The following is a 56,381-nucleotide window of genomic DNA, read 5'->3' as shown; positions in this document are numbered from 1 at the left end:
GGGCCGGCGAGCCGTACGAGCGGGCGCCGGGGGAGCTCGCCCAGGTCACGATGGTCACCACCGGCGCGATGACGAAGCGTCTCGACCGGCTGGTGCGGGCCGGGCTGGTGACGCGGCGGGTCAGCGAGGTGGACGGCCGCGGCCGGGTGGTGGCGCTCACCGCGAAGGGGGTCGAGCTCATCGACCGCGCCTACGAGGCGCATCTGGCCAACGAGAGCCGCCTGATCGGGCACTTCAGCCACAAGGAGCGGCAAGCCCTCGAGACACTGCTGAGGCGATGGGCCGAACACCTCGAACCCTAGGCAACCACCGACCGAACCGCAGGGTGGACGACGTGCCGCACCGCGTCGTCCGTCATGGTGCCCTGACGAGAACCCTTACCGCCGGACGGCAACCGAGCACTCGGCCTGACCCGAGCAGGCGACAGCTCGCCGGAGCCGATCGCTGAGCTTGCGCAACCGCTTCTCGGGCAGCGTCCTGACGATGTTGTGCAGCTCGAGCGGGTCGTTCGTGCGGTCGTAGTACTCGCGCTGGCCGTTCTCGTACTCCACGTAGAGCCAGTCTTTCGTGCGCAGCGCACCGTAGTTCGGCGGGATCGGGCTGCGGAAGATACCGGCGTCCGGGTCCATCGTGTCGACCTCCATGCCGGTGTGCTCCACCAGCACGTAACCCTGGTCGTCGGTGCCACCGTTCCACAGCGGCACCAGGCTGTTGCCGTCGACCGTCGTGGGCGTCACCGCACCGGCGAGATCGCCGAAGGTCGGGCGCAGATCGATCGTGGAGGCCATCTCGCCGACCGTGCCGCCCGCCGGGACGTCCGGCCCGACCACCACCAGCGGCACGTGGATGTCGGTGTCGAAGGCCGTCATCTTGCCGCTGATCAGCGAGTGCTCACCCATGTGATAGCCGTTGTCGGAACTGAACACGACGTAGGTGTTGCCGGCGACCCCGGTCGCCGCGAGCTGCCCCCGGATCGCCACGATCAGGTCGTTGATCGCCTGCACCGACTGCACACGCATGCGGAACTGCTCGTCCATCGTCGCGATTCGCGACGGCGTCAGCTTCTGGTTCGCCAGCCAGGTCGGCGCGTTCGTGTTCCGCACGCCGTACGAATCGCCCCGCGGCGCCTTCAGGCCCGGATACGTCTCGGCGTGACGGGGCGCGGGCACGTACGGCTTGTGCGGCGTGAAGCTCGACAGCTCCAGCATGAACGGCTCACCGTCGGCCACGCTGCGCTTGACGAAGTCCTGCCCCAGGCCCGACAGCACGTCGGTCAGGTAGTCGGACTCGGCCCGGCCGTGGTGCGTGACCTCGCCGTTCACGTTCAGGTTGTAGGAGAAACCGGCGTAACCGCTGGCCGCGAGCGCCCATTCGTCGTAACCCACCGGATTGCTCGCGGTCGGCTTCTTCGGGCTGCCCGGCTGGTACTCGTTGAGGTACTTGCCCATCATCGCGGTGCGGTAGCCGGCGGCCTGCAGATCGGTGGCGAACGTGTCCTCGTCGAGACCCTTGCGCTTGAACACCTGGTAGCCGCCGCCGGTGGCCTCGGTGTTCGTGCGGATCCCGGTGTTGTGCGGGTAGCGGCCCGTGAGGATCGTGGTGCGGGACGGGCAGCACAGCGAATTGGTGACGAAGAAGTTCTCGAACGTCGTGCCCTCGGCCCGCATCTGCTGCACCGCCGGCATGTACGGCGCCAGGTTCATCGACAGATCGTCGGTGAGCACGAACACGATGTTCGGCTTCGTCGGGTCTTGCGTGCTGACCGATGCGGTGTCGGTACCCGGGGACGTGGGGCTCGCACCGTTCGGGACCGGGGCGCCGCTGGCACAGGCTGCCAGCACCAGCACGGCAGACAGCATCGCGCCCGCCGTCCGGGACCTCAGCATGTGCTCGTACTCCTGCGCATCCGCCGGTTCGTGCCAGGCCGACGAACCGTGGGCGATTCGCCGACCTTCCGGGCGATGATAAGCGGACCGGCTGAGAGCCTCAGTGCGCTCGCAGCACTCCCGCATGGCCGACGGTGATGTCGGCCCCCGCCGGGCCCGGCAGGTACAGGTGCGCGGCGTTCACGTAGCCGGTGCCCGCCTCCGGATCGAAACGGAACTGGTGGGACGCGTTCGGGAGGGCGGTGGGACGTCCCCCGTTGTCGGTGGTCACCTGCTCGTTGAACACGATCAGGGCCGAGGTGCCGGCCGCCGGGTCGATCGGCACGTGCACCTCGTAGTTCGGCGGGATCACGTGCGGCAGATCGGCGAACGAGACCCCCTCGACGCTGACCGAACCCCGGGTGACGGTGAGACCGAAGCGCACCGGCCGGCCCGGCCGGGCCACGGCGATCACATGTAACCCCTCGAGATGGACGCCGATCGGCGAAAGCTGCGTCCCGCCGTGGTGATTGGGCAGGTAGGGCCAGCCGACCTCGAGCTCGGCCGCACCCACCTCGGCGTACGCCGCACCCGGGGCCTCGACGTCGGGCGCGCCGGCGACGGTCGCCGGCAGCCGGTGCGTGACCGACCGGCTGACCGGGGCCGTGGTGCGGCCGACGAGAAAACCGTTCACGTCCAGCCCGATCCGGGCACCCGAACTCGTGATGGCCTGCGGCATCGACGCAGTGGCGGGGGAGTGGCTCGCCGCCGTCTCCCCGCTGGGCAGACCCGGGCCCGTGGCACCGGTCAGCCAGGTGCCGGCTTGAAGAGGAGCGCCCGCGAGCACGGTGCCCCAGAGTTCCATCTGCTCGATCAACGGGGTGGTAGGCGTCACAACAGTCAGCCTGCGTGACATTCCGTGACGAGGGCAAGCAAAGAGGGACCGATTCACCCGATCAGGGGTGCGCCCCGTGCCCGGGCTCGCCGGGGGTCCGCGTCTCCTCCTTCATCCGGGCCTCGAGCAGGTGACGCCGGCCGCCCGCCAGCCGCTCGCGAACCGTGCGCTCCAGGTCGCGGGCCACACCCCAGTAGTGGTCGTCGTACTCCTCGACGACCTGGAACGTCCACCGCCCCGGAAGCACGTTGCGGCCGATCAGCTCACGCTCCAGGCGATCGGCGAGCGTGTCGTGACCGGCGTCGCGCAGGGCCTCCACCGCCTCGCCGAACTGCCGGTCGGCACGACCACTGAGCTGGTGGAACGCGTACAGGTGACCACGCGCCCGCTCCACCGTCTCCAGGGCCTCGGAGAGCCGGCCCAGGGCGTCCACGGTCGCCTCGCTGGTGCCGGGCGGCGGGGTGTGGGCGTCGTCGATCGTCATGGCTCATGCCTAGGGCACCGGCTGTGCGCACGCCTGTTGATCAAGACTGCACCTGATCACCCTCACGCAGGCCGTCGAGCACGACCACCTGCTCACCGTCGCTCGGGCCGGCCGTGATGCGCTGACGCGCGGACGACCCGGCCAGGGTCACGTAACCGATCTGCCTGGCCGGGTCGTAGTCCTCAATCGCCGCGGCGTCGAGGAGCAGCTGCGAGTCCGAGTGCCAAAGCGTCACCTCCAGAGTGCCTTGCAGGTCGTGGACCAGCCTGACTTGTCGCGGCACCACACAGACGGCGCGGGCCGGGTCGGAGTTCTGGCCGGCGTGCGCGATGCTCACGGAGGCACAGGTGAAGTCGGTGGGCCCGGCCGGGATCCGGACCTGCCCCGACAGGGCACTGTCACTCTCGAGAAGCCGCGCCCGATAGGCCTCTTCGGGAGCGAGGGCGGCGGTCATCGTGTACTGGTCGGCGGTGACGACGGGGCGCTCGCCGACCATCCGGAAGATGCCGGTCCTCGGGGCGACGACCCGGTGACGCTGCCGGGCCTGCGCGAGCCGCCGGGTGAGCGTGCCGATCGCGTCGGTGCTCTCGGCGTCGTCCTGGTTCAGCCGGATCACGAGCTTGCGGCGGGCGTCCCGGGCCGCGTCGACGGCCTCCTCCGCGTTCGTGCGCCCGGGGCCGTCGACGTGCCGCAGGTTCCGCCGCACGGTGCGGATGTCGCGGTCGGCGTCGGCCAGCTCGAGCACCGCGAGGTCTCGTTGGGTGGCCCGGTCGCGACGCGCGTCCTCGAGCCGTGCCCGCAACCGCTGAGCCGCCGGGCTCACCCGGCTGCGGCCCAGGACCTGACCGCGGTAGACCTGCTCGCCGTCGTGGACCGACCACTCGATGTCGCGGCCGCCGGTGCTGACGTCGTGCGGATCCTGGCGGGTGACGCTGGCCTTCAGGCTCAGGCCGATGGAGAAGGGGCCGCTGGTGACGGTGGTGACGCGTGGGCCGTCGGCCCCGGTGGCGTGGGCGGACGAGCCGACGAGGTGGTGCAGGGCGAGCCAGCCGGTGAGGGCCACGACGACGGCGAGGCCGAGCAGGGCCGCGGTGCGGCCGTGGGGCGTGGTCATGGCTCACCTCGTCGGATGCGTCGGATGCCGGATCGCGACGGACAGTACGCCCAGGACCGGCCTACTCAGAAGAAACTTGCTTCCCCGTAGTCCCTTTCGTCGGTGACGAAGCAATTGACCGATTCGGGGATGCTTCCGGGGTGCTGCGACGTCGCTTCGGTGCGGGTGCGGCGGTGGGGCCTGGCGTGCAGCGTGAGGTGGCGGCGGACACCGGGGCTGCACCCGGACGTGCGCGTCGTCGGCGCGGGAGGGTGGCATGTGCTGCACTACGTGCGAAGCGTTGCTCTACATCACGGGGGAAGACATGGGAGGCTCCGACCAGCCTGCCGACCCGAACGACTCCGACGACCTCTTCACCGCGAACACGGGCCGCCGGCCCGTGATCCCGGTTCAGCTGCAGTACTTCGCGGTCGCCGTGACCGCCGTCGGACTGGGCGTCACCACGCTCTGGCTCGCCGGGTACCTCGGCGAGCGGCGGCCCTCCGGGCGGGCGCCCACGGTGCCGGTGGAGAGGGCACATCCGGTGCAGGGCCTCACGGAGCCGGGTGCCGACGGAGACCGCGGGCCGCAGACCCTGGGCACGCAGATCGCGACGACGGCCGAGAGAACCTCGGTGTCCCTCACGCTCGACGATCCGCCTGCCGACGGCGGGGTGTGCGTCGGGGTGCTGTGGGCCGGCAACGAGGCCGTGCCGATCGGCGCTCCGGCCTGTTTCACGGCGGCGGGTCAGACCCGCGTGCTGGTGCCGAGTCTGGCGCCCGGCACCCGGTTCCGGCTGGTCTGGTACCGGCCGGGCAGCGAGGGGGCGGACCGGCACTGGGCCGGCACGCTCAGGTTCAACGGCGAGATGACCGACGCGGCCTGATTCCTGCACGGTCCGCGACGAAGGCCGTCCGAAACGGCCGGGGTGGCAAGGGTAACCGTATCGTGCCACCCCGGCCGGAAGGTCAGGCCGGTGTCACCTCGCGCACCAGCCGGGAGTCCCACGGGCACCAGTATGCGCCCGGGAGGAAGGCGCCGCCGGCCTCGTCGAGGTGGTCTTCCACATAGTTCATGTTGGCGTCGCACACCTCGATCGCGTACGAGAAGAAGACCACCGTGTCCGGGTCGAGGTGGTAGCTGAAGTGCGGGTTGTAGTCCTTGCGCTGCTTGCGGAACCGGCCCATCACGTGGACCTCGCTGGTCTCGTCGCCGCTGAGGATCTTGCGGGCCTTGCTGATCTTGCCCTCGTCGGTGAGCTCGAAGATGAACTCGCCCGGGCCGCTGTGCTGCTGGAACGCGAAGAGTGCCATGAAAACCCCCGTGGTCTCGATGTTCTCAAACAGTCGAAGACCCTAGTGACGACGTTGTCGAGGGGGCAATGCACCGAAGGGACGACGAACTCTCGTCTGTGTGGCACGGGATATGTCAGAGGTGGATGACGTCGAAATGGTCCAGTGCGACGGAGACACCCGCGACGACGAGCACGGCGAACAGCAGCAGGGCCAGGAGCAGCTTGCGCAGCACGCTCAGGGCGACGGCCACGACGAAGAGCACGCCGAGCAGCGCGAGGACGAGCATGATGTCCATGTCCGGGTTCTTCTTTCTCCAGAGGGCGCGTCAACGTAGAGCGCCCCCGGGGCCCTGCATACAGCCGATCGAGTGAAGATCGATCACGACTCCGATCGCGACGACCGTCGCGCATTGTCCCGACCCAACCTGAATCTGCGCTGAACGACTGTGCGGCAGGCGAAGTCGCGTTCGTCCGGATGCGGAGCCCGGCCGCTCCCGTTACGGTCGTGGTGATCAAGCAGTCATGGTGATCGAGCAGGAGCACCGAACGCTCCGATCCCGCTGAATTCTCCGTACTCTCCGTACCGAAGGGCACGAAGCATGTCGTTCATCTGGGCCATCATCGCCGGTCTCATCATCGGGGCGGTCGCACGGCTGATTCTTCCCGGGCGACAGGACATCCCGATCTGGCTGACGATCGTGCTGGGCATCGTCGGCGCCGTCATCGGCAACGCCCTGGCCGTCGCGCTGGGGGTCGGCAACACCGGCGGCATCGACTGGATCCGTCACATCTTCCAGGTCGCGGCCGCGGCCGTCCTGATCGCTCTCCTCGCCCCGGCGTGGACGCGGCGGTCCCACCGCTGACACCAGCGCTCATGACAAGGGCTCAGTCGTCGATCTTCTGGCGGCTGGGCCCTTCCTGTCGTGGCCGCGCCGCGATCGTCTCCACCTGATTGCGCCCGCGGGACTTCGCGGCCCCGAGGGCGGAATCGGCCTGGGCCAGAACGGACGTCAGATCGGTCTCCTCGGCGATCCCGATCACCGCCGCGCAGCTCCCGGCCACGAATCCGGGCACCTCGAGCGAGGTCACCGCCGAGACGACGCGCTCGGCGATGCGCGAGGCCTTGTCCACCGTGATTCCGGGCAGCAGCACCGCGAACTCGTCCGGTCCCATCCGTGCGACCAGGTCGTTCGGTGGCACGATCTTGCGCAGCAGCTCCGCCACCCGCACGAGCAGGTCGTCACCCGCGGCGTGGCCGAAACGGTCGTTCAGCGCGGTGAAGTCGTCGAGGTCCAGCAGCAGCAGGGTCAGGTCGCCCGGGCTCGGCACCTCGAGCAGCTCGGCGATCACGGCGGTGAAGACGGTGCGGTTCGCCAGCTGGGTCAGGGCCTCGGTGCGGGTGGTCGCGTCCAGCTCGTCGTGCACCAGGCTGTTGCGGTAGGCCAGCATCACCTGGTTGAGGATGCTGCGCGCGGTGAGTACGACCTCCGGATCCAGCTCCACCGGATGCCCCAGCGCCAGTGTGACCTCCGGCGCCACCGTCGGGTAGGTGATCATCGTCCAGGCGCAGGGCTCGCCGGCGGCGAAGTCGAGCATCTCGTGCACGGCGGTGATGTCGGCGTCGGCGCTGGACGGCAGGGTCACCGAGGCCGGCGTCTGCGGGAACGACCCCAGCCAGGGCCCGAAACCGAATCCGGCCACGGTCCTGGCCAGACGCACCGCCCGCAGTCCGGGGGTGGCGGTGACCAGGTCGCTCATCGTGGTCCAGCCGGCCAGGCGGGCGCGCGCGGCGTCGGTCGAGGGAACGGACAGCAGCTCGGTGCCGATCCTGTCGACCAGTTCGGCGCGGCGCCGGCTGCCCACCGACGTCGTGTCCTCACCGCTCATGACCGTCTCCCCCGAAGTCGTCGGGTTTCTCTTCGCCCGCCAGGTCTCGGAGGTTGACCTCGTTCAGCGGTGCGCAGATCGAAAGGCCTAACGCGCCCGCGACGGGGACTCCGGGAGGAAGGGCCTATTCGTTGATGAGATGGGCAGACGATCCATGACGTTCCGGGGTCCGGACGTGACGCATCGTCCGGCCATTTCCAGAGACAAACTCCCGTCCCCTCCCTGAAAGACCCGCGCCTCGTCCGGACACATACAGGTGACAGTCGCACCCGAGGTGAGAGGTCACCATGAAATCCGTACTCGTCGTCGGCGCCCTGGCCCTCGGCCTGACCCTGATCGCCTGTGGTGGAAGCACGAGCACGACCGAGACCGCCGGCAGCACCAGCGCGACCGCCACCACCAGCGTCACCACCAGCGCCGTACCCAGCCCGAGCGCCAGCCCGAACACCACCCCGAGCACCAGCCCGAGCACCGCCCAGGCCACGCAGGAGGAGCAGGCCGGCACCACGCTGACCTACGGGGGAGCCGCCGCCAAGTGCGTGCGTCCCGTGCAGCAGAAGTACCTGCTCGAGGCCGAGCTCTCGTTCCGGGGCAAGGTCACGTCAATGGTGGACGGGGTGGTCACCGTCCGGGTCACCGACGCCTTCCGCGGGAAGCCGGGGAAGACGGTGCGCCTGCAGTCGCACGACGGGATGTCCGAGGCACCGACGTTCACCGAGGGGGCGAGCTTCTTCATCACCGCGAGGGACGGGCAGATGCAGGACTGCCTGAGCGGCCCGACGCGGGACAGCTCGCTGAAGGAGAGCTACGACCTGGCGTTCGGGACGTTCGAGAAGTAGGACGTCCGGGAGAGGTCGAGGGAGATGAAAGGATCCGGTTGACGCCGGACACAGGGGAGTCGTGGAAGCAGTGACGCGCGAGGCGCGGTTCGAGGGCCTGGCGCCGCCGCTGATCGAGCCGTTGCGCCGCTTCCTGGCTCGGCGCACCGATGCCGCGACCGCCGAGGACGTGCTGGCCGAGACCCTGCTGGTGTGCTGGCGCCGGCTCGACGAGATCCCGGCCGAGCCGTTGCCGTGGGCGTACGGCGTCGCGCGCAACTGCCTGGCCAATGCCGAACGCTCCCGGTACCGGCACAACCGCCTGCTGGGCCGGATCGCCCGACTCGACCCGCCGCGTCCGCAGGTGGGGATGCCGAACGAGACCGACGCGTCCACCGTTGTGAACGCCGCCCTGAACCGGCTGCGGCCGCAGGACGCCGAACTGCTGCGGCTGTGGGCCTGGGAAGAACTGGCGCCCGCCGAGATCGCCCAGGTGCTGGGCATCTCGGCGAACGCCGCGACCGTCCGGCTGCACCGCGCGCGCGAAAAGCTGCGCGAGGCGCTGGAATCGAGTGACACCACGACCGGGAGGAGGCTGCCGTGAACGACGACGACCTGCGGGACCAGATGCGCCGCGCCGATCCGGCAGCCTCGTTGCGGCCGCTGGCGCAGCGTGAGGTCTCGGGTCTGCTCGCGAAGGCACAGCTCGACGTGGGGGCGCCCACCGCTCCGAGGCGCCGCAGCGGATGGAAGCCGGCCGCCGCGTCCATTCTGGTGGCCGCCGCTGCCGTGGGTATTTTCGCCGGGCTGAAGGGAAGTCCTGACGTGGAAACTCCACCGGTCGTCGCTCGTGTGAGTGCGGGCTCCTCGGGGGCCGAGGCCAAGTGCCCGCCGCCCACGGCCGAAGGTCTGGAAGCGGCCGAGTTGGCGGTCGAGGCAACGGTTTCGAGCATTGACGACGACGCGGTCACCTTGAGGGTGACCCGCACCTTCGCGGGGTCCGCGGTCGATGAGCTCCAGGTCGCCCAGACCAGTGGCGCCACCGAAGTTCTGCTCGGCGGAACCAGTTTCGAGGTCGGTGCGGCGTACCTGGTCGCGGTCGAAGACGGGGTCGTCAAGGGCTGCGGGTACAGCGGAGTGGTCTCGCCGTCGCTGACCGAGCTCTACGGCGAGGCTTTCGGGGGATGACCGGGGCGCGACCCGTCCCGCGGGAGACACCGCGGGACGGGTTCCTCGTCAGCCGTTGTAGGCCACCGCGATGTCGAGAACCCAGGTGACGCCGAACGCGTCGGTGAGCATGCCGTAGAGCGGTGACCAGCCGGAGGGCTCCAGCGGAGCCTTGATCGTGGCGTCCTTGGCCAGGGCGTCCCAGTAGCCGCGAAGTTCGGTCTCGTCGTCGCCGCGCAGTGAGACGAAGAGCGGGTCGATGCCCGGCTCGTACGCACGGGCCGCCGGCACGTCATACGCCATGACGTGAAAACCCCTCTCCGACTGCACCTGTCCCCAGCCGATCAGGTCGACCTCGGCCGGGTCGGTGGTGCCGTACGACTGGGCGTGCGTCACCAGGGTCAGGTGCCCGCCGAACACGGACTGGTAGAACTCCAGCGCCGCGCGGGCCTGGCCCCGGAAGTTCAGGTGCACGGTGGTGACGACGCTCATGGTGTTGCTCCTTCGACGGCTGTTCTTGCTGGTGAAGGAACCATCGCAGGGGTAGCGGTCAGGTTCTGGCCTCTACTCGGGGGCGCGGGCAAAATGCGTGAGGGCCGGACGCATCCGGCCCTCACGGTCGTGCTCGGCTCAGGCGACCCCGAAGCCGTCGGCGATGCGGTGGTAGCGCGCCGCCTCGACGTCTTGCTTGCGCCGGGCGAGGGTGCGCGCCAGGATCCGGTGCGCCCAGCCGTTCGTGGGCGAGGTGTCGATGAGCCGGCGCAGCACCCGCTCGGCGTTGTTCAGCTGGGCGGTGTTGAAGTACGCGCGGGCGAGCAGCTCGAGGTAGGACTCCGGCAGCTCGTCACGCTGCTCCAGCGGCGCGGCGATCCGGGCCGCGTCGATGGGCTTGCCCAGCTCCAGAAGGGCCTGGGCATGGAGGTAGATGTCGTGGGCGCTCTCGTCGATGATCGGGTTCCGCTCGTTCACGAAGAGCTCAACCGTGAGCCGATCGCGAGCATTCCGTGATGAGCAAGGGCCGGATGACCAGGCCGAACGTGGTATCAACGGAGGCAAGTACGGCGTATTCACCGCGATCCGGAGATCATCATGGGTTTTCTAGACAGATTTCGTATACGCCGTGCAGGGCAGCCTGCACATTCCGTGGAGGCGGAGGCGTCCTCGGCGGGGATCTCGGCCGATCAGCCCAGATTCGCGGCGATAGCTGTCAGAACATCCGGTTCCACCCCAAACGCGCACCGGGTCGTGGAGATGGCGGTGGTCACAACTGATCTCTGGGGCCAGGTCGTCGACGAGTGGGAGGCCGACCTCGAGAACGGCCCCTTCGCCGACGTCGTGCCCGGGCTCAATCACCGTCTGGCCGGCGCCGCGGTCGTGGCCCACAACGCCGAGTTCGACCTGGCCTTCGTGCGCGCCGAATACCGTCGCGCGGGCTGGAAGCTGCCGCAGATCCCGACGCTGAGCACGCTCGAGGTGTCGGCGTTCTACCTGCCGGCGCTCGAACGGCGCCGCCTGGCCGACGTGGCCGAGGCACTCGAGATCCCGTGGAAGCCCGGCACGGTGCTCGACGACGCGCGCACCACGGCGGCGGTGCTGGCGCGGTTCCTCAGCCCGAAGCCCGGAAAGCCCCCGCTCCCGCCGCAGTTCGACGGGCTGCCCGAACGGGCCCAGAAGCTCACCTGGCCGTCGTCGGCCACGTTGCCGACGCGTCCTGGGGAAACCACGATCCGCGCGACCGGCACCCCGATCGCCCTGGTGGAGCGGTTCTCGCTGCTCGACGCGCTCGACGAGGGCGCGCCCGTGGCGGCGCTGGCCTACCTCGAAAAGCTCACCGAGGTGATGGAAGACGGCCACGTCACCGCGCAGGAGACGGCCGACCTGGCCCGGATCGCGGCCGCCGAGGAACTCACCGTCGACGACGTCGCCCGCGCCAACGAGGCCTTCGTGCGAGCGCTGGCCCACGCCGCGCTCGACGACGGCGTGATCTCCGAGGCTGAGCGCACCGAAGCCTTCGCCGTGGCAGCGCTTCTCGAGGTGCACCGGTCGCTGGTCGAGAAGATCCTGACCGCCGCCGAGCAGGCCCGGCGCGAGCGGCACCTCAAGCCTTTGCCCGCCGACTGGACGCTCGGTGAGCCGCTGCGCGTGGCCGACAAGGTCGTCTTCACCGGTTGCGACCCGCAGATGCGCGACGACCTGGAGACCCGCTCCCGTCGCCTCGGGGTGCGGGTGGTCGGGGCGGTGTCGGAGACGACGGCGCTGCTGGTCTCGGACGGTTCGGTCGACGGCGCCCGCGCCGCCCGGGCGCGGGAACTGGGCACGCGCACGGTGAGTCCGGAGGACTACGCCGTGCTGCTGGAGCACCTGCAGTCTGCCGCGCCGCGTGCGGTGGTGGGTGCGGCTGGGGGAGCAGTTGAGTCGGGGGCTCCCGAGGCCGAGCCGGTGGTCGCCGAGTCGGTACCTCAGGTCGAGGAGCCGGTGGTCGCTGAGGCTGCCGCGGTGGCTCCGGTCGATGAGCCGCTCATGGTGGACGCGGGGACTGAGGTCCCCGACACGAAGCCGCCTGTCGCTGTGGTCGTGGCATCGCCGGTCGCGGAAGCGGTTGCCAAGGGCGAGTCGGTGGTCGAGGTCGACTCGGTGGTCGAGGGCGACTCGGTGGTCGAGGTCGAGGTCGAGTCGGTGGTCGAGGTCGAGTCGGTTCCGGAGAAGGAGCCGGGGGCCGAGTCGGTCGCCGTGGTCGAGTCGGTGGTCGAACCGCTAACGGTCGACGTGGCCCCCGCAGCTCCTCAGCCCGAACCATCGGCTCAGGCGATGGAGCCGGCGACCCCCGAGCCGGTGAAGTCGGAACCCGAGCTCGAGCCTGCACACGAGTCGAAGCCTGCCCCTGTGTCGGAGCCCGCGCTCATGCCGGAGCCGGAGCCCGTGCTTACGCCGGAGCCGAAGCCGGAGCCCGTGCTTGCGTCGGAGCCCGAGCCCGAGCCCGAGCCCGAGCCCGAGCCCGAGCCCGAGCCCGAGCCCGTGCTTGCGCCGGTGCCGAAGCCTGCGCCGGAACTGGCGCCGGAGCCGAAGCCTGCGCCGGAACTGGAGCCGGAGCCGGAGCCGGAGCCCGAGTCCGAGCCCGTGCTTGCGCCGGAGCCGAAGCCTGCGCCGGAACTGGAGCCGGAGCCGGAGCCGGAGCCGGAGCTGAAGCCGGAGCCCGTGCCCGCTCCGGATCTGGAGCCCACTCCGGAGCCGCTGCCCACTCCGGAGCCGCTGCCCGCTCCGGAACCTGAGCCCGTCGTCGGAGCCACACCGCCGACCACCCCCGTACGCAAGCCGCGAGCGCCACGCAAACCCCGCGCGTCCATCCCGAAGATCACCGGCCTGGACTCCAGCCCCGCGATGCCTCCCACCGAGCTGAAGGCGTCCCCCGAGCCCAGGGTGACCGAGGAGCCCAAGGCGGTCGAAAAGCCCAAGGCGATCGAAGAGTCTGAGGTGACCGAGGAGCCCAGGGCGCTCGAAAAGCCCGTGCTCATCGAAGAGCCCAGGGCGCTCCAAGAGCCTGTGCTCATTGACGAGCCCGGGGCGCTCGAAGAGCCTGTGCTCATCGAAGAACCCGGGGTGCTCGAAGAGCCGGCGGCCCTCGAGGAGCCCGCCACCCTCGAAAAGCCCAAGGCCGCACGGAAGCCGCGCGCCTCCCGGGCCAGGACAGTCCCCGTCCCCGAGGTCGCGGAAGCTCCCGAAACGGAGCTCGCGGAGCCCAGCCCGGTCAAGACGAGGGCCACCGCGAAGAAGACCACCCCCCGCAAGACCGCCACCTCGCGAAGCAAGACCGTCGCGGCACCGGTTGTCGAGGAACTGGCCGTCGAGGCCCCCGTCGTCACCGAAACGGTCATCGTCGCACCGGCCAAGACCGTCGCACCGGCCAAGACCGTCGCACCGGCCAAGACCGTCGCACCGGCCAAGACCGCTGCACCGGCCAAGACCGCCGTTCCTCCCAAGACCGCTGAGGTCCGGATCTGGGCGCGGGAGAACGGGTATCAGGTGTCGGTCCGGGGCGCCCTGCCCAAGGAACTGATCGCCGCCTACATCGAGGCGCACTCCGGCCAGTGAGGGCAGGGGGTGATCTCGGCCCCCGGCATGTGGTCGTTCGGCAACGTTGCTACTCGTTGCCGGACGACCACATCACACGTTGTTCGGCAGCCCCCGGACGTGCCACCCCGACCACTTGCGCACAGCCTTGGCGCTCTTGACGGTGAACTTCGTGACCTTGCCCCGCTTCCAGCCGGTGTCGGTCTCGCAGTAGCTGACGCGGGTGGCCTGGTAGGCCCTGCCCGCCGAGGGCCGTTCCCCGTAGCTGTACGTGATGCAGGCGGCAGCGCCACGCGACGTGTGGCTGATGCCGGAGAAGGTGTTCATCGAGTACACGAGGTGCCAGTCGACATCCGCTCCCGGCGCGTTCAGCCACGTCAGCTTGCCCTTGGCGTAGTCCAGCACACGAAAGGCGGCGGCACCGGAGCCGGCGCAGGTGAGGTACACCAGCTCGTTCCCCCGATCGCTGTCCACCCGGGCCGATCCCCAGAACCGGGGTGAGCACGCCTCGTCCACCGAGTCGTCCCGAACCAGCAGAGCGGTGCGGGTGCGTACCCGGAACTGCAGCTTCTTACCGGACCGGACCATCCCCACCTGATCGAAGCGTCCGTCCCCGTCGACGTCGATGCGCTTGACGATCTCGCAGCCGCGCACACCGGTGCAGGCCTTCGGGTCGGTGACGCTGACCGCGGCCGAAGCGGTGCCGTCGGTCAGTGTCTTGTCGCCGGCGTAGAGGAGCCGGAACGTCCCGGACCCCGTGGCCGTGATCGTGCTGCGCACCCGGCCGGCCTTGTCGGTGCGCAGGTTCGCGACCGTCGTCCATCCCTGCCGGCCCTTCGACCGGAACTGGAGGCTGAGCGCGCGATCGGCCACGCCCATCGTCCCCACCGCAGCCAGAGGAGCACCCTTGAGTGCGGCTTTCGGGGTGATCGCGAGGGTGAGGCGGGGGAGGTCGCGCACCAGGAATCGCGTGGTGTCCGTGATGGTCCCGAGCAGCGTTCCGTCGGTTCGGCTGACCGCGATGGTGGTCGTCAGGGCGTATTCGCCGGCTGCGATGCTGTCGACGCCGTAGTAGGTCATCCAGGTCTCGACGCCGTCGTCGGTGCGGAAGCGACTGAGGTCGCCGGCCAGGTCGACGGGGGAGGAGGTGCCGTCGGGCTGTCGCATGCTGAACGTCGTCTCGTACGTGTACTGAGCCGGCGTGCTGAGATAACCGTCGGGGTCGTCGATGACCGCGGAGATGGCCGAGGACATCCCGTCGTAGCCGTCACGCACCACGTCGCTCGCGACCGTCACCCGGATCTTCGTGGTCAGCGACTCCACGGCCTGAGCGGGCAGAACGCCCAGCACCAGCGAGCATCCGAGCAGAACCGTGACCAGCAGACCGGCACGGGTACGGTTGAACCCGCTCATTCGGGCCCTCCCCAGAAGACGGCGGCTGGTGAGGGCATCGATGGCGCCCCGGCTCGACCGAAGCCCGGGAGAGCGCGACAACCCGAAGAGAGCAGGAACCGGAGGGCCCGGCCGGTATCTCAGCTCGGGGTTTTCGCCGCGAAGCGCCGCCGGTAGTCCGACGGGCTGATGCCCAGCTGACGGGAGAACAGGTTGCGCAGGTTGGCGGCCGTGCCCAATCCCGACTGGTGGGCCACCGCGTCCATACCGGGTGCCCCTTGTTCGATCAGGCGGCAGGCCAGAGCCACGCGCTGGGCCGTCAGCCAGGCCAGCGGGGTGGTGCCGACCTCCTCGCGGAACCGGCGGTGCAGCGTGCCCACGCTCATGCGTCCCTGGCGGGCGAGGTCTTCGACGCTCATCTTCTGGGGCAGGCGTTCCAGGGCCCAATGAAGGACGCCGGTCAGCGGGCTTTCGACGGGGGAGGGCAGGGGGCGCTCCACGAACTGCCGCTGCCCACCGTCGCGAAAGGCGGCGAAGACCAGGCGACGGCCGACCTGGTTGGCGACCTGCGTGCCGTAGTCGCGGCGCACGATGTGCAGGGACAGGTCGAGCGCGGCCGCGCTGCCGGCGGAGGTGAGCACGTCTCCGTCGTCGATGAACAGCACGTCGGGCTCGAGCCGCACGGACGGGAACCGGGCCCGGAACTCGTCGGCGAGTTGCCAGTGAACGGCAGCACGTCGTCCGTCAAGCACGCCCGCCTCGGCGAGGGTGAAGGCGCCGGTGCACAGACCGACCAACTGGGCCCCGCGGGCGTGAGCCCGCCGGATCGCGGCCAGAACGGCTGGGCGGGAGGCAATCTCGACGTCAGGACGGTTCGGCACGATGACCATGTCGGCGACGTCGACGTCGGAGAGACGCCCTTGGGCCCGCACGCTGAACAGGCCGTCTCGCATGGTGGCGGAACCGCCGGGGGTGACGACGGTGAGGTCGTACAGGTCGTGCTCGATCTCGGGACGCCTCCGCTGACCGAAGATCTCGCAGGCACAGCCCACCTCGAACGGGTTGGAGTGCTCGTCGACGATCAGGGCGACCTTCGGCGGGACGTGATCGGATCCTTGCGGCATACGTCATTTCTACCGCTGTTCTCGGGTGCTGTCAGCGGTCAGGATCGGGGTTGTTCCGGTGAGGTTCGAGATGGAGGACGACGTGCTCGAGAAGGTTTCGCTGAGCCAGGAAACGGGGCGGCTGGGGGAGTTCTGGTCGCAGCGCGTCGTGGGCCAGGGCAACGGTGTGCTGTTCAAGGTCGCGAAGGGCATCGGCTCGACCAACTGGCACAGCCACCCGGACCAGGAGGAGATCTTCGTGCTGCTGGAGGGCGAGCTCACGGTGCAGCTGCGGGACGGTGACGTGGATCTGACACCGGGCGATCTGCTGGTGATTCCGCGGGGTGTCGAGCACTGCCCCAGAGCTGATGCTGAGGCGCGGTTCTTGCTGATCGGGCCGGAGATCACGTCGAATGAAGCTGGGGGCAAGCCGGAATGGAGCTACGCCGCATCGCCTGATGCTGAATAGGATCAGCCCTCGAGGCGTTTGAGTACGGACTCGGACTCGGGCGGGGCCGGCCAAGCAATGATCAAGTGTTCTTCGGGGTTCTCGGTGCTCGGAACCTTCGTGTTGGCGGCGCGGCCGCGGGCATGAACGCGCACACGGTAGTCCCCGTTCGTGAAGACCGGGAAATGCGTGTCGCCACCGACCGAGTCGACAGTGCCGATTCCGAAGGCGTCTTCATCCTCGTCGCCCTCGACCCTGAGCGATACCTCCGCGACTTCCTCCCAGTCATCGAAATCCGAGCTGACTGGCGGGTCCGGCCTCAGTTCCTGCGTCAGTCGGATCCGTCCGGCGTTGGTGCCGGTGAGGATGATGGCGAACTGGCCCGGAACGGCTGGGACCCCCGGTTCGTCGAGGGAGAAAATCAGGCCGTTGCCCTCGGCAGGATCCCACTCATCGGTGTCGAAGTGGATCCCCATGAGGTAGTACTGGCCGTAGGAGACGTGAATGTGGCCTGAGACTACAGTCATGGGAGCCTCCGAGACGGTGACCGGCGGGGAATCAGCAGGGTATCGCTCAGGGTCGTACCCAGAACGCGTCGCCTCGAAGAATACGATTCTTGGAGTAGAACTTGTTGACCAGCCCGCCCTGCCGAATGTTCTCGCCCGCCGGCACGTAGGCCCAACCCCATTCGCTCGTGGGAACGTTGGCGGCGCCCTGGCGTGTGGACGCGAAAGGGTATTCGTCGCACTGCATGCCCGCCGGCGCCGCATCCCTCCGCGAGGCTGGGCACGCAAGTTCTCGATTCGCGCGCCGGGCCTCTTCATTGGTCAGTCTCGTCAGGGGGTGCCTGCCCTTGCTGAGCTTCCGGCTGCCGTAGTGCTTCTTCCCGGCGGCCTGGATGCGAGCGATGTTCTTACTGATCTCCGGCAGCGCCTGCATGCTGGTCAGGACGGGCCGGACCTGATGGAACACGCATCCTCCAGCCGTGTTGCTGGTCAGCTGACGGTCGCAGCGGTACGGCGCCGACTGAACGATCACGTCTTCCATCCCGAAGGTCGGGTGGTTGAAGATCAACCCGTAGACCGATCGGTTGCCCACCCGCTTACGGCTGCGGACGGTGCTGGTGTAGGCAACGCTCGCATTGAAAGTCTTCCCTAGCGTCAGACTTTGACGAGTGAAGGTGACTTTCGCCTTACATCGTTTCCCGCACAGCACGGTGAAACGATCGAGTGAGGTCCCGACGCCCTCCCCGGTCACCGCCAGCACCTTGAAGCTGTCCTTCTCCGAGAACTTCAGCTTCTTCGGGTTGAGGGTCAGCACGCGCTTCATCTGCATGCGCACCGAGCCGACGAGCACGCCGCGGCGGAAGTACTGGATGCCTCCGTTCCGCACGAAGACACAAGACCCGAAGCGTGACGTGCTCCGGGTCTTCCTGGCGTCGCAGTCGGGAGCCTTGGAAGCTGTCTCGAGCTCGGCGGTGAGGAGTTTCCGCTCGGACCGGGGCCGTTCGGTCGGCGTCGGTGGTGCGGGGGAGCTCGTTGAAGGGGCGGTGCAGGCCGTGCCTGTCAAAGCGAACACTGCGAGCGCGACGGCCGCCAGAGACGTTGTCGGTCGAGGTTTCGCGGGCGTTCCACGGTGAAACACAACAGTCCCCCTTTGTGAATTTCCCGAATCGGGTGGGGACTCTAATGAAGGGAAGCCGGAAATGTCGAACCCGGCTGCCGTGACTAACTTTTTGAAACAATCGGTATGCAACGTAAAAGGGCTGCCCCGCCCGGTGCCGGGTGGGGCAGCCCTTTCAGGTGGTGAGCGTCAGGCCTACGGGTGGTAGTACTGCGAGGCGCAGTTCTGTCGCTGCCAGAAGTTCCCGGTCCGGCAGACGGAGACGGTCATTCCCTTGACCGAGCCGAAGGCGACGTTGAAGGTGCGCTTTCCGTAGTCACGCGCCTGGTTGCAGTCGATGTTCGCATAGTGTCCCGTCCAGTCCGCGAAGCCGAGCCGGTTGGTGCTCCACATCTGCACCCGGAAGTAGATCGTCCGGTCGTCGCACTTCGTGTCGTGGAGCTTGAAGTTTCCGGTGAAACCGGAAGACGACCAGGAGTCGTTCGTGATCACCAGCTTGGCGCCCGTGGTGGTCAGCGTTGCACCGGCGTTGGCTACCTCTGACACTCCGAGCACGAGCATCAGAGTTGAGACGAGCGCTACCGTCAGGCGTGCGATGCGTGCCGCGGGGTTTCGTCGTGTCATGGCTCCTCCAGGTGTCCGTAGGATTGAGTCGGCAGCTGATCCGGGCCCTGATGATCGCTGCGCACTAGAAACAATCGCGATTGGTCAAAGGTTGCTTCGGTGAGAAGTTTTCAGAACCTCTCGCGGTCTGAAAGCCGGGAAGCCTGAATGACGCCTCGTGGTCAGCCGTCCGGAGATGAGCTGCCGTCCGGGCCGGCATCGGCTAGGTGCGCCTTCCGGGAGCGAGAAGAGCCGCTCAGCAGCAGTTCCCGCTGTTTGCTCATTCTGTGGACGGCGTCGAGGAACTCGTCGCGCAGGGTCACGTCAGACTGCTCGGCCTGCAGAATCACATGTCCGGCGAAGTTGCGGATCACATCCAGGTCAGAGCTGATCTGTTTCGTGATGCGCGAAAGGCTGGCCAGTCGTTCTGCTTCGATGGCCGCGAAGGCGTGGCGCACTGTGGCCAGGAGCAGCACTGTCCCGGCGGTGACGGCCGTGACGGCATCGACCTCGTCGGTTCGAATCGCCTCGATGCCGATCACCAGGAGGAGTAGTGAAGCGACGAGGTAAGGGGTCGTGCTGCGCGGGAGGACATGGCGTTTGACACGTCTGCGGTGCTGCCAGACGTGCGGTTTCTGGTCGGGGCAGATGGCTACCTGTGCGAGCAGCATGAAGCACATCATCCAGCCGGTATCGAAAAGGGATGCCGCGGCCACATTTTGATCGACCAGCCAATGTGCGGCGAACACGGTGTCCGAGAAGCTCAGGGCCAGTATGGCGCCGGCCAGGAGGCGGAACTGCGGCACCTCGGAGTGCCTCCGGTTGGCGACAGCTGCGAGCACGACGGCCGCCAGCAGCAGATCCAGCACCGGGTAGGTGATGGAAAGGTAGCCCCCTTGGTCGCCGTCGTGCTCGACCAGGTGCCTCAGGTAGAACTGCCACGCGACGCCGAAAAACGCTGATGCGACAACCAGCCCGTCGATCAGGGTCTTGGCTCTCCCGCCGAAGCTGTGGGGTCCGGTAGGCAACAGCAGTACTCCCGCGATGGCCAATGGCACGGTCGGAAGGAAACCCATGTCGGAGAGGGACGGGAAGGGGGCGTCGTGAGCGCCGACCATCTCGCGCCAGGTCCAGTAGAGCTGCCCGGCGCCCCAGGACAGACAGCTCGCCCCCAGCCAGGCCGATGACGCCGGCCCGGCGCCCGGGGTGGGCCGGAGCCGGGAGTCCCGGTGTCTCCGGAGAAAGAGCGCGGCCGCGACGAGGGGGAAGAAGCACTCGAGGACGTTGTCGAGAACGATCAGCGAGCCTGGCCCGAGCAGAGTCTGGTTGCCGAATGCCGGGATCTGGCTGGCTGCCAGGATCAGGACGTAACCGGCGATGATCGACCAGCCCACAACCCGCACACGGTGGTACAGGAACTCACTTCTGGCCTGAGGGCGGCGCAGCTGGGCGGCTGTCGGGGCGGCGGGAGCAGGCGGGAACGATGTGGTCTGGCCTAGAAGCGCATCTCGCACATGCTCGAGGTGAGCTTGATCGTCGGGCCATTCGTCCCTCATCCGAGGGTCCCGCTCTGGGGCAGGGAGTGCCGCAACTTCTCGAGTGCGCGGGCGTACGTGCTCTTGACGTTGCCCTCTTTCATGCTGAGCATCGTGGCGACCTCTCGCACCGAATATCCCTCTACCGCCCGCAGCCAGACCACGCGACCCTGCGCGTCGCTCAGATCGAGGAGATAGGTCTGGCGGCACTCGTCGTGGTTCAGCTCGCTGAGGATCAGTGCGGGATCGCTGCTTCCCACCGGTTCGATGGTCGCGGCGGACAACTCATCGATCTCGCAGTGGCTGTGGCGCAGACGGCAGCGCTGGACGATGAGGTTCTTGTGCTCGGACGAGATGGTCGCCAGGACGTACCTCACCTGTTCCCGTGAGCTGCGGTCGGCAAGCCGCTCGTCCCAGTACTGAAGCGAGATCCGGGTGAGCGCGCTCTGGTAGATCTCCTCCGCGTCATGAACATTGCGGGTGAGAAAGTACGCGTAGCGCCAGAATTTCTGATTCTGTTCGCGGACAAAGGCATTGAACGCCTCTTCGTGGATCATCGTGGTCCTTTCCGGAGCTCCAGGCCTGGCGAGGAGGCGGGGTGAGACTCGGGACAGGAACAAGGAGAAGTTGCGAAAGGTTGCATGGCACTCCTGGGTGCAGACGTTCATGGCCTGGTCAGGGTGAGCAGTTCGGGGCGAGTAGTTCAGCGTCCTTCGGTCGCGCGCCCATCGTCGTTCCGCCGCCGCTGCCCGATCCCCTCGCCACGGTGCACCGAGAGTGGTGAGCGGGTTGTGTCTACCCCGCAGCCGGGCGTTCTTGCCGGCCGGGAATGACCGCATCGCGCGCTTGGGACGTGCGGTCCGTGAGCGGCGCTGGCGCCATCGAGTATGCCGATCCGCTGGCCTGGCTGGAGCCACCGAACGGCCGACGGTTGAATGGACCAGCACTTACTCCAGCCGCCGGGGACTTCGATGAGTGTCCAGACACTGACCTGCCCGTCCTGCTCGCAAGCCGTGCCCGCTCAGAGCGCGTTCTGCGGCAACTGCGGGGCCCGACTCGCGGACGCCGGCAGGAACGAGACGAACGGCCCTCCGGCGCCTCGCTCCGCCTCACCGCAGGAGACGATCACCAGGCCGGTGCAGAACGGACCACGGCGTCACTCGTTTTTGATCGGGGCGGTGGCGGTGGTGGTGCTCGTGGGGCTCACCCTGGGCGGGCTGGCTCTGGGCGGGGTGTTCGACCGGGGCCCGACCGAGGCCGAGAAGCAGGCGCAGGCGAAAGCGGCCGCGCTCACTCGAAAGCAAGACGAGCTCAAGCCTCGCTTCGAAGCGCTGATGACGCAGCGCGCAGCATTTTTCACGGCTGAACGTCAGTACCTGCCGGCGATGAAGCGCGCCAAGGCTTCGGTCGCGGCCTACAACAAGAAGGTCAAGGCGGCGCAGGACGAGAACGAGCGGATCAGCGCCGCCTATGCACCGGCCTTCGCGCAGTGTGCCCAGTACAGCTACGTCAATTGCCCGGATCCGGACTACGCCGAGTTCCCGGACGCCCCGGACGTCGACGACGAGGTGAAACAGCTGACGACGGTGGCCAACTCGATGACCTCACTGAAGGCGGAACTGGTCGGCATCCAGGCGACCGGTGATCTGGCGACCGCCTACGCCCAGCTGCAGAGCGCCGTGGAGATCCTGGGACAGGACGCCAAGGAGAACGTCACGATCCTGAACGAGGCGGTGACGCTTCCGGACGAGGGCGACGGGGGCGGGTACGTCGACAAGGCCAAGCTGAAGGCGCTGAACGGCAACGACTCGCTTCCGACGGTGAAGCAGATGAACGCCACTCTGGTGCGCATTCTCAAGGATGCGCAGATCCCGATGGGTTCCTACGACCTGCCCGGTGGCCAGGACCTGGACCCGGCCGACCACAGTCGGAGCGTCTGATGCCCGAGCAGTTCTGCACCGGTTGCGGCGCCGCACGACTGGGCGAGGAACCGTTCTGCACCGCCTGCGGGCAGCAGTTCGACGTGCTTCGGGTGAATGAGTCCGGCCGTGTGGACGAACCGGCGCACACGAGCAGGGCGCTGGCGTTCGTGGCCGTGATGGTGGCGGTCGTGGTGGCCACCGCCGGGATCGCCATCGGGGTGAGCCAGGGCAATGACCCAGCCGATCGGGACGGTTCGGCGAGCGCGCCGGTGCCCACGACGTCCTCACCGGTGGCTACACGGCAGGAGGTGGCCGTACGCGTCACCCCGTCTGCGACAGTCACCGAGGACGCGCAGGCCAGGGCGGCCGAACTTCTGGCCCGGCAGAAGCGGCAGGCCAAGGCCCTGGTCAAGATCATCAAGCAGAGCGCCAAGGCTCGCGACAAGGTCCGCAACGGTGTTCAGCTGGTGGAGTCGTGCGACAACCCGACGCGGGGGGCCGCTCTTCTGCGGGAGGCCGTGGGGATCCGCGCCGCGGTACTCAGCCAGCTGGTGGATGTGGACGTGAGCGCCCTTCCCGACGGGAAGAAGGCCGTGGCTGCGCTGAAAGACGCTCAGCAGGAGTCGCTCAGGGCCGATCAGTCGTACGTCGGGTGGGCCGACAGCGGTTACTGGAACTGCTGGGAGTCGGCTACCGCTTTCCATGATTCCGACTACCAGGCCGGCGTGAGTGCGTCGGGTGATGCGCAGAAGGCCAAGCGGCGCTTCGTCAGGTACTGGTCACCGATCGTGGAACTCACTGGTGTGAGGACATTTACGGTGGCCGAGGTCTGACCGGCTCAGGATCCGGTGAGAGGTTCGATCCCTCCCATCGTCACGATCCGCCTGGGCGGGCCTCGGCCGACGCGATTTAAGTGATTCGTTGGATCGCGGTTGACAGCCGGGCGGGCAGCGAACACCCTGCGACGAGGCGCCGGCAGCAGGGGCGCGTCGTTGATCCGCAGGTGATCGCGAGGTGGGCACGTGAGCTCTGAACAGCCGTCCGACGATGCCCTCGGGGCACCGGACCCGAGCCGTGGTGGCTCCACGATCGACGAGGCCGTGGCGAACGCCGAGGCCGGCAGCCGGGCCGAGGGTGATCACACGCCCTCGGGTCAGGCGGCCTCGGGGGAGTCCCGGGCCGAGAAGATGACCGAGGTCGACGTCGTCTCCGAACCGCGGGCGAGCGACGAACCGCCGGATCCGGGGCCGTCGCCGGTAGACGTGGGTTCGGGTGGCGCTCAGCGCGTCGTGGGAGCTCGCGTCTCGGACCGGGTGGCGGCGGGCGAGACACCGCCCGATGGGCCACCTTTTGGCGAGCGGTCCAGCGGTTCGGACGACTGACGCAGCGGCTGGACCGCCCGTTTCCGCGTTCTCACGATGGTGGACGCGTGGTCGGCCCGTTGACGTTCGTGGACGGGCCGGCCACGCGGTGAGTGCAGCCGGCGGTCTGATGTGAACGAAGAAAGAGAAGTGACGTCAGTGGTCTGATCGCGAACGTTGCACGGCGAAACTTCCATTTTGGGTGTTACGCCAGGCTCAGTGCTGCTTGAGTGATGTGATGCATGTTGCTCGGGGGCGAGTGCGTAAGAGCGGGCTACCGCTGCCCTGGCTCGGGGGCTCGGCGGAGATCGATGTGCCGGCGCTGCTGGACGGGCTCGATCCGGACGACCCGGAAGAGGCCGAGCTGGCGATGGCGCTGCGCCACGCGCAGGCCCAGGTGCACGACTACCAGTCCGAACTGCTGCGGCAGACGCTGCCGCTCCAGGTGCGCCTGGCTCAGGCGGTGCTCGACCTCGCGGTCGAGTGGCGGCTTCCGCAGGTCGAGCGGTGGGCGGTCGCGTGGCTGATCGCGTCGGGCGAACCGTTCTTGCGCACGCGGTGGTCGTCGTGGTCCCGCAACGGCCGGCAGCGGCGCGAGCGGCGGATCGCGGCGCAGCGGGTGACGGTTCTCGCCGGGTTCGGCTCCGACGTCCTCATCGGCGCCTCGGCCGGTCGTGTCCAGCGATGGGCCGAGGACGGCAGCGTAACCGAGGTCTTCGAAAACCGTTTCCGTGGTGACGTGCTCGCACTGGTGGGTTGCGGCGGCAAGGTCGTCGCGGGTGGCGTGAACGGGGCGTTCGCAGCGGCCGGATGGCCCGGGGACACCGCCCCGCCCGCCCCCGAGAGACGCTCGGGGGCGGCCGCGCTGGCGACCGATGGAGAAGGCGTCGCCCTGGGCGAGGAGAACGGCTGGGTGCGCCTGTGGCGTCCCGGTTTCGACGGGTGGCAGACCCTGTCCCGCTGGGAGAACGGCACCGGGTCCCGGGTTTCCGCACTCGGTCTGGAGCCCGGTGGGGTCCGGGTGGTCTGGGCCGACGGGACGCTGGCCCGGTGGGCCGGTGACGCCTGGGAGGAAGAGGAGCACCTCGGCGGACAGGTCCGGGCCGCCGCGTTCGACAGTACGGGCCAGTTCCTGGCGTACACGGTCGGAACGCGGCCCCGGGTGCGCGCGGCCGGTCGTGACGAGCTCTGGGGAACGGCGCAGCTGGGGGGCCACCGGCTCGCCTGGTCGCCGGGCGGTCTGCTGGCGGCGACCGGCACCGAGGGCACCTGCTGGGTCGGCCCGCCCGACGGTGAGGCATCCGTTCTCCACGTGGAGGGCAACCCCACGGCCGTCGCCTTCGCCGGTGACAGCTACCTGGTCACCGCGATCGGCGATCGAGTCACCCAGTGGGGCCTGGCCCTGGCCGGAAACGCCGATCCGGTCTTCGCCACCTCCGACCGGATCACGGCGATCGGCCTGGAACCGGCCGGACCGTCCAGGGAGACCGAGCTCGACACGCAGTCGCAACAGGAAGCCGAGTTCGAGGGCCGGCCGGCCAGGGAGGCGCCGGGAGCGGTGCTGGCCGCGACCGAGCGCGGCGCGCTGTACCGCTACGACCCCCGGGGCGTCCTGGTCGACGCCGAACCCGCCAACGTGGGCGAGACGGTCAACCGGATCGCCCGGCACGGCCGGGGCTGGCTTCTCGCGACCTCGGACCGGGCCTGGTTCTGGTGGCCGGGGCTGGAGCCCAAGAAACTGAAGCCCCCGGGCCTGGGCCGGGCGGTGGCGTCGTGGATGGGGGAGGCGGTCTACGCCATCAGCAACGAGGTGCACGTGCTCGGCGGCGCCTGGCACACGACCCGGCCGGCTGCCGTCGAAGGCCTCGCCACCCACGGAGACACTCTCGCCGTGCTGGACGGCGACGGCACCCTGCTGCTCCACGACGGGAACCACGCCACCAGCCGCCCGACGGGTGCGGACCGGCTCGTGGGCATGACCGACGCGGGAGCCCTGACCCTGACCCTCGCCGGTCTCGTGGTGAGTGCGCACGACCAGGCGACCAGCACGTCCGTCATGCACCTGACCATCAAGCCCAACCGCCTGGTGCCCCTGGGCGCCGGCCGTTTCGCGGGGGCGTACGACAACGGAACCGCGGTGATCGAACCCGGCCGCGATCAACGAGACCTCCCTCAGGCCGTCATCGTGGCCGCTCTGTCCACGAAGGCCGCCGTGATCGCGACCCGGGCCGGACGGATCGTGACGGCGGAGGGCCTGCGCCTCACCGCCTACGACCTGATGGAACCGGACAGCACGTACGGGACGGGGGTGGTCCCGCTCGACCTCAGCGTCGACGAGAGCGGTCAGAACTGCCTCGTCTCGGTCGCCGGTCAGCCTGAACCGGTGCGGCTGCCCATGAACGAACTGAACGACCTCACGGACCTGGCCGGCGCGGACAGCCTGACATCGCTCACGGATGCGCTCGACCGCGCCGGAACCCTCGGCGACCGGCTCTGGTCGGAGGGCCTGGACCGGGCACTCGACCAGGCCCGAGGCAGCGACCCCGACCTCCCGGTGCGCCTCGACCTGCGGATCCCCGCCGAGCACGAGGCCGGACTCGCCGATGTGCCGTGGGAACTGCTGCACCCCGGCAGCGAGCCCCTGATCTGGTTCGGCGAGCCGCCGGTGTCGATGGTGCGCCGGGTGCCGGCGGACCGGCCGATGGTCGAGAAACCCACGACACGACCCCGTCTGAGGGTGTTGCGAGCCGACGACCCGGCGTTCGATCCGGCCGTCAGAGCCTACGACGAGCTGCGACGGCGCACCCGGAGGGTCGAGATCACGCTGCCGCGTGGTGCGGTCGGGCGTTTCGGGGGAGCGGACGACCTGCGCGAGCGGGCGGACGTGGTGCACCTGTGGGCGCACGCCGACCCGTACGGGGTGGTCGTCAACGAGAACCTGGAGCTGCCCAACGACGACGTCGCCGCCGCCCTGGCCGAGAGCGGCGCCCGGCTCGTGGTGCTGATCGGCTGCGAGTCGTCGTCACTCGCGCGCCAGCTCGTGAGCAACGGTGTCGAGGCCGTGGTGGGCATGCGCCTCAAGGTCTACACCCACACCGTCCACGCCCTGGTCGAAGCCGTCACCACCGCGGCCCTGAACGGCACGGCCGTCGACCGGGCCTTCACCCGCGCCCTGCGCGACTACGTGCTCCGCGGGCAACCCGAAGCCGCGGCCGTACCCCTGCTCTATCTGCGAGAAGGTTCCACCGGCGTGGTCTTTCCGGCCACGACCTGACCCGTTCCGCCATCAGGAGGGGAAACCGCGATGACCGACCGTCTGGTGTTCCACGAGTCGTTCGACTCGACCCGAGCCACCTTCAGCTCCCGGCCGCACGACCTGAACATCACGCAGGCGCACATCGAATCGGTGATCAGCCTGCTGCTCGGCCGCAGCCTCGCCCTGAACAACACCTACGCCTTCGACTCACGCAGTTTCCTCGACTTCGCCGACGTCATGCTCGACACCCGCCAGCGAGCGCTCGTCCGGCACCCGGCCGCAGGCGACGACCTCAAGAGCCAGATGCCGTTCTCCCTGTTCCGCTTTCGCCAGCCCAGCTACCTGACCGGCTGCGCCGACCAGTTGCAGCGCCACAACCCCGACCCGGACAAGCACTTCCGGCTCTCCGGGTGGGGACAGATCACCGATCTGCCCACGGAGCGCGACCTGCTCGCCGAGCAGCTGAAGAGGATCCAGGCCCACAAGGAGAGCGGCGGCGGGGCGACGTACGACGCCCCGCTCCCCACCGAACTGAAAGCGCAGTTCCCAGGCCTGGAGCGACAGTACGACCTTCTGCTCCGGATCGACTCCTACTTCGACCACACCGGATTCAGCCACGACGCCGTGAACCCGAAGACCTCACTGCCGGCGTACGTGCGGACGCTCGTGGACCTCGACGATCCGACCGTCGATGAGATGGCCCAGATCGCCGACTGCCCGCCCGACCTGGCCCGCCGGGTCCGGGACCGGCTGCGCGAGCAGCAGACCCGGAAGAACGCGTTCACGGCGCGCACCTGGGCCCATGACTTCGAAGCCGTGGCCGTCGTCCACAGCGGCGACGTCACCACCGACGAACTCGTGCGCGAGTTCATCGACACCGCCTACAACGCCACTCTCGCCGAATCCGCCACCGCCCAGTTCAAGTACATGTCGTCGGTACCCCGCCACGACGGCCGCGACGATCTCAAGTACATGAACGCCTTCACCCTCGGCATCATCCGGGCGACCCGCGAACCCGCCTCCATCCCCGAGCAGATCAAGGCCGAACGCGTCACCCAGCGCATGACCGGACTCCTCACCGCGGGCTCGAAGCTGCCCGGCCCGACCACCGCCGGACTCGACCGGGTCCTCACCGAGTACTGGAACCTGCTGGCCGACCCGGACCGTCGCGTCTCCTGGCAGCAGTCGACCGACCTGATGCACAACCAGCTGGGCCGGGAGGTTGTCGACGCCTTGGCCTTCCGCGACGCCTGGCAGGCCCACATCGCCCGGTTGACCCGGCAACTGCCCCGCATCGTGTCCGGCGGCGACGGAGAACTGGCCGTCACCATGAGCAACGGAGAGACCGAGTACCACCAGACCCACCAGCTCGGCGAAGCCACCCGGACCGACCTCGACAGCGCGCTCGCGGCCGGGGAGCACCTGGAAGCCCTGGGCACGATCACCGAGGAGCTGAACGACGAAAAATGACGCATCTGCAGTGGTTCTGGGGCTCCGAAGCCGCGCCGACCGCACTGGGATGGCTGGCCCGGTTGCTTCCCGGCGAGGACATCAGCAGCGTCTCCGAGCTGGCCGCCCGGTTCAGCGGGAGGGACGGCTGGCCGCTCATCGGGGAGACGGTCACCGACGTGCTGATCGACCGTACCGGTGGCCCGGTCCGGCCCTACGACCCGGCCACGAGCGCGTCGGTGGTGCAGGTGCTCGAGTCGGTGCGGGAGCCGGGCGGAGCTGTGGACCTCAGTCGGCTCGACGACGACGCTGTCGCCTACTGTCTCCCGGCTCTCGCGAACGACCCTTCCGCGCAGACGCGGGCCGTCGCGTCGCTGACGGCCGCCGTCCGGAACGGCCCGGGATGGCACGCGGCGGCGATCGCGGCCCGCATCGGGCCGTATCTGACTCGGACGCCGAGTCTTTCGGGTCCGTGGAGCGGCCACGTGGAGACGATCCTTCAGCTGCGGGAGGCGCCGCGCACGGGGGAGGAGGAACTGTCCCGGGCGTCCGGTCCCCGGCCATCGGAAGCCCCTGGGCTGCTGCAGGAAACGCTGCGGGAACTGGTAGCCGGCATGCCGCCGGCGGCCCGGCCCGGCCCGGTTCCGGGACGCCAGCCGCAACGCCGGCGCCCGCAGACCGCGGCCGGCGACAACCGACGGCGCTCGCGCTGGGTGGACACCGGGTTCACCGATCCGTCGACCGGCTCGGTCGTCGAATCCGATCGCACCCTGCGCCGGGGCGAGCTGTACACCTTCTGGTTCGAGATCACCGACCGGGCGCCGCGGGCCCTGCGGGACGCCGATCGCACCGCGTTCCCGCTTCTGCACGGTGAGGAACCGGGGATGAGGCTGACGGTCCGGATCTCCTCGCACCCCGGGGAGTTCGAGGTGCCCAGGGACCAGGACACCGGTGAACTGGTGATCGGCGCCGACCAGCAGGTGATCGTGAGCCGTCAGCCCGACGGGTCGGCGGGAGGCGGCCTCCGTCTGTTCTTCCGGATCCGCACACCGCGCGTCGCCAGCCGCAATCGCCTGCGGTGCCAGCTTTTCCACGAGGGCACGCTGCTGCAGTCCAGGGAGATCAGTGTTTCGGTGACCGACGACGACGAGGACGCGCTATTCGCGCAGAACACCCAGGTCACCTACGCCGGTCCGGCCCCGGACGGGCGTCACCGGGTCGCGCCGGGAAGCTTGTCGATCGATGCCGACGGGCGCGACCGGAACGTGGAACGCCTGTTGCTCAACGGTTTCGGTCTGCACGGCTCGGCCGACACCGGTGCGATGGACCTCGCTCTGCCCGCCACCCAGCAGGCCGCGCTGTACCAGGAGATGCGTGATTGCCTGGCCTCGGTGCTCTACCGGAAGAACCCCACGATCGAGGACGACGCGGGCACCTTCCACGGGACGTTTCCCTACGCCGCGGGGACGCCGGAGTCGTGGGAGAACGACCTGGTGAAGCTGGCGTGCGTGGGGCAGCAGAACTGGGGAACGGTGGCGGGCCGGGTGGTGGCGGCGTACGGAGACGACCTGGACGGTCCGCTGCCGGCGGGGTTCGGGGAGGAGGGCCCCATCTACCGGTTCACCCGCCTGCTGCAGCAGCCCACGGTGATCGAGCTGGCGAACACGGCGGAGGCCCGGCAGTCCATTCCGGCGGCGCTCTTCTACGATCACCCCTTCGACGTCACCGGCAAATCGGTGCAGCTGTGCGCCACGTTCCGGGCAGCGGTCGATGAAGGCCAGGATCTGGCCGGGACAGCGTGTTTTCTCGGGAACTGCCCGAACTTCTCGATCGAGAGTGTGCTGTGCCCCAGCGGCTTCTGGGGATTCCGGCATCTGCTCGGAGTGCCGCGCTCGGCGACCGGTTCGCTGGGACGGGGAAACCCCGACCTCTCCGAAGGCGTCACGACGATTTGGTACCGGGGCAGGCCCGGCGTGGTGGTCGGCGTGGCGCCGGAATTCGGGCTCGGGCATCCCCAGCGCGTCACCGATCTGGGGTCGGGGCAGCCGCCGGTTCTGAAGACCCGCCGGTCGTTCATCGAGGCGCTGAAGGACCGCCGGAGTCAGCCACATCTGATCTATCTGTTCTGCCACGGAGGCGTCATCTCCAACCGGGCCAAGCTGCGCGTGGGGCCGAGCGACGAGCAGTTCCTCATCGACGGGCACGACTTTCAGAAGCTGCCGGACTGGTCGGCCACCCGTCCGCTCGTCTTCCTGAACGGATGCCAGACCCGGGCCGTGGAGCCGCAGCACACGGCCGATTTCGCGGAGATCTTCGTTCAGCAGAAGGCGTCGGGCGTGATCGGGACGGAGACGGTGACGTACGAGGAGCTGGCCGCGGAGTTCGCCGATGCGATGCTGGACCGGTTCGTGACCCGGGGGCAGACGGTGGCCGAGGCGGTGCGGGGTGCCCGCCTCGACCTGCTGGCTCGAAAGAACCCCCTGGGGCTCATCTACACGGCCTTCGCCCCGCCGAATCTGCGCATGGAGTCGGAGGTCTGACGAGGCGGATCAGGGGGTTCTGGAGCCGCCTCCCAAGCTCATGGCGTGGCCTGTTTCCTTCTCGGCGCCGATCTGGCCGGGCGCCAGCGCCGGTCGGCGGCCGTCGAGGAACCATTCGAGCGACCACTTGCTGCGCAGGTCCTTCTTCGCAGCCTCCGGCTTCTTCTCCGCAGCCTCCGCTTTCGCCGCCGCCTCCTTCCTCTTCTCGTCCTCATCCTGCTGCTTCCGCAGGATGAGGACCATGCCCACCAGGATCAAGAAGTAGCCGAAGAAGCCCGCAGCGAGTCCGATCCCGTAGAACCCGAAAAGGCGGCTCTGCTCGGGAAAGAGCGCCAGCACGGCCCCGCCCCCGATCGCGCCGATGATCGAGGCGACGTCGGCGATCTTGACCTCGGCCCGGTGACGGTTCACGAAGTACGTGTACCAGCCGATCACCACGCCGAAGGCGAGTGCGCCCCACTCGGTGATGTTCATGTCAGCCTCTCTGCGGGGGAAGGACGGCCCACACCAGGGCCAGGTGAGCAGTGGCGCCGACCAGGGCACCGATCAACGTGGCCAGCCCGGAGCCCGTGCCCGCGACCAGCCCCGCCGTGCCGGCCGCCAGGGCGACGAGCGCCGGGTTCGGGGCGCGAAGGCACCAGCCGATGACCAGCCCGAAGGCCGCACTACCGGCGATGAGCATCGAGCAGACCCTTGGCCGAGGCCAGGGCGATGGCGGAAAGGGTGAAGGCGTCGTCGATCTCGCCCTCGGCCACCGCGGTCAGCAGCTCGTCGAGGGAGACCCAGCGCACCTTGAGGATCTCCTGCTCGTCCTCGGGCGTGGCCACCTCGGCGTCGAACTCGCCGAGGAACAGGTGCACCTGCGCCGCGAGGAGGCCGGAGTTCGGATTGACCAGCCCGAGGGGTACGAGCGACGTGGGTCGCCCGCCGATCTCCTCGGAGAGCTCATTACGTGCGGTGGCGGCCGGGTCGTCGCCGTGGGCGAAGCCGCGGGGGATACCCCACTCGTAGGCGCTCGTGGGGTAGCGGTAGGTGAGCACCAGGGCGTAGCGGTCGCCGCAGCGCGCCAGGACGCCGGCGCCGGGCTTGTTGTCACGCTCGAGAATGCGCAGGTAGCGGCCGGGGACGACGCCGCCGAACAGAACCTCGTCGTCGTACACGGTGACGTACTGGTTCTTGTAGACCTCGTGCTGGGCCACCTGCTCGATCGTGGGCAGCTGGGATGCATCGTCGCCGTGCGGGGTCTTGATCTCCACGAAGAAACTCCTTGGCGGTGCTCGGCCGGTTACCGCCAGTTTTTCGGGTGTGGGCCGGAAAGACCAGAGAACGAGGCCGCCGATGTGACCGGAATGCGGTGAATCTGATTCCGGCGCGGACAGGCGTCGTGGCGGCCACCCGTGGGGTGCCGGTCACAGGCCCAGCGCGGCAGCGGCTTGGCCATCGCGGTCTCGTACGTGAGCGCAGTCGTGGCCCTGAACCGGCAGGAGTCTCCGAGATTGCGTCAAGAGGTGAACAAAGGGGCACGTGCGAACGGAGAGAACGCCGTAATCTGACATTTCGGCAGGCGGGGTAGGGACTCCCAGCGGTTGAGAAGGGTCGTGAACGATGCGTGACGCCGTGGTCGTCGGTATTGACACCTATCCGGACGCCCCACTGCACGCGTGCGTCCGGGACGCTCGCGAGATGGCAGCGTGTCTCACGTTGGAACAGTACGACTTCAACTGCAAGGTGCTGCTGAATTCACAAGCCTCCCGCCAGGGAATTCTTGAGGCGCTCTCCGAACTGGCGTACGGGCGGGAAGACCGGGAGATGCTGCTCTTCTACTTCGCCGGCCACGGTGAGGTCCTGGGGAGCGCCGGGCACCTGGTCACCCACGATGCCCAGAACTACGATCCCGGCATATCGCTGGCGCAGCTGGCGCAGTTGATGGAATCGGCCAGTCAGCACTACAGCCATGTCGTGGCCATCCTCGACTGCTGTCACGCCGGGTCCAGTCACACGTGGACCAACAGCAGGCCGCTGCGTGTGGAGGATGTCGACCGAGAAGTCGCCACCGTCAACGAAAGTCGCTGCATCCTGGCTGCGTGCCGTCCGGAAGAGACCGCTAAGGAACTTCTGGACTCGTCGCACGGGGTATACACCTCCGCGCTGATCGACGGGATGCTCAGCGATGCCGTGGATCACTACGGCCAGGTGACCCTGCTGTCGCTGCACGAGTATGCGGCTCGCGTGGTGCCTGGCGAGTTGCAGACGCCGGTGCTCAAGGGCGATGTGGCCGGCACCGTGGCGTTGGGGCGTGGCTTCGAGCCTCGCATCGGCCGCCCGCTCGAGAAGGCCGAGCTCTCCAAGAATCTCGCGAAAGCGCACACCCTGGTTGACGAGCAGTATGCGCTTCATCGGGAAGAGCTGTCAGATCACCGGCGCCGGGTCGCCGGCGGGGCCAAGCGGTGCGCTCAGCGCCTTGAGCAGACCCTGCGCTGGTTCGAGGAGACGCAGAAGGATCTGCCGGACATCCGGCGGAACCCGAACTGGAAGGATCTGCACGTTCGGCTCCTGGATCATCGTCGCTCGCTCGCTGAAATATCCCTGGGGCAGGAGATGGCCTTCGGCAGGGTCTCTCGTCTCATCGGCCACGGCGGATACGGCCATGTCTGGGAAGTCGAGACGGAGAGCGGCGAGATGGTCGCCTACAAGGTTTTTCACGGCAACGAGCTGGACGACGACGTCAAGGTCCAGAGGTTCCGTAACGGGTATCAGACCATGAAGGGCCTGGACGACGCCCACGTGGTGGCGGTGCGTGAGTTCTCCGACGTTCCCCTGGGTTTCGTCATGGACTTCGTGCCGGGGGAGAACCTGCGCAACTACTACCTCGATCGCAGCGATTCCGAAGCGGTCGTGCGCCTGATGCTCGACATCGCCCACACCGTGGAGCACGCGCATTCGCGCGACGTGCGGCATCGTGACATCAAGCCCGAAAACATCATTGTCGTGCAGAACGAAGAAGGAAACCCTGAGCCCTACCTGACCGACTTCGATCTCTCGTACCACGAGACCAACCGCACCATCACGACATCCGGTGGCGCCGTCGGCGGTGTCATCTTCTACGCCGCGCCCGAGCAGCTGCATGAGCCCAACACCGCAGCGGCGCGCGAGGCCACCGTCGACGTCTTCTCCCTGGGGCAGCTCTTCTTCTACATCCTGACGGGGCGAAACCCGAACAGTGACGACTTCGAGAAAAACAGACAACAGCTGATCCAGGAGCTGGGGGAACAGATCGACGACCGGGCGGCCACCGAGATCGTTGACCTCTACGTCGCGTCGACGCACCGTGACCCGAAGCTGCGGCCGCAGAAGGTGGCCGAGATGGTCGCCACCCTCGGGCGGGCCGAAGCCTTCATTCTGGCGGCATCGGGCACGGATGCCCTTGCCGAGGAAGACCTGTGCCGGCGCATCGCCTACATCTACTCGGGGCTGGGCAATTTCCAGGCCGGAGAGCGATCAGCCAGCTTCACCAGCCGATCCGGGCAGATCGCCGTCGTGGTGCGTCTCAAGGCGGTGCACACGGAGCGCCAGAACAAGAAGGAGGTCGCGGTCATGGAACTGGAGCTTTCCGTGACCGAGAAGATCACGCTTCCTCATCTTAAGTCAGGGTCCTCGGCCCGGGGCACGCTCAACAACCGCACAGACAAGATCATCCGACAGCGCTACGGCAACCGTGTCACGCGCCACCCGGGATCGAAAGGCCAGTACCAGGTCTTCTTCGAGATCAAGAGCGTGCCCTTCTCGAACGTCGGTGCCGCAGACGTGCATGAGGTGCTGGTGACCTGCTTGTCGGCGATCGAGAACTGGTGACTACCTTTTGGTTGCCTCACGTCTACGCCGCTTGTTGCTCGCAGGCTCCGTGACGTCAATGGTGCGTTGTTTCGCCGCAGTTCCTGCCAGACGTGGCGCACCCTGCCGAGCGCGGAAAGCACCCTGATGACGGCCGGAAGAGACCCGGGATCAGGGATGCCGACCTGGGCGGAATGCGCTTCGCGCTTCCATTGCATCCGGGGCGGTTCTGAGATCCGTCAAGCCATCGTGGCGGTCACCGACCGGTGACCGCCACGATGTGCCTGACGAGGATGCTCAGGACAGGCTGGCCCCGGTGGGGACGCTGTCGACGGTGACTGCCGGGAGGGTCACGACCCGGTTCCAGTTGAAGTAGTACTTGTCCATCGCGGCGGGGCTGGTGACCCAGCGCTTCGTGCCGTTGGAGAACAGGTAGACGGCGGTGCCGCCCTGCGCCCGGCCCAGCGTGGCGCCGCTCGTCAGGGCAGTGCCCTCCGGGATGTTGATGACGCCGGTGTCGGAGACGATGCCGCTCCAGTTGCGGAACAGGCTGTCGTAGGTGGCCGGGTTCGGGATCCAGCGACGGTATCCGTCCATGATCAGGAAGACGGCGCCGTTGCCGGGCACCTTCACCCGCTGGCCGTTCAGGCCGGGCTGCGGGCCGCTGCTGGCGGCGGCCAGAGCGCTGGGCGTGCCGAGAGCGCTCAGGCCCACCGCTGCCGCGGCGGTGGCGGCGGTGGCCGCTCCGAGGCGGAGAGCGGAACGGCGACTGGGAGTCGACCCCGACTCGATGTTCTCAGACATGTTTCCCCCGTTGATGTTTGAACCATCTGCAGCGTTCGAGCTGCTGTCGCCGGAGCTTAGTGATCAACGTCGGAGGCGGACAAGGATGCCGCTCCTGAGGGGTCCAGTACCAAAGATCAAGCTGTAAGTTGTTATGAGGCAACGGAGATACATGCCGACCAGCTGATTTCTGCTTCGTATCAGCTCATGTGAATCGGCGAAACCGCCTCTACGGGAACGAGGAGCGGTCGTGGTTCGCCCGGATTCGCCATCTTCTCGGCTGCGCCTTCGGGAAGCGCATCGTGATGGTGGACGCGTCTGCACCGGTCACGGGTTGTCTTGCCTTCAGGCGGTCGGCGGGGTCCTGGACTTTCCCTCGCGCGTCTGTGCAGGACGACGAATGCCCAGGTCGACCGACCTGGGCATTCGTGATCTCGCTCTGTGGGGGTGGCGAAAGCTGTTGTCAGCCCCCCCCCGTGGAGAAGCTCTGATTGCGAAGGTAGGGCCACGTCTTGGGGCCGCCGCGGCCTGCGACTTGGTGCCGAAGACTCCGTCGATCGTCCCTGGGCTGAAACCGAGCGAGGGATGAGGTCAGCGTGCCCGTGCATGAAACTCCGAACCGTGCTTCTGTGAGCGGCTACTGCATGGCTTCCGTGTCAAACTCCGCCGCCTTGACGCCGGTAATGAATGCCTGCCATTCCGCAGGGGAGAATGAAAGAACAGCACCCGAGCGATCTTTGGTGTCGCGTAAGAGCACGGTATTACCCAGGCGGCGAACCTCGACACACTGACCGGTGTCGTCCGATGCGGAGGCCTTATGCCACTCGGTGTTGCTCATTGATCCACTCCTCGATCGGAACGGCGCTGGCACTCAGCAGCGTAGCGTTCGCGATGAAGCGCTGGACCACCTTCGCGTCTTCGATGAACCGGCCCCCGTCCAGGGACTCGATGTAGACGACGTCCGGGACGTCAGGATCGTCGAACTGCAGAAGCGTGTATGGGCCACGCATAGCAGCGTGGCCGCCCGCGCTGAACAGCAGGACCGAGACCTCAACATGTGCACGGCCATCCAGTTCACGTAAGTGGGCTAACTGCTCACGCATGACCGCCTCACCTCCGATGTTGAAGCAGAGGGCGGACTCGCTCAGAACAAGATTGAGTCGGACCGGGGTTGCTCTGTGGAGGGTGACGGCTTCGCGCTCGGCTCGAAGGGAGACAAACTGCTCGGTGGTGTCGGCGTCTTCCTTGGTGGGATCGAGCTGTACGACTGCTCGGTGGTATCGCTCGGTCTGAGCAAGGCCGTGAATCACGTCACCACTGCAAACGGTGATGGCTGAAGCGGCCTGCTCCAACTCGATGTACAGTCCGAAACGAAAGTTGTTAACAGCGGTGCTGTAGTTCTCCCACCAGCCGGATTCGCCAGCTCTCATGGCCCAGTCGACCCACTGAGAGCGAGTCTCTAGGTCGACACGATAGATGTCGGCGAGAGCCTGCACCTCCGACCACTTGTATGGGCCCTGGCCCGTTTCCAGCCGCCAAAGCTTCTGTCGGCTGCCAAATATCCTGGTATTCACTACGTCGGTCATCGTCATCCTCGCCGAGGTGCGCGCAGATGCCAGTGCTCGCCCAAGAGTGCGCTTCAGCATTTCGCTCATGAAATGAGTCTCGCAGCAGTAAAGTTCCGGCTCAACTGCTCTCTTTCGCAACATCAAGTCCTACTATCGGGTCAACTTGTAGGCGCTGAATCGGCATCCACCCTGGCTCGAGGGCGTAGTTCAGCGTCCTTTCCTGCCTGGTTCTTGAAGGCGGGATGGCGGGGAGCTGACGATCTCGCCTGGGGCAGTCGTCAGTATCGGTGACTCACATGCTCCGGCGCAGGCTGTGGCGTGTGGGCGACAGGCACATCAGCCAAACACTCTAGAAGCGGCGCGTAACCTGCCCCAGCTCGGGCGAAGCGTCCACTCTGAGCGAATGCGCGAGGCACGCACAGGTGCCCGCCGCTCACGAGGGGAACGCATGTCGACGTCTGTGCCAGCAATCCGTCCGCTGACCGGCCTCCGGATAGTGGCTGCAATCTGGGTGCTGCTTTACCACTTCTACGAACCGACGGCCGCACTTCTGCCGGCCGCGGCCGGTTCGGTCTGGCAAGACTTGATCAAGTCTGGATATCTAGGAGTGGAGCTCTTCTTTGTCCTGTCGGGCTTCATTATCAGTCACAACTATGCTCGGCGTTTTGAGGTTTTCAATCTTGGGGCCTACCGCGTCTTCTTACGGGCCAGGTTCGCGCGGCTCTACCCTGTTCATTTAGTCACGCTGTTCGTTGCGCTGGTGCTTGTGATCGGCGCCGGCTTGGTAGGCCAAGAGCTGAACTCGGCCGATGACCACAGTCCTGTCTCGTTCGTGATGAACTTGATTCTGCTGCAGGTCATTCCGGCAGTTGGGTCTTGGAACGGTACGTCCTGGTCCATCAGTGCGGAAGCAGCCGCTTACCTTGCTTTCCCTGTGCTTGCGTTGGTGGTGATGCGCATCAGGTCCTTGAAGAGCATGCTTGCATGCGTCCTCTTGGGGTGCGCAGTCACGTGGCTCGGAATATGGGCGGTTACCTTTGACGGCACATATACCAGGCTGTCGCTGACGGTATCGATGCTGCGAATCGCAGGCGAATTCACTGCGGGCTGCTTTTTGTGGGCTTTTTGGCACGAAGGAAACAGGCGCTCCCTCACCCGCCCGGCTTATGTCGGCGACGTCCTTGCCGTTGCTGGAGTCCTGGGCCTGTGTACGGTCATTCTTTTCACACCCGGACAACCCGTGGCAGATTTCACGTGTCTGCCTTTCGTCTGCATGATCGTGATCGGATGCGCTCAGGCGCGCGGCCTGGTGTCCAAGGTTTTGAGCTTGCGGTGGATGGAGTACGGTGGCCGTATTTCTTACAGTCTCTACATGTGGCATTTCCTCGTGCTCATGATCGTAGGCAAGGCAATGCCGTGGGGTACCTTCACCTCGGCTGCTCTACCACTCCGGATCGCTGTCCTCTTCGCGTATCTCGGTCTATCGGTGGTTGGCGCGATAGCGCTGTACCACTTGGTCGAGGAGCCGGGACGGCGCCTGATCCGTCGGACGCCCAGACGTTCCGCTCTGTACCGATTGGGACACACGGGCACCGAAGCAGTGTCGACCGTCGCGCTCAAAAATTGAGACCAGCCCTGGATCGTTCGGGATCAGTCAGCTCCAGACGCACAACACCTGCTGTGCCTGCGTGATCAACCTCGGCGGCCGAAGTCTCATCCGGCACTCGATCATGTTCCCGGTCATCGAGCGCTCCGGCCACGAGTACGAGAATCCACCAGGTGGGTGCTCCCGAGACTGGTTGTGCGACCAGCGCAGTGACTGCCAGGGGGACGATCAGCTTGGCTGCATCAGACTTCCGGCGAGCCACCAGTATGGGGACGAAGTAGGCGGCGAGAGCAAGGAGGAGACCAGGACCACCGATTCGGTGCGTCTCGCTGAGCAGATTGATGCCTACATTCTCTAGCCCTTGAGGAGCTGCACCCCAGAAGTGCTGATCTATCTGTGTGATACCAGTGACGGCTGTGGTGGTGCGATCTGAGATCGATCCGGGATTGATCTCTTCTTTTGCTTTCAAGCCCCAGACGGGTGCGAAGATTGCCAACCAGACCCCGCCAATAAGCAGGGCCATGCCCAGGAACTGGCGCGTGACTCGAAAGTTTTTCTTCTGCGGGGCATCTCCAATGACGGACGTACATACGGCCAGCACCACCCAGATGGCGAACCCGGCGGTCGATTGGCAGCCCAGCAGCCCCAAGAACAGCAATAGTTGTAGCAAGCGCGTGTTGCGCATTTTCAAGCGTCCGGCGACGTAGATTGCCCAGATGAACATCGGAGCCATGAGTCCCGGCTCGCGCATGAAGCCGACTAGACGCGGCATGGTGATTCCGCCGAAGGCGCTGGTGGCGCCGTTCGTTAGGGTCCAAGGCAGATAGAGCGGCTGTCCGTCGTTGCCCTCAGCGTAACCGTTTGCGCCGCTAATTCCTCCGGGCAATTGCATTCTCAATATCTCGTGGCTCTCCGGACCGCTGACGGCCCAGAGCAGCAGAGTCGCTCCGAAGCTGGCAGCGATTGCCCCGCAGATCCAGACAACGGCTCGGGCGATGAAGCGTGCTCGAAGCGGTTCACGCAACACGATAGCGGCGGCGGTCACAGAGACCAGTACGTAGGTTACGGATCGAAGAACGAAATCGGCAGGGTACGTTCCATGCAGAATGGGGAGCACTAGGTACCAGCCTTGAAAGGCGGCGAGGCAGCACAGGGCAGCAAGTACGGGGCGCGGCCGGTCGCGCCAACTTGGAACTAAGCGGCCTTCGCGATGGTCAGCCGACGCTGCAAAGAAGGCTGCGGCTACGGCTAGGGGAACGCCCAACGGAGTAGCTCCGTTGCCGTACCACGTGGGGCGCATGAGCATCAGCGACGCTACGAGCAAGATCACCGAAAGTGGCTCGGTCCGCTTAATGGCCACGAACCAGAGCACTAAGCCAATAACCACGGCGACCACCGCCGGGGGGTATTGCGCAACTGCCGCAACCGTCACGCAGCAGACTGCGCTTGCCGTTGCCAAGTACAGGACGGTTGATCGTGTAGACACCAACAGATGATGCTGCACGTTCAGCCTCCGCCGTTCGTGCGTCGTGAAGAATCGGGTGATCGGCCGATGGGGGAAGTACGTCCTGCAGGCAGGTTCTGTCCATATTGACGGCGCATGGCCACTTGACTTGCTAGTAGGCATGCCAGAGCTGTGGTCGAGGGTGACAACGCATGTTCTGGACGATTGTGGTTGTGAAATGCAAGGACGCAATGGAGGAAGCTTGATTGAAGTTTCGGATCTGACGTGGTGTCTCGAATCGCTCACCGATTGCAGTGGAGAGGTGGTAACAAATCTGGTGCCTCTTTCGGTCTGCCAGCCTCACATGGAATGTGGGCGGAGAGTTATTGAAACAGGGGTCGTCGGCTCATCGTTTCGGGAAGTCGTAGTCAATCTAAGTGGAAGGTCTTGATGCATGAGTTTCCCGCGCCGAAGTTAGAGTGCCACCCAGAATGAGGCACAGGGCGAGACCGAGTCCCTTGTCGTCAAAGGCTCCACCAAACGGTAAGTACATGAGCATATAGACGCCGAAGGCAGTGGTCGCCAACCGCCATTCCAGGTCTGCGCTCTTAGCCACCGATCTGACGACTTTGATCAGTTGGAGGATCAGTGCAACGAGTATGACGATGCCGAGGATTCCAAATTTTGCGGGAAAAGTAAGCGGAGTGTCAAGACTCGTGGTCTGCAAGCCTCCATATGACGTGAAGATGGGGCCTGGTCCCTTACCCCAAAGGGGATTCTCCATCCAAACTCGCAAAGCTTCGTCGTAAGAGCGGGCGCGCCCAAGAGCCGAGGCATCATGACTCTGCGAGAAATTTAGCAACGCCATGCTGCGACGAGTCAAAAAGTCAGGATGTACGCCGATCAACTCGGTCACGGCTGGGAGCGCCTTGAGGGACAGACAAATGAGGCCGGCGATAGCCCCTAAGCGAAAAATTCCTTTCAAACCCAAGCGTGGAACGCCTGCTAGGAGAACCAGGAGACTTACGGGCACGATAAGGAAAGTTCGACTGCCGCTCAGAATTAGACCGATGCATGAGACAGTGAAACAAAGGGCAGGTAATGGGTGTGTGCCTCGGCATATCAGCATCGACGCGCTAAGAATTACTCCTAGGCCAGCCATTGACATGGACGTGCCGAATTGCATCGATGAGGGGAGTGCAGCGCCGCCCCTCATAGTTACCCAGGTGAGGCCCATACCGACGGCAGAGAGGCCTGCAACCGAGATGGCTAGGCGCTTGACAGTGGCTGCCCCGCTCGTGGAGAGGTCAAGGGCCCACATCAGTGCGAATGACCAGGTGATGTATGGAACTGAGTCGCGGAACACATCGGCCGTGGCGCGCCCAGCAAGGAGGCTTCTTGCTACCGAAAGGGCTAGATAACCCGTCCAAATGATCTGGGTCGTGATCAACCCGCCTGGCCTCATCGTGAGATCAAGGCGCGACTTGCTCCGGGCGGCGAAAGCAAGTGTGACCGGAACAAGCGCTACCCAGGCCAGTTTCTGAAGATTGAATCCAGAAGAAGAGCCAAATGCCTGCATGGCAACGACTGTAAGTAAGCCAATCCGGATCCAGGCATGGTACGTGAAGGCCAGCATCATCCCGGGGAGGAGGATGATGAAAGCCAGCCAATGATGTAACTGGACGAGCAAGGTTGCTGCAATAACGATCGCGCCCCCGGTTGTGATCCACATGAGCCCGCTGAGCGCGCTCCTTGAATCAGTAACTCCCGAAAAGTGCATACGCGCGAGCGTGACTTAGTTGGCTAGCATACGTAGCCGTATAAGCGCTGTTTCATGTGTATGGGGGATGGGTGATTCACCCCTGCGAGGCTACAGGAATTTAATGACACCCCAGGAGATGCCAGTAGGGATCAACGAGGTTGTCCCACACCAGCATCCTCCTGAGATGACGACTTTAAAGGCAGCTGGCTGACATTCCGTTACCTATTGGTTGGCTTGAGCTCAGTCGATCATTCCATTCCCGAGGCAGGTTCAGGGCTGTTCCTGGGCAGATGTCGATGTAATCGCCCTGATAGTTGAAGTGTTCATATAGGCGATATGAAACTGATGTTCGGTTTCGGACGCTCGACACGCAATCGTTGAAGTTCTTCGCCTGACAGTTCTCTCCTCCTGTAAGGCGAGACCACTGCGCGGTGCGGCCGTCTATAGACGCGAAGTCGTTGCCGTAGTTGTAGTCCTGCCAGATGCATACCTTTTCGGCAGGGCACTGATCCGCGCTGCGTGCGCGGGCCTCGGCTGAGTTGGCCATGGCCACACTTCCGAGGCTCGCCAATACCATCGCCACGAGTACCGTCGCTCGATGCCTGCTGGTGTTCATAAGGTCCCCCGACTCCTATGGTTGCGGAACCCCAATCAAACCATTCGTGCAGGCTGATGCAAGGTTCTTGGCGAACCAAAAATGCCGGCGACCGCAAGCAGAGGAGTTGCGCGGTCGCCGGCACCGGGTGAAGCGAGAGATTACAGGCAGGTCTTGGACTTACCGTCACGCAGCATCTTGCTGGAGCTCGCGCGGTCGTTCCAGCTCGGCGGAAGATTCCCGGCCCAGTTTGCGCAGATGTCGATGTGCTTGCCCTTGTAGCCCACGTTTTCGTAAAGGCGGTAGGTGTAGACGGTGTTGTTCCAGACGGCTGTTGCGCAGTCGTTGAACGTCTCGTCCGGGCAGTTGGCTGCGCCAGGAAGATCGTTCCAGTCCGGTGCCTTACGTGATGTTGTTGTGAAGTCCCCGTCGAAGTTTCTGTCCGACCAGATGCAGAGCAGGTTCTGGGTGCATGAACTCTTGGTGCTGGGGGCTGCTTCGGCCGGGGCAGTGGCGGCGATGCCGCCCAGGGCGGCCAGAATCCCGGCTGCAAGGACAGTGAAGCGGCGGGCGGTGGTTTTGCTCATGATTCCCCGTTGTGTCTAGGTTGAGAAACGCCGTCTCGGTCGAGTTCAATACTGACGGGGATATGCGTGTGGATTCTCTGAACTTTAGGGTAATCCGCGAAATGGGTCAGTGGCATTCGCTGTGTGGGTGACTGAGGCGGGGCCGTACGGTCATTTCTGCTCGGTTATCAATTCGCCGGCGTCGTGACCTGGGGCGAGAAATGATCTAGGTTCCCCGAGTTTCTCGAGCCTCACCCCGAAACCCGCTCCACCGGTACGGGGGGAGCGGTGGGAGAGGGGTGTGCCCGGTAGCGAAGTCCGGCAGCGACGAGCAGGGGGATCAGCAAGTACTCGGAATTGAAGGCCGACACGGACATCGAGTTCGCCAGGCCGATCCCCAGGAGGGCCACGCGGTCGCGCATGCCTGCTCCCGAGGCTCGCAGGGCCAGCCAGATGAACAGCAACAAGAACAGTGCCCCCAGTACCCCCTGATCCATCAGCACCCGCAGGCTGAACATGTGCAGCCCAACCGAGTAACAGATGTCCGTCGCGTTCATGGCCCTCAGGCCTCCCCAGGGCGCGAGTCGATCACACGACTCCAGCGAAAGTGGGGTCAGGGGTGGCCGGCCGACCAGCCAATCGTTCAGGTTCCACGCCGCTGACTCGGCCCTGAAAATCTGCCAGAACTGCCAGCGATCGCTGGGGCTGCCGTTGCTGCGCTGCGAGAAGACGTAGTTGGACAGCCAGACGACTATGCCGCCTCCGGCGACGTAGAGCAGGAAACGGGGATCCCGGGGCCTCCAGAAGATCACCACGAACACCAACGCCAGTTCGATCACGCCGGAGCGTGATTCGCCGATGAGCACGATCAGGCACAGCAGCGTCATCCACCAGCCCCGGTTTCGGCCGAGGTGTGGCCAGGCGAGGTACGTGAGGCCGATGACGAGCATCAACTCGAAGTTGTTCTCGGTCCACACGCCAGGTCGGTGGGTTCCTGCGGTGGCCGCGAAGACGATCAGGTACTTGAGGGCGGTCACGGCCAGGATCTGGCGCACGGTGCGGGCGAGACCGGCCGGGGTGAAACATTTTCGGCCGATGAACCAGACCAGGGGCACCAGGAAGATGTAGGCCTTGTACGCCTGCAAGAGATCGTCGGGGCCGGCCGGGTGTGAGCCCAGGGCGAGTGCGGTCAGCTTCACCGTGAGGTACCCACCCGCGAACAGCAGCCAGGTGGCCCGGGCGATCGACGGCGTCCTCGGCCCGAAGAAGCCGACCATCATGCTCAGCGCGATGCCGCCGTTGAGCACGAAAGTCATGGGGAGGACGTTCCAGCCGGTCAGATTGGGGAGACCGGCGAGCGCTGACCCGACGAGGGTCCAGCGCAGGATGTAGTCGGCAGACGTGTCGCCGCGGCCCTTGTCGGGAGCCGGGGGCGAGAACATGTGCTCGGGCCAGCGACCTCGTCGGAGATCTCGGTCGCTGATCGTCACCACGTGACTTGCCCGGGGGAGCCGCCGGCTGCGCTTCGCGCGTTCGGCCCCTGAGAAGGAGTCTTGGCGTCCATCGGGCTAGAGGTTAGCCAGATGGTTCCTCCCCTGCCGGGCGTCGCTCACCAGGCCGACAGTGGACGTATCGGTCGACCCGCGCTTGTCGGTGACACTATGAAAGATGCTGACGAGCAAGCCATTCCGGTCTTCCTGAGGGCGCCAAGAGGGCGTTTCGACCGATGGGACGACACGTAAGCGTGTCATCCGCAGGGGTGGTAGTCCGTGCGTCCATCATTGCGGTGGGGTGAACGCGCTCGTGGAGTTCAACTGAACGTAGGAGATCCCATTCCCTCTGAAATCTGCCACACAGTGATCACTCGGTCACGCTAGGGTGATGTCGTTCGATTCTAGGCAGGGTCAATGGGTGCCATCACTGCTGCTGGGCCGGGAAAGACCCGTGAACTGACGAGTTGGGGCGGCCACAGGTGAAGAAGGCGCTGTCGGATTACGTGCCGGGTGCGCATCCCGTCTTCGGGGACGTGCCCGTCACCGTGGACCGGGTCCTGTTCGAGTCCGCCCCACCGGCTCAGGTCTCGTTCATCGTCCCCGTGCACAACCAGCAGGGCGTCATCGCTCGCAACCTTGACTCCATCATCACCTGCGCCCGGCTGCCGCACGAAATCTGCCTGATCGTCGACGGCTGCACCGACGACTCCCTGGCCGAGATCATGGAGTGGCTCGACGGGCTCGGGGGGCGCAGCCGTCGCACGTCCAAGGTCGTGGTCGCGGTCAGCGACGACGGGATATTCGAGACCGCCTGCGACGCACTGGGTATCAGCTTGACCTCGGCCGAGTATGTGATCGAGGTCCAGGCCGACATGCACATCGAGCACGTCGGCTTCGACCGCGTCATGACGAACGCGCTCGACGAGAATGTCGACGTCTTCGCCGTCAGTGGCCGGGGCATTCACCCGGTTGCGCTCGTCCGCCGTCCCGGGCACGAGGTGCACCGGCAGTGGAGCCGGGTCTCGAACCTGCTGGCCAAGCAGTTCTCGCAGCTGCAGGGCCGGGTCCCCGCGGCTCGCGCCTTCGAACCGCTCATGTTCAGGATCACCGGTCAGGCCGGCCGGCTGGGAGAGGCGATCAACCGCCCCCTGCACCCACGGACGAAGCCGCGCGTCTATGTCGGCGGGTCCGTCATCCGGGGGCCGCTGGCCTTCCGCCGGCGGGACTACGAAGGTCTCGACGGTTTCGACCTGGAACACTTCTTCCTGGGCAACGACGATCACGACCTGATGTTCCGGGCCCAGGCCGTCACCGGTCGCACCGGCGGGTACGTCCCGATCCACTTCTCCGCGCCCCTCGACCAGGGCTCCACCCGAAAGACCAAGTCTGACCGGGAGAAGAAGCGTTTCAGCGAGCTGAAGACCTCGTTCGGCAGCCGTGACGGAGGCAGTGCCCTGTTCGGGCCGGCTCGGGGCACATCGCTCGCCCGGGTACGCCGGGGAACCCGGATTGCGCAGGACGCCTGAGGTGACCGGGCGCCGAATCCTGATCGCGGAGCCGAATCCCAGCGGTCATCACCTCTCGTACGTTGCTCTGCTCTCGCGCCGAGCCCTCGCCGGTGGGGATGAGGTCATGCTCGTGCTCACGCCCGAATGCGTGGCGGCACCCGAGTTCGCCACGCATCTCAGGCCGATCGCCCAGCAGGTGCAGATCGTCGAGACGACGGCGTTCTCGCTCGCCACCGTGCAGCGCATCGCGCGGGAGTTCAGGGCCCACCGGGTCGTGATTCCCGACGGCGACGGCCATCTGCTCGAGGTCGCCCGGCGCACACCCGCAGAGGGTGACGCGTCGGTCGCACTTCTCTGTATGCGCGCCCGGTCCCAGCCGGGCCGGGCCAACCAGTTGAAGTTCCGCGCCAAGGAGATCGCCAAGAGCACCGCCCGGATGCGCCCGGGCGTCGAGGTCTACGACCTCGCCAGCTCGATGAGCGGATCGCCCCGGCACTGGGAGGTGCCGGACCCGATCGAGTTCGCCGCCTCACCGGCTGATGTGGCGGACTTCCGACGCCGGCATCGCATGAACGACGGCCGGTTCTGGTTCGCCGTGGTCGGGGCGATCACCGCACGCAAGAACCTGACGCTCATCATTGCTGCGCTGAAGGGGCTGGCGGCGGCCGAGGTCGGGCTGCTGCTCGCCGGTCGCGTCGATCCGGCGCTGGAGAGCTCGCTCGCACCCGAACTGGATGCTCTGGAACGTCAGGGTGTGGCGGTCCGCAGGGTTCCCGGGCCGATGGACGACGTGCAGTTCGACGCCGCTGTCCAGGCCGCCGACGGCCACGTGCTCGCCTATGACAATGAAGGCCCCAGCGGCATTTTCGGTAAGGCCGTTCTGGCCGGTCGGCGCATCGTCGCCGCCGGGTCCGAGACCCTCAAGGCGGACTGCGACGCGTCCGGTGGTCTCGCCCTCTGGTGTGCCCTGGCGCCGGGCCCGTTGACGCAGGCAATGCAGACCGTGATGACGGCACGCGAGTCCGGTGCCGCCCCGACAGCCGCTCCTGCCTCCGGTGACCTCTTCGCCAGCCGGCTGCTGGGGGAGACCTCCGACCGGCGTCTGCTCCAGGTGCTTCTCAGCGAGCGCATCGGGGGCGCCGAGGCCGTCGCCGGCACACTGCGCGACGAGTGGACGAAAGAGGGCGTGGAGTCGGACATCGTCTATGTCGACGACACTCCACCGGGTCCGCTGAAGCAGGTAACCCGGGTGATCGACCTCGCCTGGAAGGTCCGGCAGTTCTCCCCGGAGGCCCTGGTCTCGCACAGCGCGACGCCGAACCTCTACACCCGCATGATCGTGCCGCGGGGGGTGCCGGTGCTGACCGTGCTGCACTCGGCGTCCGACGACTACCGCTCACGCCGGTTCCGGTGGGCCGAACGCGTTCTGAGGCGTCGTACGTCCCATGTCGTCGCTGTCAGTGAGAGCCAGAAAGAGAGCTACCAGAAGCGATTCGGGGGCGCAGTGCCCACCACGGTCATCCCCAACGGGATCGCCGACGGGTACGCGGCCCCCACCGGGCCGATCCCGGCCGCTCCCCGCACGATCGTCACCATCGCCCGGGTGACCCGACAGAAGAACCCGGCTCTGTGGCTCTCCGTCGCCGAAAACCTGCTGGCGAGAAATCCCGACCTGACGTTCACCTGGTACGGCCCGATCGACGGCGCCCCGGAGATACAGGCGGTCGTCGACCGCGCGTCCCGGATCCCTGGTGTTCGCTTCGCCGGTCCGACCGACCAGGTCGCGGCGGTGCTCGCCGGAGCCGACATCGTGTTCCACCCCGCGGACCGCGAGGCGCACTCGATCGCCGTCCTCGAGGCCGGCGCGTCCGGTGTCCCGCTGGTCTGTGCCGACGGCCTCGACGGTGCTCCGGGTTTCGCGGCGGCCCACTTCGAGCCCGGTGACGTGGCCGGGGCCGAGCACGCTGTCGCCGCGGTCATCGAGTCTTTCGAGCAGGCGTCCCGGACGGCGAGGGCCCAGGCCCCGTCGATCATGGCCGATGCGAGCGGCACCTCAATGGCGAGGAAATACCTGGATCTCCTCTCGACGTCGGGTGTCTGACCATGGCCTCACCGTTCAAGAACCCGAGACTGCGCAGCGTCGTCGACATCTTCCGGGGCGCCGGCGTGCTCTTCGCCGGAACGATGACGACGCAGATCCTCACCGGACTGCTGTACCTGCTCGCGGCGCGCGTCATGCTGCCGGACAAGTACGGCGCGGCCGCCTCCGTGGCCAGCATCGCGATCCTCGCCGTGGCCATCTGCGACTTCGGCGGCATGACCTACGCCCTGCGCGAGCGCTCGGCCGGCCGGATGACCCCGCTGCAGCTGGTCGAGTGGCAGCGCAGCAAGGCGGTCGTCGTGCTGGCGGTCTCCCCGGTCGTCGGTGTCATCGCCGCGCTCGCGGGGGGAACCCTCACGGTGAGCACGATCGCGGCAGCGGCTGTCCTCTTCGTCTGCAACTCGCTGGCGCTCATCATGGGGGTAGCACTGCGGTCTGAACTCCGGTTCGGCGCGGTGGTCGGAGCTACCGTGACCTCCCGGGTGCCTGGCGTGCTGCTGATCTTCCTCCTGGCCTGGCGAGGAGGGGTGAGCGGTGACCTCCTGGTGCTGCTGCTGGCTCTCAACTCCGGGATCGAAGCCTGCCTCTACCGGGTGCTGCAGAAGCGCCTGACCGCGCCTCACGAGCCGGTGGTCCGCTATCACTGGGTGCATCCGTATCGAGACCGCTCAGGTGTGGGTGCCAGCGCGACCGTGAATTCGCTGGGCACGCTGGACATCACCGTGGTCAACAACGTCGCGGGCGCTGCGGTGGCGGGTCAGTACGCGGCTGTGAATCGCTGGATGGGCCCGATCGGTCTGGCAGCACAGGCGGTCACCCAGGCGGTGTTCCCGCGAATGAGCGCGGACGCGGCCAGCAAGCGCTTCTCAGGGCTGGTCAGCGCGCTGCTGACGGTGTCGCTGTCGCTGCCTGTCGTCGGGACAGTGGCCCTGCTCGCGCCGTGGCTGGTGAACACGTTCCTCGGCAGCGCGTATGCGGGCAGCGTGCACTCCCTGCAGTTGCTCTGCCTGGCCATTGCTTTCGCGATGGCCTGCCAGCCGCTGAGCGGTGCGCTCGTGGCGTGGCGCCTGGAGAAGTACTCGACGCTCTGTGTCTCGGGCGGGCTGATCGTGCAGCTGGGGGCTCAGGCCTACGGCGCCAAGGAGTTCGGCGCGGCGGGGGCGGCCGGCGGGGCAGCGCTGGGGCAGTTCGTGACCGTGCTGTTGCTCTGTTTCTGCCTGTGGCGCACACGGGCGATCTGGGAGCGGGAAGAGGAAAACGTCCAGGTTGATCTGACCTCGTCTGAGGCCAGCCAGATCGTCAACGGTTAAACGGCAGACGCAGATCCCGGACTGGAGCGGGCCAGCATGGGCAGGCACCGAAGCGGGCCGGCCCTGCGGTTGGCCCTACTACTGGCCGCGTTCCTCGCCGTCTCAGCTCCTGCGGTCTATCTCTACCGATCAGCTCATCCCCGGGCGCCGGCGTCGGCGTTCCGTGGTCGTGTCGAGGTCTTCACGAAAAGCCAGGATGTGGATGTTCAGGTTCGCGTCCGGTTCTCGTCCGCCCCACTCCCGGCCGCCCTCTGGATGCAAGGCGTGTCCGACACCAAGGACCTGTCCTACTTCCAGATCGAGATTGACGTCGCCTGGCCTGAGGGCCTGCCCGCGGATGACAAGAGGAAAGCGCTTCTCGTATTCCTCGAAGGTGACTTGAGCGTTCCCGTGCACAGCGAAGTCGTCCCGCCCATGCACGAGGAGATCAGCCGCCGCTCCGGAAGTCTCTGGAACGAGCGAAGCCCAGACATGTTCGGGGTCAGCACCCCCGGTACCTGGTTGATGCTTTCCGCTACTGGAAACTCGAAGGGGTCGGGCGCTGACAACCTCGCGTACACGATCTCCGGAAGAGCGCGCCACTCGATCTCCGTGAACTCGGGTGCCTTCGTGGCTTTGCACACACCCGGTCTCGGGCAGTTCGCAGCGGCCTGTTCACCTGAACAGGGTCCTCGGTGTATGACGTTCACCTGGAAAAAGCCGAAGGCCACGTATTTTCGGGCCAGTTTCCTGACCGAGACAAATCCGGACCTGCAGGTGTTGTTCAGTTCCAGTGATCTGTTGAGGGCCACGGCACTCGCCCCGGAGTACGGTGAGAGTCCCATCGGCCTGGGGGCGGAGGGGACATCGATTCCGGAGATACACTCTCGTCTGGCTGACACGAGCCGTGCCGTGAAGAACGAAGACAGGCTCTTCGCAGCGGGCGTTCTGCTGGGTGTTGCCGGTGGATTCGCCGTCGAGGCCGTACTTCTCGCGGCAGGGCTGGCCTCTGGAGCGAGGCGAAGCTCTGAACACCACGGCCGCACTGCTCATGGCCAGGCATCGGTAGACGTGGTGGATCTGCGCGACGATCCCCGTCGTTCCGCCCGTAAGACACCTGCGCCCGAAGAGGATTCCCCGATCCCGGCAAAAGAGATCCGCGAAACCGTGAGTTCCGACGGAGAAGGAACATCCGACGAGATCTCCTGGGCCGGATCGCGCTTCCTCTACGAACAGAACAAGGGTCTGTGGAGGCCCCCGCCGGAGCCTCCCGGACAGTGAATTGCCTTGAGCGGTTCTGTGGGTTGCTCGCCGTCACCCGGCCGGCGTGAGGACACCCAAAGACTTCAATGAGTCGTTCAGTCCGCGTGCTACGTCGTGGAACGAGTAGTTGGCCACGTGCTCCCGGGCGTTGCGTGACAGCTCCCGCTGCCGTTCCGGGTCCAGCAGCTTCGTCATCGCCTCGGCCAGCTGCGGGACATTGCCCGTGTCCACGACGAAGCCGGTCTCCTGGTCTCGCACCAGGTCATGGCTGCACCCGACGGCCTCGTAACTGATCACCGGGCAGCCGGCCGCCATGGCCTCGTTGGCCACGAGACCCCAGCGTTCGCGCTCGGAGATCAGCAGCAGCGCGGCAGCTCGCTGGTAGTAGCCGACGATGTCGGCCTGGTTCACGAAGCCGGCGAAGGTGACGCGATCCTGCAGCCCGTAGTCTTCGGTCATCTGCCGGAGCATTGGCTCGAGTTCACCGCTTCCGACGAAAATGAGCTTGGCGGCGGGAACTCGGCGAAGCGCCTCGATGGCATCCTGCGGACGCTTACGGGGGATCAGCTTGCCGGCGAAGAGGAAGGTCGGTACCTCGGAAGAGGCGGGAGACTCAGTCGTCTGCTGGAACCGCACGTTGTCGATTCCGTAGGGGGTCGAGAAGATCTTGCGGGCCGGAACCCCGCGGTCCGAGTAGAATTTCGCGTTCCGGATCCCCACTGCCAGGAATCCGCTGATGTGCGGGAAGTACCAGCGCAGGAGCCGGTTCTTGACCATGCGGACCTTAGGGCCGCCATGCGCGTCCGACTCCTCGACGTCGGCGCGGGCCAGCAGTGGCACCCGGGTCAGCTTGCACGCCGCGAGCAGGGCCAGCGAGAAACGGGAGTCGTAACCGTGTACCCAAACCGCATCCGGACGGAACCGGCGGAACGTCTGGATCAAGGAGACGAGCTCTGTGAGCTTGATGAACCGGCTGGTCGCTTCACCGCTCCTGATCCGGAGGAACTCATGGCTGTAGCCGTCGGTGAGCGGGATGTCCCAGGCCACGGACTTCTGGAAGTCCGGGTCGTAGTAGGAGACCAGGCCGTCGTCGCGGGCGAAGACCACGTGCATCTCGACGTCGCCGGTCGTGGCCAGGTACTTGATCATCGGTGCCTGGTACGGGATCGGGTGGGAGACGAAGTAGAGCACCCGGGGCTTGTCGCCGCTGCGTACGGGCATCGTTCTGGAGCCTCCTCGGTGTGGCCAGGGTCAGGACGGGGGGAGCAGGTCGCGGTAGATGCCTTCGGCTGTCCGGGCCGTGGCCGACCAGCTGAACTCGCGGTTGGCGAGCTCTTTGGCGTGCTGGGACATGACCTGATTGGTGTCCGGGTCGAGGACTCTGAGGATGGCGTCGGCCACGGCTTCCGGAGTCAGCGACGAGACGATGATGCCGGCTTCGCTGGTCTCGACGGCCGGGGCGATGGCTACCTGGTCGGAGATGATGACGGGGGTCGCTGTGGCAAGGGCCTCGGCAACGCTGATCCCGAAGTTCTCGTTCTCGGAAGCCAGCACATACGCGTCCGCCTGCGCGAACGCGGCTGCCTTGGCATCGCCCTCGACGAATCCGATGACGCTGATGCGTTCCTGTACCTCAGGCGCCAGTTCGGCCAACGGCGTCTCGACGAGTTCCATGTCACCCTCGCCGGCAATGAGAAGCCTTGCCCGAGGCTGAGACTCAAGGACGATGGGCATGGCCTTGATGGCCAGGTCGACGCGCTTCTTCGAGGCGAGACGCGCGAGGAAGAGGACGGTCGGCTCGTGGGGCGTGCCCGGGGGGTTCGGCGGAACAGCGGTAGCGTCAGCTCCGAGCGGCATGATCCACGATGTGAGCGAGTAGCGCTCGATCACTGCCTTGGCATTGGCCTGTTCGGCCTCGGTCGCGAAGATGAGTCCCGCCGCGTGGCGGAGCACCTGGTCACCGATCACACGCATGTACGCGTTCTTCCGACCGCGCGACCGCTTCTCCTGATACGGCTCGAAAACCCCATGCGGCTGGATGATGTAGGGCTTCTTCATCAGCCGAGCGGTCACCGCGGCCAGCGCGCTGTGGAACAGGTAGAAGCCGTGGATGTGCACCACGTCAACGTGGCGGATTCCCAGCAGGATCCGGATCGACATGCCGAGCGCGGGTTTCAGAGCCCTGGGGGAGTGCACCCGAGAGAGGTTGACGTGGGGCTGATTGGTGCTCGGCAGGTCGGTCTTGCGCAGGTGCCCGGCGCCGTGCGCGTCGGTCGCGTAGATGGTGTCCTCGGTGCCGGCGAGCCTGAGTTCCCTTGACAGGGCCAGAATTCCGGTGGCCGGGCCGCCGTCGAGGGGGGAGACGGAGGCCGCGACACGCATGACGCTCAGGGTCACTTAACTTCCTTCGTGAATCTGTCCACGTCGATGACCCGGGGGGTGGCGTCGACATCGATGGTGCCGGCGGGGGGAAGGTTCCGGGCCTCGCGCCGCTTGACCGAGATCATCCAGAAGTAGAACGAGTGAGCGACGGCGTAGTGGAAACCGGCTGCACCGTCGAGGAATCCGCGCCTCAGGACGTACGAGTACAGGAAGAAGGCCAGGGGTTTGAACGGGGTGTCGCGGTAGCGCCGGGCGCGGCTCGAGCGCAGGCGCTGGATCTGGTGGGCGAGCTGGGGATGCTCCTGCAGGTAGGCTTCCCAGTCGGAGTAGCGGTTGTGCCGTGCGACCCAGGTCGCGAACGGATCCGGGTCGTCGTGAACCAGGCGCCCGGGCAGCCGGCCCACGGCCCCGTCGACGGTGGGCTGGTAATGGCCCTCCTGCTCGCCCATGCCGGGGGCGCCCAGGTCACCGAGCTCGGGAAAGACCGTGCGCCTGCGGTGAACGAGCGCCCGTTTCACCACCTGGTGGCCGTGGCGAAGAGGACGGCCGAGGAAGTGGTAGTCGAGATCCAGGTCGAAGGCGCCGAACTCGTCGATCTTGCCGGTTCGGGCGGCTTCGCGGATCGCTGAGACGAGGGCGGCGCTGGGCCGCTCGTCGCCGTCGATGAAGAGCACCCAGTCGTGGCGCAGGTCCAGGTTGTCCAGGCACCACTGCTTCTTCTTCGGGTACGCACCGTCCCAGTGGTAGTTCACGACCTCCGCGCCCGCGGACCTGGACAACGGCTGCGTGCGGTCGGGGCTCTCGGAGTCGACGACGATGACCTGCTCGAAGGCCTTCACCGAGGCGAGGCACTCCAGGATTCCTGCTTCTTCGTTCTTCGTCGGAATGACGACCGAGACGGGGATCTTGAAGTCGGACCGCATCTGGAGACCTCCTCGGTTGCGAGCGCCGGCGTTCTCGGTTTGTCCCGAGGTGCTCGATGCCGTCCGGACCTTCCGGACGGCATGAGTACATGGCCGACGTCGACGTCGGTGATTTGCTCACCGATTCCGTATCGTCACAATCGGTACCGAGGAGGCTACCGCAGGTGAATCATGGTGACGGTCGCTTCGCGCGGTGAAAGGGGCTCCCTCGAATGCCTTCGTAGGGATATGAACCGGCCGACGGACCTGTCCATACGACGAATGCTTGAGATCAAGAGAGTCAGCGACGGCTGGCGCTCAGTGCAGCGCAGGTGTCATGCCCAACGCCGTCTCGTAGGCGTTCATCGCCTGCTCGCGGGTGGCGTCGGCCGAGAACAGGATTCGGCCGAGGTCGAGGGCGGCGTTGCCTGCGGTGTGCAGACGCTGAGCATCGCTGAACAGCGTGCACACGGCTTGGGCCACATCGGCCGCGTCCAGCTGGTCGATGACGATACCGGCCTCGTGCTCCCGGACTTGTTGCCAGAGGGCGATGTTCTTGGAGATGACGACGGGGAGCCCGGCGGCGAGAGCCTCGGTCACGCTGATGCCGAAGTTCTCGTTCTCCGACGGGAGCACGTACACGTCGGCCGAGTCGATGAGTTCGTCCTTGGCCACGCCCTCGACGAAGCCGCAGCAGGTGATGGCGGCCCTGGCCTGGGCGGGCGACTGCTGGAGGGCGGACTCGGCGAGGTGCTCGGCGTCGTCACCGGCGATGGTGAGACGGGCGCCTGGAAACTGGCGCAGGATCTCCGGCATCGCGGCGATGACGAGATCGACCCTCTTCTTCGGGGCGATACGCGCCAGGAACAGGATGTGCGGCCCCGGCGAGACGCCGCCGATGTCACGGGCCTTGGGCCGCTGGCCTCGCGGAGCCGGAGCGATGATCACGCGCCGCACCGCTCGAGCGCAGCGGGGCAGCACTGCCACCCGGCGTTCGGTCTCGGTGTCGAAGGCGATGGCGGAGGCCAGCCGAAGGGCGCGGCGCCCGCCCAATCGCATGAACAGTGACTTGATCCGGGTCGACTGCTGCTCCTGGTAGGGCTCGAAGACGCCGTGCGGCTGGATTAGGTAGGGCACGCGGTGGAACTGCGCGTAGGTCGCGGCCAGCACGGCGTGCCAGAGATAGAAGCCGTGGATGTGAACGACGTCTGACGCTCGAACGTGACGACTCAGGGCGAGAGCCATGCGGATGGAGGCCTTGACGCCGAAAGGCCAGTGGGCGCGGTACAACTCGGCGGCCACGCCCGACGCGGTGATGTACCGGCGGCGCTCGTCCGGAAGCTGCCCGGCGGAGTGCTGGTCGGTGGAGACAATGGTGGCGTCCACACCATGAGCGCGTAGTGCCCGATTGAGGTTGAGGGCAGCTTCCGCCGGGCCTCCGTCGAGCGATGAAAGAGTGGCGCTGACCTGCAGTACGCGAACCATTTCCAGTGAGCCCAATCGATGAGGTGAACTGAAAGTCCCGGTGTTTTTGTGTTACAGGTCTGAAGGCTGGCGTTGATGTCGCCTAGAGAAATTGATGATGCTGCTTGCGGCTTTTGATTTCGGGCAGGCCGGAACGGGGGGCATTCGCCAAGGTTCGGACTCCTCCGGGCTCAAGGTTCGGGTGGGGCCGAGTGGGTCCAGGCCTTGCGCCAGCTGTGCCGGAGTGGGTGATCTCCGGGGCCGTCCTCCAACGCCGTTGTCAGGGAAGGCCGCCGCCGGATGCGGGCGGCGATTGGAAGATTAGCCGTGCCCACAAGGCCTTTCAGGCGAATTTCCCAATCGAAACCTCCGATTCCCCGGATCGGCACAGGAGGGACCGTACGGTTGACGGTCGCATACTGAGAACGCCGGAGAGTGATACATCCCAGGCGTGCACGAAGTGGTGGCAAGCCAAGGCGAATCAACAAGTGTCGAAATATTCAGCGCCTTCTTCGTCAACGGTTAAAAGAGAATTCTCAATTTACCGGGGCCGGTGGGCGATAGCGTCCGTGGTCTGCGGTGTATCAGTTTGACCAAGTCCATCTTCTCCCATTCGTGGCTCATGAGCCCGCGCGGTGAGGATCGACTGTTCAGGCCACTTTCTGTGCCGATCGCACCCCTGTCGACGCCGCCGGGCTACGGTTCGCCCCGTCCAATTCAATACACGGGGGGAAACATTGTGACCAGCAAGCGAGCCAGAAATAGGGCCGTGGAAAGACCCGGGATACGTTTGGTCCGAGCCGGAGCGGCCGCCGTGTGTGGCGCCGCCATGGTCCTCGGTGCTTCACCGGCTCTGGCCGTGAGCACTCACAAGACCGCGCCGGAACCGGAGAAGCCCGCCGCCACCGGCGACGCGCTGCTGATCGAGCAGCTCGTCAAGGCCGGCGACGGCCAGACCCAGATCTCCGCCGACCCGCTCACCGGTGCCGTCAGCTACGTCGGCTTCGCCGCCGGGCACCCG

General features: G+C 66.5%; 52 protein-coding genes (2 of these 52 only partly in view). 21 read left to right on the top strand and 31 right to left on the bottom strand.

What is annotated here, in order from left to right:
- Positions 1–302, top strand: the 3' portion of a protein-coding gene (locus J2S57_RS04005; RefSeq protein WP_307238424.1) for a MarR family winged helix-turn-helix transcriptional regulator. 187 nt of this gene lie to the left of the window's left edge; the window shows 302 of its 489 coding nt (coding positions 188–489); its start codon lies off the left edge, out of view; the stop codon is at positions 300–302.
- Positions 303–377: 75 nt separating this feature from the next.
- Here J2S57_RS04005 and J2S57_RS04000 read toward each other — a convergent pair whose 3' ends face one another.
- The 4 genes from J2S57_RS04000 to J2S57_RS03985 form a co-directional block, all read right to left on the bottom strand.
- Entirely contained in the window at positions 378–1,886 is a 1,509-nt protein-coding gene (locus J2S57_RS04000) for a sulfatase family protein (RefSeq protein WP_307238422.1), read from the bottom strand.
- A gap of 100 nt (positions 1,887–1,986) precedes the next feature.
- Complete coding sequence (locus tag J2S57_RS03995) at positions 1,987–2,760, bottom strand: hypothetical protein (RefSeq protein WP_307238419.1); 774 nt, start codon at positions 2,758–2,760, stop codon at positions 1,987–1,989.
- Between the two features lie 61 nt (positions 2,761–2,821).
- On the bottom strand, positions 2,822–3,244 hold the full coding sequence (locus J2S57_RS03990; RefSeq protein WP_307238417.1) for a hypothetical protein: 423 nt from the start codon (positions 3,242–3,244) through the stop codon (positions 2,822–2,824).
- 40 nt (positions 3,245–3,284) lie between these two features.
- Complete coding sequence (locus J2S57_RS03985; RefSeq protein WP_307238415.1) at positions 3,285–4,358, bottom strand: efflux RND transporter periplasmic adaptor subunit; 1,074 nt, start codon at positions 4,356–4,358, stop codon at positions 3,285–3,287.
- 304 nt (positions 4,359–4,662) lie between these two features.
- On the opposite strand from J2S57_RS03985, the gene J2S57_RS03980 reads away from it, so the two are divergent.
- Positions 4,663–5,223 (top strand): hypothetical protein, encoded by a 561-nt coding sequence (locus J2S57_RS03980; RefSeq protein WP_307238413.1) that lies wholly within the window; start codon positions 4,663–4,665, stop codon positions 5,221–5,223.
- An 82-nt stretch (positions 5,224–5,305) separates the two neighbouring features.
- Here J2S57_RS03980 and J2S57_RS03975 read toward each other — a convergent pair whose 3' ends face one another.
- Positions 5,306–5,650, bottom strand: coding sequence for a BP74-related protein (locus tag J2S57_RS03975; protein WP_307238411.1), 345 nt, complete (start codon positions 5,648–5,650; stop codon positions 5,306–5,308).
- Positions 5,651–5,765: 115 nt separating this feature from the next.
- The gene (locus J2S57_RS03970) at positions 5,766–5,927 is read right to left on the bottom strand and encodes a hypothetical protein (protein ID WP_307238409.1); all 162 of its coding nucleotides are present in this window, start codon (positions 5,925–5,927) and stop codon (positions 5,766–5,768) included.
- 303 nt (positions 5,928–6,230) lie between these two features.
- Here J2S57_RS03970 and J2S57_RS03965 point away from each other — a divergent pair, with 303 nt between their 5' ends.
- Entirely contained in the window at positions 6,231–6,494 is a 264-nt protein-coding gene (locus J2S57_RS03965) for a GlsB/YeaQ/YmgE family stress response membrane protein (protein ID WP_307238407.1), read from the top strand.
- A 22-nt stretch (positions 6,495–6,516) separates the two neighbouring features.
- Here J2S57_RS03965 and J2S57_RS03960 read toward each other — a convergent pair whose 3' ends face one another.
- A complete protein-coding gene (locus J2S57_RS03960; protein ID WP_307238406.1) occupies positions 6,517–7,518 on the bottom strand; it encodes a GGDEF domain-containing protein in 1,002 nt (333 codons plus the stop codon).
- A gap of 287 nt (positions 7,519–7,805) precedes the next feature.
- Here J2S57_RS03960 and J2S57_RS03955 point away from each other — a divergent pair, with 287 nt between their 5' ends.
- The 3 genes from J2S57_RS03955 (at position 7,806) to J2S57_RS03945 (ending at position 9,524) form a co-directional block, all read left to right on the top strand.
- Positions 7,806–8,357 (top strand): hypothetical protein, encoded by a 552-nt coding sequence (locus tag J2S57_RS03955; protein WP_307238404.1) that lies wholly within the window; start codon positions 7,806–7,808, stop codon positions 8,355–8,357.
- 61 nt (positions 8,358–8,418) lie between these two features.
- Positions 8,419–8,940 carry an RNA polymerase sigma factor gene (locus J2S57_RS03950; protein ID WP_307238401.1) on the top strand — a complete coding sequence of 174 codons (522 nt, stop codon included), beginning with the start codon at positions 8,419–8,421 and terminating at the stop codon, positions 8,938–8,940.
- Positions 8,937–9,524, top strand: coding sequence for a hypothetical protein (locus J2S57_RS03945; RefSeq protein ID WP_307238398.1), 588 nt, complete (start codon positions 8,937–8,939; stop codon positions 9,522–9,524). The genes J2S57_RS03950 and J2S57_RS03945 overlap by 4 nt, the downstream gene beginning before the upstream one ends.
- Positions 9,525–9,572: 48 nt before the next feature.
- Here J2S57_RS03945 and J2S57_RS03940 read toward each other — a convergent pair whose 3' ends face one another.
- Both J2S57_RS03940 and J2S57_RS03935 read right to left on the bottom strand, forming a co-directional pair.
- A complete protein-coding gene (locus tag J2S57_RS03940) occupies positions 9,573–9,995 on the bottom strand; it encodes a VOC family protein (RefSeq protein WP_307238396.1) in 423 nt (140 codons plus the stop codon).
- A gap of 138 nt (positions 9,996–10,133) precedes the next feature.
- Positions 10,134–10,472 carry a hypothetical protein gene (locus J2S57_RS03935; protein ID WP_307238393.1) on the bottom strand — a complete coding sequence of 113 codons (339 nt, stop codon included), beginning with the start codon at positions 10,470–10,472 and terminating at the stop codon, positions 10,134–10,136.
- Between the two features lie 288 nt (positions 10,473–10,760).
- On the opposite strand from J2S57_RS03935, the gene J2S57_RS03930 reads away from it, so the two are divergent.
- Complete coding sequence (locus tag J2S57_RS03930) at positions 10,761–13,592, top strand: Lsr2 family DNA-binding protein (RefSeq protein ID WP_307238391.1); 2,832 nt, start codon at positions 10,761–10,763, stop codon at positions 13,590–13,592.
- A gap of 72 nt (positions 13,593–13,664) precedes the next feature.
- On the opposite strand, the gene J2S57_RS03925 is transcribed toward J2S57_RS03930, so the two are convergent.
- Together J2S57_RS03925 and J2S57_RS03920 are read right to left on the bottom strand one after the other, a co-directional pair.
- Positions 13,665–14,984, bottom strand: coding sequence for a hypothetical protein (locus J2S57_RS03925; protein WP_307238389.1), 1,320 nt, complete (start codon positions 14,982–14,984; stop codon positions 13,665–13,667).
- 119 nt (positions 14,985–15,103) lie between these two features.
- Positions 15,104–16,087, bottom strand: a complete 984-nt coding sequence (locus J2S57_RS03920; protein WP_307238387.1) for a GlxA family transcriptional regulator — start codon at positions 16,085–16,087, stop codon at positions 15,104–15,106.
- 70 nt (positions 16,088–16,157) lie between these two features.
- Between J2S57_RS03920 and J2S57_RS03915 the strand changes: the two genes are divergently transcribed.
- A complete protein-coding gene (locus J2S57_RS03915) occupies positions 16,158–16,535 on the top strand; it encodes a cupin domain-containing protein (RefSeq protein ID WP_307238385.1) in 378 nt (125 codons plus the stop codon).
- Positions 16,536–16,537: 2 nt separating this feature from the next.
- Here the strand turns inward: J2S57_RS03915 and J2S57_RS03910 are convergent, their stop codons facing one another.
- The 5 genes from J2S57_RS03910 to J2S57_RS03890 all read right to left on the bottom strand — a co-directional run bounded on the left by J2S57_RS03910 (position 16,538) and on the right by J2S57_RS03890 (position 20,832).
- Entirely contained in the window at positions 16,538–17,041 is a 504-nt protein-coding gene (locus J2S57_RS03910) for a hypothetical protein (protein WP_307238383.1), read from the bottom strand.
- 46 nt (positions 17,042–17,087) lie between these two features.
- A complete protein-coding gene (locus J2S57_RS03905; protein ID WP_307238381.1) occupies positions 17,088–17,906 on the bottom strand; it encodes a NucA/NucB deoxyribonuclease domain-containing protein in 819 nt (272 codons plus the stop codon).
- A 426-nt stretch (positions 17,907–18,332) separates the two neighbouring features.
- A complete protein-coding gene (locus tag J2S57_RS03900; RefSeq protein WP_307238379.1) occupies positions 18,333–18,761 on the bottom strand; it encodes a hypothetical protein in 429 nt (142 codons plus the stop codon).
- Positions 18,762–18,922: 161 nt separating this feature from the next.
- Positions 18,923–20,296 (bottom strand): hypothetical protein, encoded by a 1,374-nt coding sequence (locus J2S57_RS03895; RefSeq protein WP_307238376.1) that lies wholly within the window; start codon positions 20,294–20,296, stop codon positions 18,923–18,925.
- Positions 20,293–20,832, bottom strand: a complete 540-nt coding sequence (locus tag J2S57_RS03890; protein WP_307238374.1) for an RNA polymerase sigma factor — start codon at positions 20,830–20,832, stop codon at positions 20,293–20,295. The genes J2S57_RS03895 and J2S57_RS03890 overlap by 4 nt, the downstream gene beginning before the upstream one ends.
- 621 nt (positions 20,833–21,453) lie before the next feature.
- Between J2S57_RS03890 and J2S57_RS03885 the strand changes: the two genes are divergently transcribed.
- From J2S57_RS03885 to J2S57_RS03860, 6 genes are all read left to right on the top strand, one after another.
- A complete protein-coding gene (locus J2S57_RS03885) occupies positions 21,454–22,215 on the top strand; it encodes a hypothetical protein (RefSeq protein ID WP_307238372.1) in 762 nt (253 codons plus the stop codon).
- Positions 22,215–23,030 carry a hypothetical protein gene (locus J2S57_RS03880; RefSeq protein WP_307238370.1) on the top strand — a complete coding sequence of 272 codons (816 nt, stop codon included), beginning with the start codon at positions 22,215–22,217 and terminating at the stop codon, positions 23,028–23,030. Before J2S57_RS03885 ends, J2S57_RS03880 begins: the two co-directional genes overlap by 1 nt.
- Positions 23,031–23,219: 189 nt before the next feature.
- The gene (locus J2S57_RS03875; RefSeq protein WP_307238368.1) at positions 23,220–23,579 is read left to right on the top strand and encodes a hypothetical protein; all 360 of its coding nucleotides are present in this window, start codon (positions 23,220–23,222) and stop codon (positions 23,577–23,579) included.
- 217 nt (positions 23,580–23,796) lie between these two features.
- On the top strand, positions 23,797–26,832 hold the full coding sequence (locus tag J2S57_RS03870) for a CHAT domain-containing protein (RefSeq protein WP_307238366.1): 3,036 nt from the start codon (positions 23,797–23,799) through the stop codon (positions 26,830–26,832).
- Positions 26,833–26,862: 30 nt separating this feature from the next.
- Positions 26,863–28,284, top strand: a complete 1,422-nt coding sequence (locus J2S57_RS03865) for a hypothetical protein (protein ID WP_307238364.1) — start codon at positions 26,863–26,865, stop codon at positions 28,282–28,284.
- Complete coding sequence (locus J2S57_RS03860; protein WP_307238362.1) at positions 28,281–30,803, top strand: CHAT domain-containing protein; 2,523 nt, start codon at positions 28,281–28,283, stop codon at positions 30,801–30,803. The genes J2S57_RS03865 and J2S57_RS03860 overlap by 4 nt, the downstream gene beginning before the upstream one ends.
- Positions 30,804–30,812: 9 nt before the next feature.
- On the opposite strand, the gene J2S57_RS03855 is transcribed toward J2S57_RS03860, so the two are convergent.
- From J2S57_RS03855 to J2S57_RS03845, 3 genes are read right to left on the bottom strand one after another with little or no spacing between them, the layout of a single operon-like run.
- On the bottom strand, positions 30,813–31,277 hold the full coding sequence (locus J2S57_RS03855) for a hypothetical protein (protein ID WP_307238360.1): 465 nt from the start codon (positions 31,275–31,277) through the stop codon (positions 30,813–30,815).
- 1 nt (position 31,278) lies between these two features.
- Positions 31,279–31,485, bottom strand: a complete 207-nt coding sequence (locus tag J2S57_RS03850) for a hypothetical protein (protein ID WP_307238358.1) — start codon at positions 31,483–31,485, stop codon at positions 31,279–31,281.
- The gene (locus J2S57_RS03845) at positions 31,469–32,059 is read right to left on the bottom strand and encodes an NUDIX hydrolase (RefSeq protein WP_307238356.1); all 591 of its coding nucleotides are present in this window, start codon (positions 32,057–32,059) and stop codon (positions 31,469–31,471) included. The genes J2S57_RS03850 and J2S57_RS03845 overlap by 17 nt, the downstream gene beginning before the upstream one ends.
- A gap of 349 nt (positions 32,060–32,408) precedes the next feature.
- Here J2S57_RS03845 and J2S57_RS03840 point away from each other — a divergent pair, with 349 nt between their 5' ends.
- Complete coding sequence (locus J2S57_RS03840) at positions 32,409–34,655, top strand: protein kinase domain-containing protein (protein ID WP_307238354.1); 2,247 nt, start codon at positions 32,409–32,411, stop codon at positions 34,653–34,655.
- Positions 34,656–34,931: 276 nt separating this feature from the next.
- Here the strand turns inward: J2S57_RS03840 and J2S57_RS03835 are convergent, their stop codons facing one another.
- The 3 genes from J2S57_RS03835 to J2S57_RS03825 form a co-directional block, all read right to left on the bottom strand.
- Positions 34,932–35,438: a hypothetical protein gene (locus tag J2S57_RS03835; protein WP_307238351.1), complete on the bottom strand. Its 507-nt coding sequence runs from the start codon at positions 35,436–35,438 to the stop codon at positions 34,932–34,934.
- Between the two features lie 616 nt (positions 35,439–36,054).
- A complete protein-coding gene (locus tag J2S57_RS03830; protein WP_307238349.1) occupies positions 36,055–36,255 on the bottom strand; it encodes a DUF397 domain-containing protein in 201 nt (66 codons plus the stop codon).
- On the bottom strand, positions 36,233–37,072 hold the full coding sequence (locus tag J2S57_RS03825) for a helix-turn-helix domain-containing protein (RefSeq protein ID WP_307238347.1): 840 nt from the start codon (positions 37,070–37,072) through the stop codon (positions 36,233–36,235). Before J2S57_RS03825 ends, J2S57_RS03830 begins: the two co-directional genes overlap by 23 nt.
- 361 nt (positions 37,073–37,433) lie before the next feature.
- Between J2S57_RS03825 and J2S57_RS03820 the strand changes: the two genes are divergently transcribed.
- Positions 37,434–38,612: an acyltransferase family protein gene (locus tag J2S57_RS03820; RefSeq protein ID WP_307238344.1), complete on the top strand. Its 1,179-nt coding sequence runs from the start codon at positions 37,434–37,436 to the stop codon at positions 38,610–38,612.
- On the opposite strand, the gene J2S57_RS03815 is transcribed toward J2S57_RS03820, so the two are convergent.
- From J2S57_RS03815 to J2S57_RS03800, 5 genes are all read right to left on the bottom strand, one after another.
- Entirely contained in the window at positions 38,602–40,095 is a 1,494-nt protein-coding gene (locus J2S57_RS03815) for a hypothetical protein (RefSeq protein ID WP_307238342.1), read from the bottom strand. The genes J2S57_RS03820 and J2S57_RS03815 overlap by 11 nt on opposite strands.
- Positions 40,096–40,468: 373 nt before the next feature.
- A complete protein-coding gene (locus tag J2S57_RS03810; RefSeq protein WP_370882563.1) occupies positions 40,469–41,164 on the bottom strand; it encodes an O-antigen ligase family protein in 696 nt (231 codons plus the stop codon).
- An 826-nt stretch (positions 41,165–41,990) separates the two neighbouring features.
- Positions 41,991–42,344, bottom strand: coding sequence for a peptidase inhibitor family I36 protein (locus tag J2S57_RS35280; RefSeq protein ID WP_370882562.1), 354 nt, complete (start codon positions 42,342–42,344; stop codon positions 41,991–41,993).
- Positions 42,345–42,553: 209 nt separating this feature from the next.
- A complete protein-coding gene (locus J2S57_RS03805; RefSeq protein ID WP_307238339.1) occupies positions 42,554–42,979 on the bottom strand; it encodes a peptidase inhibitor family I36 protein in 426 nt (141 codons plus the stop codon).
- A gap of 230 nt (positions 42,980–43,209) precedes the next feature.
- Positions 43,210–44,400 carry a hypothetical protein gene (locus tag J2S57_RS03800; protein WP_307238337.1) on the bottom strand — a complete coding sequence of 397 codons (1,191 nt, stop codon included), beginning with the start codon at positions 44,398–44,400 and terminating at the stop codon, positions 43,210–43,212.
- A gap of 530 nt (positions 44,401–44,930) precedes the next feature.
- Between J2S57_RS03800 and J2S57_RS03795 the strand changes: the two genes are divergently transcribed.
- From J2S57_RS03795 to J2S57_RS03780, 4 genes are all read left to right on the top strand, one after another.
- Positions 44,931–45,977, top strand: coding sequence for a glycosyltransferase family A protein (locus J2S57_RS03795; RefSeq protein ID WP_307238334.1), 1,047 nt, complete (start codon positions 44,931–44,933; stop codon positions 45,975–45,977).
- 106 nt (positions 45,978–46,083) lie between these two features.
- The gene (locus J2S57_RS03790) at positions 46,084–48,060 is read left to right on the top strand and encodes a glycosyltransferase family 4 protein (RefSeq protein WP_307238332.1); all 1,977 of its coding nucleotides are present in this window, start codon (positions 46,084–46,086) and stop codon (positions 48,058–48,060) included.
- Between the two features lie 2 nt (positions 48,061–48,062).
- Positions 48,063–49,370 (top strand): lipopolysaccharide biosynthesis protein, encoded by a 1,308-nt coding sequence (locus tag J2S57_RS03785; RefSeq protein ID WP_307238330.1) that lies wholly within the window; start codon positions 48,063–48,065, stop codon positions 49,368–49,370.
- 264 nt (positions 49,371–49,634) lie between these two features.
- Positions 49,635–50,630 carry a hypothetical protein gene (locus J2S57_RS03780; protein WP_307238328.1) on the top strand — a complete coding sequence of 332 codons (996 nt, stop codon included), beginning with the start codon at positions 49,635–49,637 and terminating at the stop codon, positions 50,628–50,630.
- 33 nt (positions 50,631–50,663) lie between these two features.
- Here J2S57_RS03780 and J2S57_RS03775 read toward each other — a convergent pair whose 3' ends face one another.
- The 4 genes from J2S57_RS03775 to J2S57_RS03760 all read right to left on the bottom strand — a co-directional run bounded on the left by J2S57_RS03775 (position 50,664) and on the right by J2S57_RS03760 (position 55,381).
- On the bottom strand, positions 50,664–51,833 hold the full coding sequence (locus J2S57_RS03775; RefSeq protein WP_307238326.1) for a glycosyltransferase family 4 protein: 1,170 nt from the start codon (positions 51,831–51,833) through the stop codon (positions 50,664–50,666).
- A gap of 30 nt (positions 51,834–51,863) precedes the next feature.
- Positions 51,864–53,009, bottom strand: coding sequence for a glycosyltransferase (locus tag J2S57_RS03770; RefSeq protein ID WP_307238324.1), 1,146 nt, complete (start codon positions 53,007–53,009; stop codon positions 51,864–51,866).
- On the bottom strand, positions 53,006–53,917 hold the full coding sequence (locus J2S57_RS03765; RefSeq protein WP_307238322.1) for a glycosyltransferase family 2 protein: 912 nt from the start codon (positions 53,915–53,917) through the stop codon (positions 53,006–53,008). The genes J2S57_RS03770 and J2S57_RS03765 overlap by 4 nt, the downstream gene beginning before the upstream one ends.
- Before the next feature lie 297 nt (positions 53,918–54,214).
- The gene (locus J2S57_RS03760) at positions 54,215–55,381 is read right to left on the bottom strand and encodes a glycosyltransferase (RefSeq protein ID WP_307238320.1); all 1,167 of its coding nucleotides are present in this window, start codon (positions 55,379–55,381) and stop codon (positions 54,215–54,217) included.
- Between the two features lie 838 nt (positions 55,382–56,219).
- Here J2S57_RS03760 and J2S57_RS03755 point away from each other — a divergent pair.
- A protein-coding gene (locus J2S57_RS03755; protein ID WP_307238317.1) for a M4 family metallopeptidase crosses the window boundary here: on the top strand, positions 56,220–56,381 show its 5' end (the start). Its footprint extends 3,939 nt past the window's final position; only the first 162 of its 4,101 coding nucleotides appear in the window; the start codon lies at positions 56,220–56,222; its stop codon lies off the right edge, out of view.

Origin of the sequence: Kineosporia succinea (genome assembly GCF_030811555.1) — a bacterium.
Lineage (GTDB): Bacteria > Actinomycetota > Actinomycetes > Actinomycetales > Kineosporiaceae > Kineosporia > Kineosporia succinea.
Note: the sequence above shows the minus strand (reverse complement) of the source record. Positions and strands in the feature narration are given on the sequence as shown.

What these genes read in the sequence shown, in the direction of transcription:
- J2S57_RS03860 (WP_307238362.1), top strand. Translation starts at nt 28,281, where the DNA reads ATGACGCATCTGCAGTGGTTCTGGGGCTCCGAAGCCGCGCCGACCGCA.
- J2S57_RS03975 (WP_307238411.1), bottom strand. Translation starts at nt 5,650, where the DNA reads ATGGCACTCTTCGCGTTCCAGCAGCACAGCGGCCCGGGCGAGTTCATC.
- J2S57_RS03840 (WP_307238354.1), top strand. Translation starts at nt 32,409, where the DNA reads ATGCGTGACGCCGTGGTCGTCGGTATTGACACCTATCCGGACGCCCCA.
- J2S57_RS03830 (WP_307238349.1), bottom strand. Translation starts at nt 36,255, where the DNA reads ATGAGCAACACCGAGTGGCATAAGGCCTCCGCATCGGACGACACCGGT.
- J2S57_RS03925 (WP_307238389.1), bottom strand. Translation starts at nt 14,984, where the DNA reads ATGAGCGGGTTCAACCGTACCCGTGCCGGTCTGCTGGTCACGGTTCTG.
- J2S57_RS04000 (WP_307238422.1), bottom strand. Translation starts at nt 1,886, where the DNA reads ATGCTGAGGTCCCGGACGGCGGGCGCGATGCTGTCTGCCGTGCTGGTG.
- J2S57_RS03765 (WP_307238322.1), bottom strand. Translation starts at nt 53,917, where the DNA reads ATGCGGTCCGACTTCAAGATCCCCGTCTCGGTCGTCATTCCGACGAAG.
- J2S57_RS03805 (WP_307238339.1), bottom strand. Translation starts at nt 42,979, where the DNA reads ATGAGCAAAACCACCGCCCGCCGCTTCACTGTCCTTGCAGCCGGGATT.
- J2S57_RS03960 (WP_307238406.1), bottom strand. Translation starts at nt 7,518, where the DNA reads ATGAGCGGTGAGGACACGACGTCGGTGGGCAGCCGGCGCCGCGCCGAA.
- J2S57_RS03940 (WP_307238396.1), bottom strand. Translation starts at nt 9,995, where the DNA reads ATGAGCGTCGTCACCACCGTGCACCTGAACTTCCGGGGCCAGGCCCGC.
- J2S57_RS03980 (WP_307238413.1), top strand. Translation starts at nt 4,663, where the DNA reads ATGGGAGGCTCCGACCAGCCTGCCGACCCGAACGACTCCGACGACCTC.
- J2S57_RS03865 (WP_307238364.1), top strand. Translation starts at nt 26,863, where the DNA reads ATGACCGACCGTCTGGTGTTCCACGAGTCGTTCGACTCGACCCGAGCC.
- J2S57_RS03890 (WP_307238374.1), bottom strand. Translation starts at nt 20,832, where the DNA reads ATGATCCACGAAGAGGCGTTCAATGCCTTTGTCCGCGAACAGAATCAG.
- J2S57_RS03900 (WP_307238379.1), bottom strand. Translation starts at nt 18,761, where the DNA reads ATGACACGACGAAACCCCGCGGCACGCATCGCACGCCTGACGGTAGCG.
- J2S57_RS03895 (WP_307238376.1), bottom strand. Translation starts at nt 20,296, where the DNA reads ATGAGGGACGAATGGCCCGACGATCAAGCTCACCTCGAGCATGTGCGA.
- J2S57_RS03800 (WP_307238337.1), bottom strand. Translation starts at nt 44,400, where the DNA reads ATGTTCTCGCCCCCGGCTCCCGACAAGGGCCGCGGCGACACGTCTGCC.
- J2S57_RS03915 (WP_307238385.1), top strand. Translation starts at nt 16,158, where the DNA reads ATGGAGGACGACGTGCTCGAGAAGGTTTCGCTGAGCCAGGAAACGGGG.
- J2S57_RS03810 (WP_370882563.1), bottom strand. Translation starts at nt 41,164, where the DNA reads ATGCTGATATGCCGAGGCACACACCCATTACCTGCCCTTTGTTTCACT.
- J2S57_RS03775 (WP_307238326.1), bottom strand. Translation starts at nt 51,833, where the DNA reads ATGCCCGTACGCAGCGGCGACAAGCCCCGGGTGCTCTACTTCGTCTCC.
- J2S57_RS03820 (WP_307238344.1), top strand. Translation starts at nt 37,434, where the DNA reads ATGTCGACGTCTGTGCCAGCAATCCGTCCGCTGACCGGCCTCCGGATA.
- J2S57_RS03870 (WP_307238366.1), top strand. Translation starts at nt 23,797, where the DNA reads ATGCATGTTGCTCGGGGGCGAGTGCGTAAGAGCGGGCTACCGCTGCCC.
- J2S57_RS03955 (WP_307238404.1), top strand. Translation starts at nt 7,806, where the DNA reads ATGAAATCCGTACTCGTCGTCGGCGCCCTGGCCCTCGGCCTGACCCTG.
- J2S57_RS35280 (WP_370882562.1), bottom strand. Translation starts at nt 42,344, where the DNA reads ATGGCCAACTCAGCCGAGGCCCGCGCACGCAGCGCGGATCAGTGCCCT.
- J2S57_RS03910 (WP_307238383.1), bottom strand. Translation starts at nt 17,041, where the DNA reads ATGACTGTAGTCTCAGGCCACATTCACGTCTCCTACGGCCAGTACTAC.
- J2S57_RS03850 (WP_307238358.1), bottom strand. Translation starts at nt 31,485, where the DNA reads ATGCTCATCGCCGGTAGTGCGGCCTTCGGGCTGGTCATCGGCTGGTGC.
- J2S57_RS03965 (WP_307238407.1), top strand. Translation starts at nt 6,231, where the DNA reads ATGTCGTTCATCTGGGCCATCATCGCCGGTCTCATCATCGGGGCGGTC.
- J2S57_RS03920 (WP_307238387.1), bottom strand. Translation starts at nt 16,087, where the DNA reads ATGCCGCAAGGATCCGATCACGTCCCGCCGAAGGTCGCCCTGATCGTC.
- J2S57_RS03760 (WP_307238320.1), bottom strand. Translation starts at nt 55,381, where the DNA reads ATGGTTCGCGTACTGCAGGTCAGCGCCACTCTTTCATCGCTCGACGGA.
- J2S57_RS03835 (WP_307238351.1), bottom strand. Translation starts at nt 35,438, where the DNA reads ATGTCTGAGAACATCGAGTCGGGGTCGACTCCCAGTCGCCGTTCCGCT.
- J2S57_RS03785 (WP_307238330.1), top strand. Translation starts at nt 48,063, where the DNA reads ATGGCCTCACCGTTCAAGAACCCGAGACTGCGCAGCGTCGTCGACATC.
- J2S57_RS03985 (WP_307238415.1), bottom strand. Translation starts at nt 4,358, where the DNA reads ATGACCACGCCCCACGGCCGCACCGCGGCCCTGCTCGGCCTCGCCGTC.
- J2S57_RS03855 (WP_307238360.1), bottom strand. Translation starts at nt 31,277, where the DNA reads ATGAACATCACCGAGTGGGGCGCACTCGCCTTCGGCGTGGTGATCGGC.
- J2S57_RS03880 (WP_307238370.1), top strand. Translation starts at nt 22,215, where the DNA reads ATGCCCGAGCAGTTCTGCACCGGTTGCGGCGCCGCACGACTGGGCGAG.
- J2S57_RS03790 (WP_307238332.1), top strand. Translation starts at nt 46,084, where the DNA reads ATGCTCGTGCTCACGCCCGAATGCGTGGCGGCACCCGAGTTCGCCACG.
- J2S57_RS03825 (WP_307238347.1), bottom strand. Translation starts at nt 37,072, where the DNA reads ATGAGCGAAATGCTGAAGCGCACTCTTGGGCGAGCACTGGCATCTGCG.
- J2S57_RS03970 (WP_307238409.1), bottom strand. Translation starts at nt 5,927, where the DNA reads ATGGACATCATGCTCGTCCTCGCGCTGCTCGGCGTGCTCTTCGTCGTG.
- J2S57_RS03990 (WP_307238417.1), bottom strand. Translation starts at nt 3,244, where the DNA reads ATGACGATCGACGACGCCCACACCCCGCCGCCCGGCACCAGCGAGGCG.